Origin of the sequence: Bradyrhizobium nanningense, assembly GCF_004114535.1 — a bacterium.
GTDB classification, from domain to species: domain Bacteria; phylum Pseudomonadota; class Alphaproteobacteria; order Rhizobiales; family Xanthobacteraceae; genus Bradyrhizobium; species Bradyrhizobium nanningense.
This window is the reverse complement of the sequence record NZ_LBJC01000076.1, coordinates 1-57671: the sequence shown is the minus strand read 5'-3', so window position 1 is coordinate 57671 and position 57671 is coordinate 1. Positions and strand designations below refer to the sequence as shown.

General features: G+C 58.6%; 44 protein-coding genes and 1 pseudogene (1 of these 45 running past the window's edge). 23 read left to right on the top strand and 22 right to left on the bottom strand.

The genetic code is table 11. The features are described 5' to 3' along the window. Nucleotides 1-1271 carry the 3' portion of an MFS transporter gene (locus tag XH84_RS34280; RefSeq protein WP_128948681.1) on the top strand. It extends 55 nt beyond the left edge of the window, so only the last 1271 of its 1326 coding nucleotides appear in the window; its start codon lies beyond the left edge, outside the window; its stop codon occupies nucleotides 1269-1271. Between the two features lie 410 nt (nucleotides 1272-1681). On the opposite strand, the gene XH84_RS34275 is transcribed toward XH84_RS34280, so the two are convergent. Beyond that, nucleotides 1682-1888 carry a hypothetical protein gene (locus XH84_RS34275; protein WP_128948662.1) on the bottom strand — a complete coding sequence of 69 codons (207 nt, stop codon included), beginning with the start codon at nucleotides 1886-1888 and terminating at the stop codon, nucleotides 1682-1684. A gap of 951 nt (nucleotides 1889-2839) precedes the next feature. Here XH84_RS34275 and XH84_RS34270 point away from each other — a divergent pair. Together XH84_RS34270 and XH84_RS34265 are read left to right on the top strand one after the other, a co-directional pair. Next, on the top strand, nucleotides 2840-3451 hold the full coding sequence (locus XH84_RS34270) for a hypothetical protein (protein WP_128948661.1): 612 nt from the start codon (nucleotides 2840-2842) through the stop codon (nucleotides 3449-3451). 265 nt (nucleotides 3452-3716) lie between these two features. Next, nucleotides 3717-4457 (top strand): NEL-type E3 ubiquitin ligase domain-containing protein, encoded by a 741-nt coding sequence (locus XH84_RS34265; protein WP_245471961.1) that lies wholly within the window; start codon nucleotides 3717-3719, stop codon nucleotides 4455-4457. 765 nt (nucleotides 4458-5222) lie between these two features. Here the strand turns inward: XH84_RS34265 and XH84_RS34260 are convergent. The 5 genes from XH84_RS34260 to XH84_RS34230 all read right to left on the bottom strand — a co-directional run bounded on the left by XH84_RS34260 (nucleotide 5223) and on the right by XH84_RS34230 (nucleotide 15308). Then, a complete protein-coding gene (locus tag XH84_RS34260; protein ID WP_128948660.1) occupies nucleotides 5223-7448 on the bottom strand; it encodes a hypothetical protein in 2226 nt (741 codons plus the stop codon). 611 nt (nucleotides 7449-8059) lie between these two features. Further along, nucleotides 8060-9301 carry a cytochrome P450 gene (locus XH84_RS34255; RefSeq protein ID WP_128948659.1) on the bottom strand — a complete coding sequence of 414 codons (1242 nt, stop codon included), beginning with the start codon at nucleotides 9299-9301 and terminating at the stop codon, nucleotides 8060-8062. Nucleotides 9302-9557: 256 nt separating this feature from the next. Beyond that, nucleotides 9558-10439 carry a pantoate--beta-alanine ligase gene (locus tag XH84_RS34250; protein WP_128948658.1) on the bottom strand — a complete coding sequence of 294 codons (882 nt, stop codon included), beginning with the start codon at nucleotides 10437-10439 and terminating at the stop codon, nucleotides 9558-9560. Between the two features lie 189 nt (nucleotides 10440-10628). Next, nucleotides 10629-12110, bottom strand: a complete 1482-nt coding sequence (locus XH84_RS34245) for a pentapeptide repeat-containing protein (RefSeq protein ID WP_128948657.1) — start codon at nucleotides 12108-12110, stop codon at nucleotides 10629-10631. 2757 nt (nucleotides 12111-14867) lie between these two features. After that, on the bottom strand, nucleotides 14868-15308 hold the full coding sequence (locus XH84_RS34230) for a VirK family protein (protein ID WP_128948656.1): 441 nt from the start codon (nucleotides 15306-15308) through the stop codon (nucleotides 14868-14870). A gap of 698 nt (nucleotides 15309-16006) precedes the next feature. Here XH84_RS34230 and XH84_RS41195 point away from each other — a divergent pair. From XH84_RS41195 to XH84_RS34185, 7 genes are all read left to right on the top strand, one after another. Next, nucleotides 16007-16624 (top strand): hypothetical protein, encoded by a 618-nt coding sequence (locus XH84_RS41195; protein ID WP_245471960.1) that lies wholly within the window; start codon nucleotides 16007-16009, stop codon nucleotides 16622-16624. 196 nt (nucleotides 16625-16820) lie between these two features. Continuing rightward, entirely contained in the window at nucleotides 16821-16985 is a 165-nt protein-coding gene (locus XH84_RS41190) for a hypothetical protein (protein WP_245471959.1), read from the top strand. Nucleotides 16986-18983: 1998 nt separating this feature from the next. After that, nucleotides 18984-19673 (top strand): winged helix-turn-helix domain-containing protein, encoded by a 690-nt coding sequence (locus XH84_RS34210; RefSeq protein WP_128948653.1) that lies wholly within the window; start codon nucleotides 18984-18986, stop codon nucleotides 19671-19673. A 27-nt stretch (nucleotides 19674-19700) separates the two neighbouring features. Further along, on the top strand, nucleotides 19701-21152 hold the full coding sequence (locus XH84_RS34205) for a type II and III secretion system protein family protein (protein WP_164937419.1): 1452 nt from the start codon (nucleotides 19701-19703) through the stop codon (nucleotides 21150-21152). A 10-nt stretch (nucleotides 21153-21162) separates the two neighbouring features. After that, nucleotides 21163-21825, top strand: coding sequence for a CpaD family pilus assembly lipoprotein (locus tag XH84_RS34200; protein WP_128948652.1), 663 nt, complete (start codon nucleotides 21163-21165; stop codon nucleotides 21823-21825). An 811-nt stretch (nucleotides 21826-22636) separates the two neighbouring features. Continuing rightward, a complete protein-coding gene (locus XH84_RS34195) occupies nucleotides 22637-24820 on the top strand; it encodes a hypothetical protein (protein ID WP_128948651.1) in 2184 nt (727 codons plus the stop codon). Nucleotides 24821-25961: 1141 nt separating this feature from the next. Further along, entirely contained in the window at nucleotides 25962-26831 is an 870-nt protein-coding gene (locus XH84_RS34185; RefSeq protein ID WP_128948650.1) for an outer membrane protein, read from the top strand. A 355-nt stretch (nucleotides 26832-27186) separates the two neighbouring features. On the opposite strand, the pseudogene tnpC reads toward XH84_RS34185, so the two are convergent. The 14 genes and pseudogenes from tnpC to XH84_RS34105 form a co-directional block, all read right to left on the bottom strand. Further along, nucleotides 27187-28186, bottom strand: a pseudogene (gene tnpC, locus XH84_RS34180) (IS66 family transposase); the annotation flags it as partial. Nucleotides 28187-28875: 689 nt separating this feature from the next. After that, complete coding sequence (locus XH84_RS34175; RefSeq protein WP_128948649.1) at nucleotides 28876-29616, bottom strand: glycoside hydrolase family 12 protein; 741 nt, start codon at nucleotides 29614-29616, stop codon at nucleotides 28876-28878. A gap of 1482 nt (nucleotides 29617-31098) precedes the next feature. Beyond that, entirely contained in the window at nucleotides 31099-31500 is a 402-nt protein-coding gene (locus tag XH84_RS34165) for a hypothetical protein (protein WP_128948648.1), read from the bottom strand. A gap of 855 nt (nucleotides 31501-32355) precedes the next feature. Next, on the bottom strand, nucleotides 32356-33393 hold the full coding sequence (locus tag XH84_RS34155; RefSeq protein ID WP_128948646.1) for an EscU/YscU/HrcU family type III secretion system export apparatus switch protein: 1038 nt from the start codon (nucleotides 33391-33393) through the stop codon (nucleotides 32356-32358). Continuing rightward, nucleotides 33390-34211, bottom strand: a complete 822-nt coding sequence (gene sctT / locus XH84_RS34150) for a type III secretion system export apparatus subunit SctT (protein WP_128948645.1) — start codon at nucleotides 34209-34211, stop codon at nucleotides 33390-33392. The genes XH84_RS34155 and sctT overlap by 4 nt, the downstream gene beginning before the upstream one ends. Nucleotides 34212-34221: 10 nt before the next feature. Beyond that, complete coding sequence (locus XH84_RS34145) at nucleotides 34222-34497, bottom strand: EscS/YscS/HrcS family type III secretion system export apparatus protein (RefSeq protein WP_128948644.1); 276 nt, start codon at nucleotides 34495-34497, stop codon at nucleotides 34222-34224. A gap of 2 nt (nucleotides 34498-34499) precedes the next feature. Continuing rightward, entirely contained in the window at nucleotides 34500-35165 is a 666-nt protein-coding gene (sctR, locus tag XH84_RS34140) for a type III secretion system export apparatus subunit SctR (protein ID WP_128948643.1), read from the bottom strand. Then, the gene (gene sctQ, locus XH84_RS34135; RefSeq protein WP_128948642.1) at nucleotides 35158-36279 is read right to left on the bottom strand and encodes a type III secretion system cytoplasmic ring protein SctQ; all 1122 of its coding nucleotides are present in this window, start codon (nucleotides 36277-36279) and stop codon (nucleotides 35158-35160) included. The genes sctR and sctQ overlap by 8 nt, the downstream gene beginning before the upstream one ends. Next, complete coding sequence (locus tag XH84_RS34130) at nucleotides 36276-36812, bottom strand: hypothetical protein (protein WP_128948641.1); 537 nt, start codon at nucleotides 36810-36812, stop codon at nucleotides 36276-36278. The genes sctQ and XH84_RS34130 overlap by 4 nt, the downstream gene beginning before the upstream one ends. Next, the gene (gene sctN / locus XH84_RS34125; RefSeq protein WP_128948640.1) at nucleotides 36788-38143 is read right to left on the bottom strand and encodes a type III secretion system ATPase SctN; all 1356 of its coding nucleotides are present in this window, start codon (nucleotides 38141-38143) and stop codon (nucleotides 36788-36790) included. Before sctN ends, XH84_RS34130 begins: the two co-directional genes overlap by 25 nt. Continuing rightward, the gene (sctL, locus tag XH84_RS34120) at nucleotides 38140-38760 is read right to left on the bottom strand and encodes a type III secretion system stator protein SctL (protein WP_128948639.1); all 621 of its coding nucleotides are present in this window, start codon (nucleotides 38758-38760) and stop codon (nucleotides 38140-38142) included. The genes sctN and sctL overlap by 4 nt, the downstream gene beginning before the upstream one ends. Continuing rightward, on the bottom strand, nucleotides 38757-39395 hold the full coding sequence (locus XH84_RS34115; protein ID WP_128948638.1) for a nodulation protein NolU: 639 nt from the start codon (nucleotides 39393-39395) through the stop codon (nucleotides 38757-38759). The genes sctL and XH84_RS34115 overlap by 4 nt, the downstream gene beginning before the upstream one ends. A gap of 11 nt (nucleotides 39396-39406) precedes the next feature. Then, on the bottom strand, nucleotides 39407-40273 hold the full coding sequence (gene sctJ / locus XH84_RS34110) for a type III secretion system inner membrane ring lipoprotein SctJ (RefSeq protein WP_128948637.1): 867 nt from the start codon (nucleotides 40271-40273) through the stop codon (nucleotides 39407-39409). Nucleotides 40274-40281: 8 nt separating this feature from the next. Next, nucleotides 40282-40782 (bottom strand): nodulation protein NolB, encoded by a 501-nt coding sequence (locus XH84_RS34105; protein ID WP_164937418.1) that lies wholly within the window; start codon nucleotides 40780-40782, stop codon nucleotides 40282-40284. Between the two features lie 184 nt (nucleotides 40783-40966). Here XH84_RS34105 and XH84_RS34100 point away from each other — a divergent pair, with 184 nt between their 5' ends. The 3 genes from XH84_RS34100 (at nucleotide 40967) to XH84_RS34090 (ending at nucleotide 43570) form a co-directional block, all read left to right on the top strand. Then, complete coding sequence (locus XH84_RS34100; protein ID WP_245471957.1) at nucleotides 40967-41662, top strand: secretin N-terminal domain-containing protein; 696 nt, start codon at nucleotides 40967-40969, stop codon at nucleotides 41660-41662. A 297-nt stretch (nucleotides 41663-41959) separates the two neighbouring features. After that, the gene (locus XH84_RS41180; protein ID WP_245471956.1) at nucleotides 41960-42826 is read left to right on the top strand and encodes a hypothetical protein; all 867 of its coding nucleotides are present in this window, start codon (nucleotides 41960-41962) and stop codon (nucleotides 42824-42826) included. 540 nt (nucleotides 42827-43366) lie between these two features. Continuing rightward, on the top strand, nucleotides 43367-43570 hold the full coding sequence (locus XH84_RS34090) for a hypothetical protein (RefSeq protein WP_128948635.1): 204 nt from the start codon (nucleotides 43367-43369) through the stop codon (nucleotides 43568-43570). A gap of 680 nt (nucleotides 43571-44250) precedes the next feature. Here the strand turns inward: XH84_RS34090 and XH84_RS34085 are convergent. Beyond that, a complete protein-coding gene (locus XH84_RS34085; protein ID WP_128948634.1) occupies nucleotides 44251-45705 on the bottom strand; it encodes a DUF1521 domain-containing protein in 1455 nt (484 codons plus the stop codon). A 918-nt stretch (nucleotides 45706-46623) separates the two neighbouring features. Here XH84_RS34085 and XH84_RS34075 point away from each other — a divergent pair. From XH84_RS34075 to XH84_RS40225, 10 genes are all read left to right on the top strand, one after another. Beyond that, nucleotides 46624-46932 carry a hypothetical protein gene (locus XH84_RS34075; protein WP_128948633.1) on the top strand — a complete coding sequence of 103 codons (309 nt, stop codon included), beginning with the start codon at nucleotides 46624-46626 and terminating at the stop codon, nucleotides 46930-46932. Nucleotides 46933-46974: 42 nt separating this feature from the next. Further along, nucleotides 46975-47166 (top strand): hypothetical protein, encoded by a 192-nt coding sequence (locus tag XH84_RS34070; RefSeq protein ID WP_014497948.1) that lies wholly within the window; start codon nucleotides 46975-46977, stop codon nucleotides 47164-47166. Between the two features lie 116 nt (nucleotides 47167-47282). Beyond that, nucleotides 47283-48176, top strand: coding sequence for a SctD/MshK family protein (locus XH84_RS34065; protein ID WP_128948632.1), 894 nt, complete (start codon nucleotides 47283-47285; stop codon nucleotides 48174-48176). 33 nt (nucleotides 48177-48209) lie between these two features. Next, nucleotides 48210-48746 carry a hypothetical protein gene (locus tag XH84_RS34060; RefSeq protein ID WP_128948631.1) on the top strand — a complete coding sequence of 179 codons (537 nt, stop codon included), beginning with the start codon at nucleotides 48210-48212 and terminating at the stop codon, nucleotides 48744-48746. Between the two features lie 2 nt (nucleotides 48747-48748). Beyond that, nucleotides 48749-49177, top strand: a complete 429-nt coding sequence (locus XH84_RS34055; protein ID WP_128948630.1) for a tetratricopeptide repeat protein — start codon at nucleotides 48749-48751, stop codon at nucleotides 49175-49177. 9 nt (nucleotides 49178-49186) lie between these two features. Next, nucleotides 49187-51286: a type III secretion system export apparatus subunit SctV gene (gene sctV / locus XH84_RS34050; RefSeq protein ID WP_128948629.1), complete on the top strand. Its 2100-nt coding sequence runs from the start codon at nucleotides 49187-49189 to the stop codon at nucleotides 51284-51286. 30 nt (nucleotides 51287-51316) lie between these two features. After that, nucleotides 51317-51907: a tetratricopeptide repeat protein gene (locus tag XH84_RS34045; protein WP_128948628.1), complete on the top strand. Its 591-nt coding sequence runs from the start codon at nucleotides 51317-51319 to the stop codon at nucleotides 51905-51907. Nucleotides 51908-52032: 125 nt separating this feature from the next. Next, the gene (locus XH84_RS41175) at nucleotides 52033-52899 is read left to right on the top strand and encodes an Effector protein NopP (RefSeq protein WP_245471955.1); all 867 of its coding nucleotides are present in this window, start codon (nucleotides 52033-52035) and stop codon (nucleotides 52897-52899) included. 1325 nt (nucleotides 52900-54224) lie between these two features. Continuing rightward, nucleotides 54225-55607: a M16 family metallopeptidase gene (locus XH84_RS34020; protein ID WP_430642007.1), complete on the top strand. Its 1383-nt coding sequence runs from the start codon at nucleotides 54225-54227 to the stop codon at nucleotides 55605-55607. Nucleotides 55608-55678: 71 nt separating this feature from the next. Next, complete coding sequence (locus tag XH84_RS40225; protein ID WP_164937423.1) at nucleotides 55679-57061, top strand: M16 family metallopeptidase; 1383 nt, start codon at nucleotides 55679-55681, stop codon at nucleotides 57059-57061. A gap of 375 nt (nucleotides 57062-57436) precedes the next feature. On the opposite strand, the gene XH84_RS34010 is transcribed toward XH84_RS40225, so the two are convergent. After that, on the bottom strand, nucleotides 57437-57671 hold a 235-nt coding region (locus XH84_RS34010; protein WP_164937405.1), incomplete at its 5' end, for an ATP-binding protein.

Here is a 57671-nt window from a genome sequence, read left to right as displayed (position 1 = left end):
AACGCTTGACGGGCCGCGCGGTGTTGGGCGCAACCATGGGCAATATTCTCGAATTCTACGACTTCGGCACCTATAGCTTCTTTGCAATACAGATCGGTCAGGCGTTTTTCCCGGCAACCGACCAATTCGCCAGCCTCATGCTGTCACTCGGAACCTTCGGCGTGGGCTTTGTGACCAGGCCGATCGGGGCCATCGTGCTCGGCTCGTATTCGGATCGGGCTGGCCGCCGGCCCGCGATGACCGCCAGCTTTGCCATGATGAGCGCCGCGGTCCTGTTATTGGCCATCACGCCATCGTACGAGACAATAGGACTTGCCGCTCCGTTGCTAGCCATCTTCGCACGCTTGCTGCAGGGCTTTGCTCTCGGAGGTGAAGTCGGTCCAACGACAGCCTACTTGATGGAAGCGGCCCCTGTGGGAGCCCGCGGTCTGGCGGTCTCGTTTCAGCCCGCGAGCCAACAGGTTGCTGCGACGGCTGGAGCGTTGGTTGGAGAAATTCTGTCGCTCGCCATGACAAGTGAGGCGCTCAATGCATACGGATGGCGGATCGCGCTATTGCTCGGCGCCGCTACGTTGCCGTTCGGACTATGGTTGCGGAGCGTCCTACCCGAGACGTTGCACCGCCCTGAGGCTCCGGTTCTGGTCACCCAGCCCGTAAGGCGACCGCCTGCCGCACGCCGCATCATGAGCTTGGGATTTGTCATCTTGGCCAGTTGCACGATCACTACTTATGTTACCGGATATATGACCACCTACGCGTTGACCACCCTCCACGTTTCGGCACCTCTCGCCTTCGGCGCCACGCTCATCAGCAACATGGCGGGCATTGCCGCAGCGCTGCTGGGCGGCCTGCTCGCAGACCGCGCAGGCCGTCGGCGCATCATGATATGGCCGCAGGCCGCTGCATTGCTGATGACCTATCCAGTATTCCTGTGGATTGCGGAGAGCCGCAGTGCCCTCGCACTTCTAGGAGGTCTCGGCGCGCTCACCCTGATCGGGACGATTCCGTATAGCGCCTTCTACGTGAGCATGGTCGAAAGTTTGCCGAGGAACATTCGTGGTGGCGCCTTCGCGACGATCTACGCTTTTGCGATTGCGATTTTCGGAGGCACAGCTCAACTGGTCGTCACTTGGCTGATCTATCTTACCGGGAGCGCACTCGCGCCCGCTTGGTACATGCTTTCCGCTAGCGCGGCCGGGCTCTTTGCGATGCTGATGATGCCTGAGACGGCGCCACTCAATTTTGTGCCCAGCCATAGACGAACGTCCTAACGCCACGACCGCTGCCCTAAGCGTAGCCGAACAGGGTAGGATGACATCTATGACGTCCGAAATGCGAAACATCGAGCAGGAAGACGCTAAGGGGCGTAGCACGAAAGGCAATCTATCCTGAAAATTGGACCAGTTTGACATCGAGCAGGAGCTCCTGCCGGAACGGCAGCGTCGCGCTCTGAAACCACTTTTTCCCCCTTACCGAACGTTGGCCGATGCGGCAGTTGCGCGATTTGGCGGTCGTCGCCAGCCGGCTGTAAGTGAGCAATGACCCTGATTATCCTTAGAGAACAAGAAGACGCGGCTTGCACCGTCCGCCAGCATAGCCGCACGGCATAAGGATGCGGCCGCTGAAGGAGCAGCGGCCGCGACGAGGCTCGATCCTCATTTTCTGCTTGATTGTTTTCCCGTCAGTGCAGGACGCACGAGGGATCGGTCAAACAAAAAAACAGATCGCAGATACCATTCAACGGGTCATCCGCGCACTCAGGATATGATGTATCGGCTACCTGCACGCTGGCGGTGAGCGGTTGCGCGACAACTTCCGCAGCAAAAGGAGGTACCACCGCGGTTGCAAGCGCGAGGGCGCTCGCCGTCACCAAAACAGACTTTTTCATTTGAACCTTCCTAAGTTGGCCCAGCCCTCGTGACGGTCTATAGACGAGGCTGCAAGCGGTAAAATTGATTTTCTTGATCAGATCTATCGACCGAATGGATAAGTTCGGGCATCACAGTATCGCTCTGTCTACCCGCAACCTGAGAATCTATTTTATGGTCGAACGCTCGACGGCCTCGGTCGCTGCATTTCTCGGAGCACCCGACAAGGGCTGTTGTTGAATCTGACTCGTATCGTCCGGAGCCAGCCACAGTCGGTTACATCGTGTCGACACATGCGCCCGAACGCACTTGCGTCACAATTGGTCGCGCGATTTTCATCACCGAAAGAGAGGACCGCGACAACCGCTTACTCATTCGTTTGTTCGGCTGCGCTGCAGGCCACAGGCAAGGCTACGATGCAGCCGGTCACGGCGGCATGCTTACAGTCTAACGCGACTACATTCCACCAACTTGCCAGCGCCGCGATATGGTTTTCTGGCGCAGCCCTTTCCCGATCCTGTAAGACTAGTCAGCCGAGGAGCGAAGACGCGAGAGTGACGATGACGGCATCTCGGCTGAACTCTTCTCAGGCATTGACAATAGGCGTTTAGCACAGCTGCAACGGCCCGGACTTTCTGTCGCGATGAGACTAGTCAGCTTCTCGACAGCTCAGCGTCCTAGGTTGAGAACACCTCGAACCAGACAAGAGGCTCGACCCTGATCAGCTCAACCTGGAAAGGGAGAAGCAGCCGATCCCCCTCAAGATGGCGAGCCTTTCGAGAATTAGATTCGTGCGGGCATCTCGCCGTCTTTGGTGCGCCGGTCGGCCAGCATATTCGGCCCTCCAAGGGTTGGGCCGCGCTCCATGATTGCCCGCTTCTTCTTGATGGATATCGTCACAATGAAAGACCGGCTTTGTGAAAGCGGCGCTCCAGCGCATTTGCTTCATTTTGCCATGGCAGGCGTGAACAATGAATACAGATCGGACGCAGCTTGACGGCGACGGCTTTTTCTCAGTTTCCGGCTCCGAAGCGTCCCAATCCGAGGCCTCAGAACCCGGCACTCCCGTTGCGGCGCATTGGGACGAGGCTTTGACGGACGCGCGGCCGTCCGCTTCCAATGCGGCAGGGCCGCAGGACCACATTGTGGATGCGCGGACGGCTGATGAGGGGCAGGACGAAGACGAGAACCGCCAAACCGCCATTACTCAAACGAGCGCTTTGCCGGAGAATGGTAGTGCGGCGCTAAATCTCTCCTCATTGCCCGCCGCCCTCCCGCCCGAGCTTCAGGTCTTTGACGCGAGAGACAATCAATTGGCGAGCTTGCCCGTACTTCCTGACGGGCTCCGCGTGCTCAATGCAGCGCGCAATCTGCTGACCAGCCTGCCGGCCGACCTGCCATCCCGGCTCCGGTCCCTGATCATCGGCGAAAATTCACTGACAAGTCTGCCCGCCCTTCCGGCAACCCTTCGGGAACTCAGCGCTTACAGCAACCACCTGACCAGCTTGCCTGCGCTTCCAGCCGGGCTGCGGAGCCTGGTTGTCGAGAATAATCAGAGCTCTACGCTGGAAGCAACCACCTGACCAGCTTGCCTGACCTTCCAACCGGGCTGCGGAGCCTAGTGGTCGAGAATAATCAATTGACCAGTCTGCCCGCTCTTCCAGCAACGGTTGAGGAGCTCCATGCTGAAAGCAACCAGCTGACCAGCCTGACCTTCCAGCCGGGCTTCAGGACCTGGACGCCGGTGACAATCAACTGGCCAGTCTGCCCGCGCTTCCGTCAACGCTCCGGGATCTTGTCGCGCCAAGCAACCAGCTTACCAGCCTGCCCGATCTTCCAGCCAGCACCGTGAACTACGGCAATAGCGAATTCCGGCAGGCCGTGGTCGAGGATCTGCGGCAGGCATCGGCGAGGCCTCGACTGCGCGAGTTGTTTTTCCAGTTGGCCTCCGATGCATGCGCGAGCTGTCAGGATCGGATCACTTTGGCCTGGAACGGGATGCAGACCGCACGTCTGAACGCCGACATCGAGGACGGCCTGTACGACGATCGGCTCGCCGAGTTGCTCCAGCATGCCCGCGTCATGTTCCGCTTGGAGGCGCTGGACGGAATAGCGCGCCAGACGGTCAATGTCCTTCGTCATCACTCCAGACCGGTCGACGAGACCGAAGTCCATCTCGCCTACCAGACCCAATTGCGCGATCCACTGGAGCTGCGACACGTCGCCCCCGACATGCGCTTTTTGACCGTCTCTGGCGTCACCCGCGGCGACGTTGAGAGGGCGATGGCAACGGTGCGGCAGCAGGAAACGGTAGGTTTTGCAGACTATCTAGCGACGCGCTGGCAACCTTGGGAAACGGTGCTGAGGCGCATTGCCCCCGAAGAGCACGCAGCAATGGACGATCGGCTCATCGATGCGATGGGCGAGGAGTTTCAAATTCGGCTGAACCAACGGCTCGCCGAAGCTGGACTTGCGGGCGATGCCGACGCCGAGCGGATGCTCGGACCTCAAATCGTCAACGAGATCGCCCGCGAGATCAAGAGCGAGGTGATGCACCGGGTGCTTAGGGCGCACGGCATCGAGCTGTAAGAGATCGGTCAGATCCGTCATACGGATTGCGGTCGTGAGCTCGTGCCATCACTCAAGTCCCCAAAGCTGATCGGGCGACGGAGCCTGCTCTTCCGCCGATGCCAACGTTGCTAAGCTCGTAGGCCACTGAAAAAGAAGGGAAATGACTGACCATAGTCCGTGTACTGAAATTATCCCGGCGGCGCTCGGCGCCATTGTCAGTTGAAGTGAAGCAGCTTTGAGCTCACTCGGCTTGAGACGCTCAACCAAGAAAGACAAGCCCCAGCATCGTTCGGGGGCCATGGAGGCGCGATGCTGGGGCTGTCGTAGCCCTATGCAAGAGTAGCAAACAGGCAGTGTTGTTGTGCACCGCCCGATTCGATTCGTCAAAGCGGTGAGGATGCTCAGCTCCCGAGCATCCCGACCCTCCGCGGTCCATTGAAGCTCCGGAGAGGCTTGCGCGCCAGTTCGCCGCGGGCAGACAGGCGAAAGCACTGGCGTCCGGCCGGATCGCCGCCCGCATCAGGTACATGTTTTGCGCCTGTAACACTCGGGGGCCTCCTCCGGCCTAGCGCCGATATTCACCAGACCCCGGAACGGCTACTTGCCTGGCGACGACCGACAATCCTTGGAATCGCCGGCTGATAACGCTCCCGGGTATTCTCTTCCTCCATCCTTTTGTAAGATGGCGCCCGAAGGGGCTAGGCGCTGATCAAGCAGTCCGCCGAGCCGATCTGGATGCATCAACGCTTTCACCGAACGGCTCACCGCCGCAAGACGAGCAGCTCACTGGATTCCCAGGCGAGCCATCTGCGCCGACACATGCTCCGGATCCGAGACGAGTTGCCAGGGCTGGCCAGCGGTGGTGCTCAACAAGGACTTACAGAACGCAGGAGTGAGCTTGCCCCGGTGGATCACGACGTTGTCGTGCCCCTCGGCGGCTCGAGCGCTCTGCCAGTGTTGATTGTAGCCGCGCTGTTCGTCGGACTTCACATGGCAAGCTGCGAATTCGCGATTGCCGAGCGTTGCCAGTTGCCAGGCATGTACCGGGTGCTTGGTATGGATGTGCACCCACATCGCCCTTGGCATCGCACCATTGCGCAGCGCCTTGGGCTGCAGCTTGATTTCGAACAGCGTCCCTGGCTCTCCCTTCAAGGCGCGCGGTGGATCCACTGACGCCAGTTCCCCCGCGTCCCGCAACTGTTCTAGGTATTTTTGCGATGGAAACGCATAGGTCTTCATGCAATCGCTCGCGATTGCTGCCGTTCGCGCGTTCAATGAGTTTGCCTGTCCCTGAACCTCGGACAACATCCTTTTGAGCCGGACTATTTTTTCGTGCACTTCGGGCAATTGCGCAGCCGTGAGCAGGCCGCGTCGGCGAGGCTCCTCCAGCGCGGCAATACAGGCCTCAATCTCGGAGGACTGCGTCTGCAAGTGGTTGATGACGACATCCAAGACGTGTTCGGCGTCCTCGGGCTTCATGTGCCGGGCTTGCGAGGCGGCGCTTTGCTGAGCAGGCAGATCGAACTGCAGCAGCTCGTCCAATCGTTCAAGTAAGCCCGGCAGTGCTTTCCTGGAGGGCGGAGCCCGCCACATCTGGAGGTGATCGAACGCAGAGGATGACGCGCGTGCCTCCTCCGCCGTGGCGAGTCTCTTTGTGCCGAGATCCGAGAGCACAATGACCTTGCCCCTTGGGGCCCCGGCTGCATCGGGCCTAGCGAGTTGCGGCGCGGGTGGGCTGGCCGTCGAACTCCCCTCCCCTGCGGCTGCTGCGTGCTTTGCTTTGCCCTTTCTGCGCGCCGGAGTGCCTTCGCCGACCGGGATAGTATTCTCTGGCATCGCAGCCCAGGCCGGCGGTTCAATCGTGGCTTCCGTCTTTGGCTGCAATGCCAGCAGCCGCATGACTTCGTTCGCGGTCACCCAGGCAGCTTCCACGATCTCGTCCAGCAACTGCAACGGAAGGTCAGCTTCCGCACCGGCCTCCCTCAGGTTTCCAAGCATGGCGCCCAGTTGGGATGCAAATTCCGAAAGCCGTTCCATGACGCCTTCCAGGACGGCGCGGTGCTCCGCGTCGAGCGCCGCTCCATTGCCGTTCAGAACGGCTCCGGACGTCGAATTGAATGCAGGGAAAACATCTTTGACGAAGGTCCGAAGCAGTCGCACCCCCCCGCTCTCATCGATGAGGGCGTCGCGCACGTCTGGTTCCAACGTGCTCGCTTGCGATTTGACCAAGAGCTCCGCGAGCGCGATCCGCGATTGCAGATGCATGCACTTCATATTAAGCGCCCAGCCGGTATGATGCCTCAGTGCGGCATCTTCGGCGTTGCGCATGTCGGGCGTGCTGCTTGGCAAGTGGGCGGTAGCGGCACAGACAGACTGCGTCCGCTCGAAGCGCAACGCCTTCTTTCCCCACCACTCCATGCAGGCTACATAGCGGTTCGCAACACTTGCAAACAAGCGTCTCAGCTGGGCGGGCGAAGCGACGCCTTTGAGCCCGTCGAGCACGTCTTGTGCTTTCTTTCTGCTCTCCTCCAGCTCGTAGATAATCCAGGTCGCCACTTTATTACATTCGTCAGCCTCCCTCAGAGTGTCATCGCGGAGCCGGCGAGCCTGATCGTCTGGCAGAATGCCGCGCGCCAGATCGGGAGGCAGATTCGCGTAGTATTCCAGAACTGTTGAGCCTGCTTTGATGACCTGATCCATCAGATCTTGCCTCTCAGGCAAGTTTCGGGCGTGCGTGGCCGCTCGACGGCAAGCTTCAAGCTCCCCAACCAGGCTGCTCAATTTTCGCTCTGCTGCCTCGAAGTCGTGCCGCGTTGGCGCCGCTACATCCGAAGTGGGTGGCGGGCTCGCAAGCGCCGCAGAGCGCATCCGCTCCAGGATAGCATCGAAGGATTGACCACGTTCCCGAGGGAAGAGACCAGGTTCCGGGCTCGAACGGCCCAATTCCCCAGTCCTGTCGACCTCGGCGGGCTCAACCTGTGATCGATCAGCTCGGCCAACGCCTGCCATACATCATCTCCGAATAATCGAAAGTGCAGCCCGTCTGGATAGACCGCCTCGCTGACGACTAGCTGACCAAGAGCATTCATCCGCATGCGCAAGAAAGAAGATGTGGCCTTGTGTTCCAGCTCCATCGCAGCTCCCGTGTTGCTGACCGCATCACTGCCCCGGTGTGATCCGCTAAGACGAGACCGGGGCCCGACGTGCCTGCCCGCGAGATAGTCCGGCCCAATGCCGTGGCTCTGTGCACGCGAACTGGGCCAAGTCATCCCAAACGCTAGAGAGCAGCCAGGCGAGCGCCCGCCTCCTTAACGGCGATTTTTTTGGCCAAGCAGAAATGGCCAGCATATGTTGATCGGCAGAGAGCGCTCGCAACACGCGTCCCACCATGCGGTGATGCGGCATCGGAGCCCTTTTCGGCATCTCAGGCGTTTGCAGGTCGAGACGCTCGCCTGACGTATCGCTTGTCACAGGCACTTCAAACGTCTGCCCGGTTGATGAGTAGCCGCCGACGTGCAGCATTTGTTTGGCGTCGATCGAGCCATCTGCGCAGCTTGCAGAAGCCGAGATAGTTCAATCCACCCGCCGCGCGCCAGCGCCGAGACTGGCACGATCAGGGTTTAGGCTTCAATCCGCACGGGCAGAGCGGAATAGCCGTGCACGAAGTTAGATGCAATTCGCTCTGGTTCGCCGACAACCTGGATCTCCAATCCCGCCTGCAAAATCTCTTCCCAGAGGACTCTCAACTGCAGTTCCGCAAGGTGTCGACCAAGACAGCGATGGATTCCGAATCCGAACGAGAGGTGCTGCCGCACATTCTTGCGGTCGATCACGAAACTGTTGGCGTTCTCAATGATCTCTTCGTCTCTATTGCCGGAGATGTACCACATGACGACCTTGTCGCCTTTCCTGATCTGCTTCCCCCCTACGACACTGTCGACCGCGGCAGTGCGGCGCATATGTGCGATCGGCGTCTGGTATCGAATGATCTCGGACACAGCGCTCGAGACCAGCTTGGGATTGTCAGTCAGCTTTCGCAGTTCGGAGGGGTACTGGTTTATGAACAGGAGGCCGCCGGTAATCGAGTTGCGCGTGGTATCGTTGCCTCCAACGATTAGCAAAATTAGGTTGCCGAGAAACTCACTTGGCTCCATATGACGTGTGGCGGGCGAATGCGCCATCAAGGAGATCAGGTCGAGGCGCGGCTCGGCATTGATGCGCTCGTTCCAAAGCCCCGTGAAATAGTCCAGGCACTCGGACAAGATGGTGGTTCGCTTGTCCCAGCTGTCGATCGCATGGCCTGCTTTAGGAGCGGTAACAGCTACGTCTGACCAATAGGTCAGGAGTCGCCGATCCTCGAATGGGAAGTCGAACAGGGTGGCGAGCGTTTGCGTCGTCAACTCTATGGAGACCTTGTTCACCCAATTAAAGTCTTCATTACGAGGCAGGCCATCGAGAATTGACCTAACACGAGAGCGGATCAGGGTTTCGAGTTTCGTCAGGCTTTCCGGTCCGACGATCGGGCTCACGGTATTGCGCTGCTCGGCGTGCTTGGGAGGCCCCATCTTGATGAAACTCTGGGTCCAGTGCTCACCAGGCACGTCGACAATAGTGACACCTTGCTCTGACGAGAACGCGTGGTGGTTTGTGTCTACCGCTACTATATCCCGGTATTTCGTTACGGACCAATATGGACCATGAGTGCTGTTTTGACAGTAGTGAACGGGATCTTCCCTTCGCAACCGCTCGAAGCAAGCCCATATGCTGTCGTCCTGAAAGCGCTTGCTCTCACTTACATCCAGATTGCTGAGCGGGATAACACACGTATCGTCGGCCCTATAATCTTCCAATCGCCTGGTCATGATCATCTCTGCAGATTCCGCTCTCGAGAGCGTACGGCCTAGGGGCGCCTCATCGCTTCGAGCTGCCGCGGCGCTTGGCTGCGACGGGCTTCTCGACCAGACTACCTCACAGTCAGCTGGCCTGGCCCTACCATGTCGGGCAGTAAAAATCGTATTGACTATCGGACTCACTACTCAATGGAACATTGAGAGCTGCCAGCACTGGTTGGATAGCGCACTCCTTTTTATGAAGATCATGCTATCAATAGCGGTCTGGCTAGCGCCGCTCAGGCAGATCGATCCAAAGATCCGGAGCACCGTTTTGGAGTGTATCCTGATCTGGAACGTAGATATTATCGAAAATCCTGAGGCCATGAGCCATTACCCCTCCGAAAATTATGAAAGGGAGCTTGATCTGCTCTAAATCTTCGAAGTTATCAGCGCCGACAATTCGAATAAAATCGAGTTTAAACCGTCGGAACTTGACCCGAGATGTAGCCGACGCTACCAGATCCTTCACGCTAGTCGCTCCTCGGGCGATCTCTTCTCTTGAATAGTTGAGTGACGTGGAGAGACACGACAGCTCATCAAGCTCCGAGCGGCTAAATCGCCTCAAGCGCGACGAAACGGGAACTCCGTTCTTGTATCTAACGGTCGGCACAAACCTTATCTCGCAATCGAGAAGGAGGTCTGCCGCAGCGCGCTTGACCAGGATCGCCTGACCGATATCTTTCAGGCCGAAGTAGCTGCGAGTTGGCCGCGCATAGCAGATCCAGCGGATTGCCCCAGTAACGGCTTCCTTCAAATACGCCTCGGGCCCCCCTAGACGCAAATGACAGTCACCTTGCGATACAAACGTTCGATAGCCAGTCGGGAACATTTCGTTGTCGTTCGAGGAAATCACGGCAGTTGCTCCTGAACGTAGAGCAAGTCCAATATCATCGTCCAAATTGAAATCGTATCTCCCACCTGGTCTAAGCTGGATCTTGTTCGGGTAGACTGTGACAATCGCGACATCATTCTCTAATGCCGCTCTTCTGATCAGTTCTGCATGCCCAAGATGCAGGGCGCCGAGCGTGTGCACCGTCCCAATAGTCTGACCTGTTCTTGCGACCTCCCGGATGAACGCCTTGCCTGCGGAAAGACCAGCCAGATGCATTTTCTTACTCCAGTTTTTTTGAACGCCAACAAGAGTTGAGCGCTCGGATCGCCGAAGGTGCGCCGCCGGGCGTGTCGCGGGGCCGCGCGTGCCAACGAGCTCGAAAGAGCTTTAACGTCGACCACGGCACGAACCTGTTCTAAGCTCACAGGCACTGTAGTCACCTCTATTTTGCGGCTTTCGGAGCAGTCAGGTTGACCCTTCTCGCCCACGTTTGATCAACGATGAGAATTCAGCCAGATAGGTTGATGGCTCGCGCGGCTGATCCCCCTCTAGAGCTGCGGGCAGTCCCCGACAACGGTCGACAAAAAAAGGTGGCTCGAAAGTGGTTATCTTAGCGCCCGAAAAGTCGACCTTTACGAAGCTGGCCTGGAACGGCGATATCCCACTCAGGTTCGCATCGCGCAGGGACGATTGGTTCATGCGAACGTATGCGGCCCGCGTTGCCTCCAGGTTGCTGTCGGTCATATCCGCGGCGAGATATGCCTGAACGAGATTTGATCCCTCAAGATTTGCGCGACTTAATGCCATTGATTGCGGCGGATCACCGGTGATCATCGACCTGTAGAGGTATGCCTGGGATAAGTCCGCATATTCGAGATCGCAGTCGCGCACAAAGGCGCAGCGGCCACGAAAACCGGTGAATTTGGCGGCTCGCATTGTGCTCTCTGTTATCGAAATGCTTTCGCCTGATGCCTGAGATAGGTCCGCTCCGTCCAGCTGGCAGGAACGAATAGATGCACCGTTCAACACAGCACCGGCGAGGTTCGCGTCGGAAAGGCCTACGGACAGAAGCCGCGCCTCGGTCAAGTCCGCCTGCTCCAGCTCAGCCCTGGCAAGATTTGACAGGTGAAGATCAGCGAATGGGGCGCTCAGCGCTCTCGCCCGAATCCGCCCGCTCACCTTTGAGAGTCTCAGATAAGGAAGATGAGCGCCTTCCAAGATAAGACCATCGACGGAGGTGGAACGCACGATCGATAAACAGTCCCCCTTTGACTGGAAAAACGAGCAATTCGCCAGATGCGCCTTCGTGATGGTGACTTGGTTTAGCTTGGCAAGGCGGAAGGAAGCGGAAGGAAGGAAGCATTCATTGATGGTTGACCCCTGCAATTCCGCGCCATCAAAGACAGCATCACTCGCGTCGCACTGGTAAAGGAGGAGCCCGCTGAGCATCGCGCTGTCAAAGCGTGTTCTTTTCATGCTGCAACCGTGAAACAGGCTGCCGGTTGCATCAATTACATTGCGCAGACTGGCGTCATCGAAGTTGCAGACTTGCGCTGCTATCGCATGCATATAGGCAAAATCGAGCTTGGCCCCGAGGAAACTTGCGCGCTCGAGCCCGGGACAGATAAGGTTCGCCCCAGAAAGATCTGCTCGATCCAACTTTGTTCCGTAGAGCTGCGCACGATTGAGGGTACAGCGTCGCAACGGGAAATCTGACAGGTCGTGACCGCTAAAGTTCTCGGAGGATAGCTGCAAACCAATTCCGGTCCTTCTGATCGCCTCCTCGGTTCGCCTCCCAACAGCAGCAACGGCCAGCAGCCGGTCGGCAGCTCGGCTCCAGTACCGAACGAACTCGCCATCTGAAGAAAGCTTGTTTGTCGGATCTGAGCAGTGCTCTGCACCTACGTTCACGGTGCACCCGCTATCAGCGCCGATCCTTTGCGACATGTCGAGAGTTCCGTACTGCCAGGATTACGAGGGGCCTGCTATTGACCTTCTTTGTGCTTGGCCTGGACGCAGCCTGTGCGCTTTGTGGCGAACTCGCCTGCCAATTGGTGACAGGACGCGTCGACGAGACTCCTATATGTCGGTGTCTCTCGCGGCCGATGCTTGACCATTTCAGCCGAATTCTTGTCATGCGTCCCCACGGCCACTCGATGCAATTGTCCACCAAACCCGCCAACCCTGATCACGCACGGTCGTTTGACAGCGCCGAGTGCCCGGAAGTGCGATTTAATTCGTCAGCTCTTGGGAACTCCACATCAGTCTCCATCCACCCGAATGTGCGAAATTCTAGGTCTTTTCGGAATGGAGCCGCGGCTTGCGGGCGGAAAGGTGCTCCTGCATCTAGGGCTGCACTCGACCTAGCCTTACCTCATCGGCAGCAACAACCGTGCCAGCCGCATCAGTCGGAATTGTCGAGCCAAATAGGCAGCATAATATCGAAGTTGACGCAGAATGTTCTGAATCTGACAAACACGGTCTCGCCGTCAGGACTCGCATTATGATCGCTAGGGCATCGCGAAAGCAAACACTCCAAGTTCGTTTGCAGGAGGGCAAAAGCCGCAGTCTTCACCTGCACGCAATCGATGACGTGCAATTCGACACGTGCGGATCGCCGGCCTCATGGTTAGCCAAAGCTCGCGCTCGGCGAGGCCTCCTCCGCACGCCGGCTGGTCCATCTATGGGAGCCCGTGCTGCCTCGATCGAAGTCGCACGCCCCGGGCTTGTTTTCCGACTAACACCCGGCGCGCCGACGGGAACCCTACAATGAGCTTCACGCCACCCCGGCCCGGTTAGAGCGCGATGGCCGCCGCCTGACCCGGCTGTGAGGATCACAGCAGCATCTTGAATAGCCTTTCAAAGACATTCATTGCGAACCGATGAAAGCCGGCCCTGGCAGGCTTCTCCCATGCAGCTCAAGCTCACCGGTACCTAAGCTTCCGCCGGGCTGCTCCTCCAGGACCTTTCATACGGTGCTGCCGTGAAACGGACAGCGAGGTGGTCCATCCCGCCAAACTCCGCTCTGCAATGAACAACAGGCTCGCCGGCACAGTCGCAATGGCCACGAGTTTTCTTCAAGCAATGAGTCTGGTCAGCTGTTTGACAGCTAAGCCTCCTAGCATAGCAACATCTCTATCCGGACAGGAGGCCGCCGCGATGGCTCAAAATCTGGAAGAGAAGAATGACCGGGATTGCCGGTAAGTCCCACCCGTACGCCTCAACACACGACCGATTCGAGAACCAGACCGACCTGGTACGTTTTATAGACACTGCGCGCGTCTTGGTTCCTGATCCTGATCTGATCAACTTTGTACGATGATATTGAAGGCCAAAAACGGGAGAACGGAGTGGACCCATTTGACAACGTTAACCCATCCGGGGCTGGGATGCATTACCTCGAGCCGCAACAGGAGGAGGCAGCGCAAGCAGACTTTGAGCATCAGCTTAGAGCGTCTCAGCCAATCCTCGCAGCATCAGCTTCACCAGGGCCCGGATCGAGCCGGACGGTAACGGATGGCAATAAGAGAGCGCAAGCTATCCCGGAGAATGAACGGTGCGCGGCTGCACCCTTTGTGAGAGCGCGCGCTCAGCTTGCCGCAACGCTGACTTGCGCGAACATTGCGGAACTAAGAAGAGAAATCGAACTCGCTGCGCAAAGATCAGCACAATGGTCAAGAGCGATTGGATCGTCAGGCTATCGCGTCGATAGTAGCCGCGTTTACGACGACGTAGTGGCATCGTCATACCTGGAGCTCGAGCGCTTTCAAAACCACGCCAGCCACTGCAAGCCACATGCGTTGGACCGTCAAAGCGCGATGGCCCATTTGCGTTCCATGGCGGCTTTGCGTTATGACGAGGCCCCTTGGAATATCTGGGGAGGCCAACGGCTTGATCTGGGGCGCGCAGCGGCAGAGCACATGAGGGGTGATACCAGTTCTTCGCCCTTTGTGCACTGTCCGAGGAGGCCTCACAACTTCTCCTTTCGCCGGACGATGACAACCAGTTTGGCGCCAAAGTCATCGCGGAAACCGCGAATGAGTTGCACACCTACACTGTGCCGAGGGTCGCAACTTGGACGGCCGAAGAGATTGTCAGTATTCTCGAGGACGGGACTGAGAATGATGAACCCGATCTCGCATGGGTGAGTGATACCCCCACTGAGGAACGTGAGGTACTGTTTCTGGGCGGGAATCTGGATGACTATCGGGTGGCTAGCGCACCGAATCCATACAGAAAGTCGGGAGGAAGAGTCTAATGGCACAGGCTCGGAAAGAGTGATTTGCTTTTTCCGATGCTCGGGGCGGTCGAAAGCAGCCTTCGCGCTATAACACTCCGATCCGGCGGCAGCGTGGGGAACTGAGCGTCATCAACGCGGGCCCGCGGCCGGATCAGATGATGTTCTCACAAGGACCGCGGACAGCGTGCGGACGTAGCGAGATCATCTGGAGCGTTCAACCGAGAGGCCTGGCTCCAACCCATACGACGATTGCCTGAGCCGTCGATCTTCCAACGCCTGAGATCGAATGGAAATCGGCGGCCCTCATGAGCTACCTGAGCAGCAAGTTCAGGCAACTTGATCCTTCCCCGACGAAAGCACGGCCAGAAACACTCTGACCGTACTGACGATCGATGCCCTGCGCAGGTGTCGATATCATTAAAGGATCAAGTCTTCGAAGCGCCGCCCACGCCCTGCGTTCTTTGTTACCAGACGAACTTTGCGCCATCCGGTATTTCGCAGATGAATTCCCCTTGGTTCACGAGTTCGGTGGTCCCGACGACAAGTTTCGAGGCTCGCACCGTCAGCTTGCCTTCGCGGCTAAGGCTATGGCGGATGTACTCGGTCACGGCATGTCCGGAGCTGTCGACCGTTTGATGAGCATTGGCAAAGCTGATGCCGTTCTGGCCGGTCACCCGGAAGGCATTGATGACCAGACCGGCCTGCGTCGCCGACGCTGGCTTGCCGCCCTCCGCGGAGGTACAGCGGCTCATGTCCAGTATGAGCTTCACGTTCTTCCCCGCCTGGAGGGCACTGAGCACCTCGGTATATTTCGGCGAAGGCTCGTCGGCTCTCGCCGGCACGCTCACGCTCGCGGCCGAAAGCAAGGACAACAGGATCGTTAGTCCTCGGCCAGTAACCTTCATATGCTCTTCTCCCTCGATGAGTGCCGCCGATCGCGGCTTCCAAGACGTCATGCTCCAGAGGCGTTTGGCTGATTCCAGACAACAAGCGCGCTCGCGCTCGTACAAAAGCAGCCTATCGCAACGCGGCGCAAGTCGTTGTGATGGCTAATCCGACATCACAACCTCGTAGGTCAGGTTTGCGGAAGTCGCTTAACTTCCCACGCGTCGACGAGAACGACTTGATGCAGTCGTTCGCTTGGAAACAGCAAACGGAACCGGGTTGCGCTGGTCCATCCCAGGCTTCTAGAGCGACAGAATGCAATTCTCACTTCTGCATAAGCAGACGATCTACGAAAGAACCCTTCCCTCGCCTCAAGCACCAGCTTGTCCATCTTGCTGTGCAAGCGCTGTCTTCCTCGGACGCGTCCGCGATGAAGTGATAGAACGAGTCTGACGCGCCGGTCCGAACAAACTCAGTCAGGGCACCCGATCTCGGCCTAATCGAGCACCAATGTCGGAAGGCACAAGGCAGCACCGATTTGATTCGATGCTTTGCGCGGCTTCCGTCCAGCTGATTATTCGCCTCGCTGACTGACTCCATTCGACTCCCTCAAAAAAGCAGAAGCTAAATGGGCCCTTCCTGGTCTGTCAGCTTCTCGAAAGCTGCACACGCAACACTCTACACCGGCATCCGGCACAAGGGAGAGAGAGGGAGAGAGATGAATGTTGATTCAAACGCAGCAGACACTCCCTTCGAGGCTCACAACGTGTTAGAGCCGCCGGGCCGCTTCGGGCGGCAACAGGATGAGCTTGGCGGTCAGACCAGCGCACCAGCACACACTTCAGAGGATCAAGCAAGCTTCGAGCAGCAGCTGAATGACTTGCATCTAGACGACTTAGATTCGGTCTATACAACGTCGACTTCGGTCCGCTCAGCGACAAATTCTGTCGCTGCCACTTCTTCGTCCGCGCCAAGCGAGGCGGCCTCGGAAACCAGTAGCTATCCAGCGCCATCTTTTGTCAGTGCCCGCGCTCAGCTTGCCGCAACACTGACTGGGGCCAATCTTGAAGCGCTCAGGAACAAGATCGACCTTGCCGGGCAGCAAGCGGCGCGCTGGTCACCGGCGAGCGCACCTGCCGTTGACCAAGACCACGTATTCGACGACGTGGTGAGGTCGTCTTATGTCACACTGCGGCGTTTTCAGAATCAGGATAGTGATTGCAAGCCGCATACGGAAGACAACACGAGCGCCATATTGCATGTTCGCAACACGGCTCGGGATCATTCTTCCGTTGGAGATCATCCGGAGCGGTATCCTATTGACCGGGCGCGCTAAGCTGGCTGGCATATGCGGGGCAAGACAACAACATCACCCTTCGTGTCATTGGTCGAAGATCCGGCGAAACTCGCCGCTTCTCGCGATCATTGGGCGAGAGCGATCGCCAACAATGCGAACGCGATCCATACCTACACCGTACCCAAAGCTCACTGTCTGGACGCCCGACGACGTGCTGAGTAGCATTGCGCTTAGAATGAATGCCGAAGATTACGACAACATCGATGCCGACGTCGATCTGATGTGCTCACTCGGCAGAACGCCAACTCGAGAAACCGAGCGCCTCTTTCTGGGCGGAAACTTGGAAAGCTACCAAACCGGTAGCGAAGCAAATCCCTTCAAGCGGGAGGGCAATGAGTAGATGGTCTCGGCCGCACCATTTCGCGGGTTCGTCGGCGTTCAAGCACCATAATACCCGCAAGGAAGAACCGGAAGCGGCCCACCAACTCCGAGTCACGCACCACACTCAAGGCATAGTGGGGCGGCCGACCGCCCGATCAACTCGCCATCAAGCGTAACAGCGGCTGAGGGCTCCGGCGCAAGACGCACCTCCGACGGTCGGGAGAACGCCGGACCACCCTCTCTCCCGTGCCCGGTCGTTCTATTATCTTGATACATTGTGCGCTCCAAAGACATGAATTTGTCGGCCGAGCTCACGGCTGGCTGATGGCTTTGGTGAAGGTAAGCCGCCGAACGCGCAGCATCCTCCTCTAGTTAACTCGACCTGAAATTGACCGCGCGGTCCACCACTTGGTGTTTCGGCCGCGATCGCATCGGGTATTCACTGGTCCGCAGCAATCCGCGCTGCCACAGGACAGCCGATCCGCCACCTGGATGCGTTCCATCAAAACAATCGATTTTGCAGAGGACGCCTGAAAGCCTCATAGTCGATCGCAAGATGAGGAGGCCGCATTCAAGATGACGTCTGGCAATCGATTCTCTTCTCAATCCCTTGCCGAACAATGGCTCGAGCGATCGGCAGTCTGCATCTTGAACGTTACTTCCTCTGCATCAAGTGGACGTCCGACCCTCGCCACGGTCTTTCCGCTAAATTGACACGTACGAGGCGGATCGGATCGCCGCAATCCTGGCGTCATGGCTTACGCAAGGCTTGCTGAGAACGCCTGCCTCTTCGTGCATTTCAAATCGGTTCCGCTCTACGCTTAGTTGGACGGACAAATGCTCACGACCTTGCACAGAGCGAGACGGACGTCGCGCGCAGCTCGACGACATGACCGAACTGTGTCGCCGTTACCTCACAACGATTCACAATTGAGGGCACCGCTACAAAGAGCATTCAAATGCACTTGAATCTCACCTCGCGTCAGATTGTAGGATTTCCGACAGTCTTGCGACACACAATCCGCTCGCGTGAACTCTTCCTGACAGGTAGCAAAATTGCGAAGGTCTCAAAACTTCAATGCTCAGCCGATCCGGTTGGTCACACCACTCGACTGCTGCTCGTCAGAGCTTGCATCGTGTATCTGTTCTGCGAGCGCAAGACGAAGCACTCTCTTCGCTGCCAGACCGAGATCCAGCGCGCCAGAACAACGCGGGCAATCGTTACTTCGTCTATGCCGACGAAAGGCCCAGTTCTTGCGCCGTTCACCAGGTCTGACGAAATGGAGCCGGCGTCACCGCCTCAGACAATGCGCGACAGCAACGCCCTGCCTAACTTGTCCTCATTGGCAGCATCCGCTCGGCTGGGGGCAGAGAGCATCTCGGAAGCGACCGAGCCTCGGGAAAGTTGACATCTTGCTTGGCTAACACCGGCAAGCGAGAGAACGTCTGTCGGCCTTTCACGGCCCATTGGCCGACACATAGCGCGTGAAGTGTCTTTAACGCGGAAAACTTGCAATGTCATGGCTTGACGGCACTCCGGGCTCAACAGCCAAGCACGACTGACCGCGGATCAAGACGAATTGGGGAGTTTCAAATGTCGGTTTCGCAAGCCTGTCCGGCGGCAAATACAGCTACTCTCGCACCGGCCTTCCTTTCGCTCGGGCGGCTTGGTGCGATTGCTACTACAGGCGTTAGCGTAGCGCATGCAGGCACGGCTATGCTCGGCTCACAGAGTGCATCAGCACGCCGCCAGGACTTTCAGCCCGTAAGGCATCGCAAAGCTCTTGCTAGCGTAACGGATATGTTGAGTCGCGCCGCCCGCCCAGGCCACCCGCCGCAAGCCGCCATCTATCCGGTGACGATGGACGCGCATGCATCGATCGCCTGCCACCAAGCTCTTGCATATCGTTTACGGATCTTCGAATTCACGCCAAACCGTCAGGATCTGGGTTCCGCCGATTCTCATGCTCAAACCTAACACGCTCAAGTCCTGCCGAGGACGGACGAGAGGCGATGAATGCGAATTCTCCTGGTTGATCATCATGCGGACTTTGGCCGCGCTGTGAAGGCAACGCTCGTGAATTGCGGGTTCGCGGTCGACGTGACGCCCACGCTGGATGAGGCGTCAGCCGCGCTGGATTGCGCGAACTACCACATCTTACTGCTCGAATCCGTCTTGCCGGACGGAGATAGTTTGGACTGGTTGAAGCAGTTGCGGCGCGAAGGACGATCAATGCCGGCAATGATGATGAGCAGTCTCAATGATCTCAACCGGAGAATTGCGACCTTCAATGCCGGAGCGGATGATTTCCTGCCCAAGCCTGTGTCGATCGACGAACTCATCGCTCGCATGCGGGCCATTTTGCGACGGTCAACGCAAATGACGGCGCCGGTCGTGACATTCGGGAATCTGCATTTCGATCCGATCGCCAGACAAGTCTCGGTCGGTGGTCGGATTCTGAGGATTGCCCGGCGTGAGGTGTGCATTCTCGAACATCTGCTCAATCGCGCCGGCCGCACTGTGCCGCGCACATCGTTGGAGGATAGCTTGTACGCGTTTGACGATGAGGTCTCGACCAATGCGCTGGAAGTCGGGATTTATCGCTTACGCGCGCATTTGAACCAGGCCGGTGCGACGCTCAGGATCAAGACCGCGCGCGGCGTCGGTTACACTCTAGAACTCGTTGGCACAGCATCGGCTGCCTAGCAGTCTCACTTGAAGGCAACAAATCGCTTGAAGGTCCTTAACCATGCCGCCGGCGCTCTTCAGCCGCCTGCGATCACCAACCCGCATCGCTCTGCCACTCTGCCGCGTCTCTGCTACCTCCTATGCGGGCTTGCTTTGCTGTTTCCGCTTGCCGCCTCAGCCGAGACAAAGCGGGACGGCAAAAGAGAGATGCCACGTGCGGCACCTGGCAGCACCACGGGCACGCTCAACCTTACCTCGTCGCAGGGAAAGACAGTTCATCTGAGCGCGCCGGCGGCGACCATCTTTGTTGCTGACCCGGCGATTGCCGATTACCAGGCTCCCTCGAGCAGTACAATTTTCGTGTTTGGCAAAAAGTCCGGGCGGACGAGCCTGTTTGCCCTCAACGAAAACGGAGAGGCTCTTGCCGAGCTGCGTGTTGTCGTCACCCAACCGATCGAGGATCTGCGGGCCGCGCTCAAGGCCGAGGTCGGCGACTATCCGATTCAGGTCAGCTATACCCCGCGGGGCGCGATCCTTAGCGGTACGGCACCCAATGCCGATGTCGTTGAGACGGCGAGGAAGGTCACCGAGCAATTTGTTGGCGCGGGCGCACCGGTTGTCAACAAGATCCAGGTCGCCGGCTCACTGCAGGTGAATCTCAGCGTGCGGGTGGCAGAAGTCTCCCGCAGCGCCGTCAAGGATCTTAATATCAACTTCACCGCCTCCGGTCCAAATGGCGCTTCCCTTGTCACCGGCAAACCGGGCGGGTCCGGCGCGGCCGGCGGCGGCACGATCGGGGTCGGGTTTAGCGCCGGCAATATCAACCTGAGCGCTGTTCTCGACGCTCTCGCGAGTGAGCACCTCGCCTCAATCCTGGCTGAGCCGAATCTGACGGCGATGTCCGGGGAAGCCGCAAGCTTCCTAGCCGGCGGCGAATTTCCGATCCCGGTCATGCAGGATAACCGGCAGGTTTCGGTCCAATTTCGGCAGTTCGGTGTGAGCTTGGAATTTGTCCCGACGGTGCTCAGCAACAACCAGATCAATGTCCGTGTGAAGCCTGAAGTCAGCGAACTGTCGAGCGAAGGCGAGGTCAAGATCAACGGTACGGCGGTCCCTGCCCTTTCGACTCGACGAGCGAGCACCGTGGTCGAGCTCGCCAGCGGCCAGAGCTTTGCAATCGGCGGCCTCATCAGGCGCAACTTCAACACTGATATCAGCGAGTTTCCCTGGCTCGGCGATGTACCGATCCTGGGCGCGCTTTTTCGCTCTTCATCGTTTCAAAAACGCGAAACCGAGCTGGTTATCGTTGTCACACCTTACATCGTGCGGCCGGGATCAAATCCAGGTCGGATAAGCGCGCCCACCGACCGGATCGCACCGCCATCGGATCCAGGCCGCATTTTGACGAACACGCTGGCACGGCCGCCTCAAGGCCGCGATGCGCCGCGCGCGAGCGCACCAGGATTGACGGGCAACGCCGGCTTTATCATCGAATGAGGATCGACAAATGACCCTGCGATATTTGTCAAATTTGATTGTCATTGCCGCAACATTGGCGGGCTGCGCAAATAGTACCTCGATCCATCCCAAGCCTGCTGAACAAGGAGTCCAGGTCGAACAGAGACAACGTGTCTTGTTCCTGCAGAGCCTCCGTGCGCCCGAGAGGCTTCAGCTGCGTAGTTTTATCGCCAATGTAAGTGGCGGCCGGCGGGATGCGCTCCATGTGGATGTGAGCGGCTCCCCTAAGCTCATTGCGCAGGTGGCGCACGAGGCCCGGGCCATGGGCGTGGCTCCCTATAACATCCGCCTCTCCGCTTCTCCCCAAAATTTAGCCGGCCGTTCCGGCGTCAGGATCGAGGCGATCACGTTCGAAGCGCATCTTCCGAACTGTCCGTCGCTTCTGATCGTCGGACCAGCAGTGAACGACAATTCGTTCGAACCGACGCTTGGTTGCTCGACCAAAAACAATCTGGCAGTTATGGTCAACGATCCGCTCGACTTGGTGGATAATCGGTCTGTCGTCACGGTTAATGGCGATCGCGCCGCCGCTCCTCTTGCCAGCCACCCTACTGTCGCCCAGCGCAACAAGAGCAACGGAGAAGATGGAGCAGGCACGGCAGAGTCGGACGCGGCGGGAACGACAACACAGAATGTGCAGCCGCTCCGATAGGCGGTTTTAGGCGCATATCCGAACTCACTGTGCAATACCTTGCGCTCAAGCGCCGTCACACCACGCCCCTAACGCGGCGCGGCGCTGTGTGTCAGGATCATACTGGGGATGCCGGGCGCCTCAGCGCTAAGCCGTCCAGTTTCATTCAAATCAGAAATGGAAATTCACGCCAAGCCTGATTGTTTGAAAACTGCTGTTTGAAGGTGGTGAGCGATGCGACTTCAACGTCCAAGACACCTGTCGGGCCGTCGCCAGCAGTCTGCACTTGCCCCGTTTACCGACACACGAAGAGTAACGTCTTGCCTAGTGAAATCGAAGTAGTCGTATTCAAGCTTGGCTGGCCAGCCGGGTAGGAAAGGATATTGGACGCCCTGCACGTAATGTGCCGCCGAAGACCTTTTTGTCGTTCTGCCATTCATGCACCATTCGCAGCAGGCCTGCCTTCAAAGCCGATGCAATATTGATCGATACCGATGCTGGAATGAGCCCACGCTGCGCCGACCTTGCTATAGCGTAAAACACGATCGCCCAGAGCGACGCCGAGCCGCCCGATAATGTCAGCGATCCACTTGGTTTCGTACCTGCTCAGCTAGTCGGCTGCGATGTGGATGTAATGTGCCGCCACTCAGTTGAAGACCCTCATTTTCATGGGGCGCCTTCTTTGGGCGGGCGAGCGATGCTGCAGCGCGCAGAGAAGGCAATTGGCGGCCGTCATTCCCGTTTCATTCTAGCTTTCCGCCTGGCCACGTCAGGTTTTGGAAAGCTAACGTGAGTAGCGAACTAACGAGAGAAGGATGCCAGCGGACTGACCATGGACCGATTGAACACAAGCAAGGAGTTCAGTGCATCAGATGCGACCGTGGAACAGCCGGAGCAGCCGAATGCGGCGTTTGAGCAGCACTTGGCAGGCGTGCGAGAAGCGGGCCCCGTATACAAACACGCGGAGCTATATGATGTCACTGAGGAAGACGATCGCCTCATCCAGGCGGCGTCCCGCGCTGCTCTCGATCGCGGGCAACCGCAGAGTGAGAAAACCGTCGAAATTTACGATCGTCGGCTTCGCAAACTAGCCGGGGAGCTGAAGCAGTACGGCCAATCAATTGCTGGGCTCGATGAGGATACGTTACTCGCTTACGGCAAGAAGCTGCTGCCAAACGACAAGGTCATCGCCCCAGCATTGTCAATGGTCAGTCGGTATCGCGAGCCCGACGCCAACGCTCGCCCCGTTTCAACACATTATCGCCCTACCAGGGAAGATGAGAGTCTCATCAGGGAGGCCGCTGAGGCAGGTTTTAGTCGTCAGATACGCAAGGGAACGGCCGAGGGCTATGCGAGCGCTCTGCGGAAGTTGGCGGTAGCGCTTCGACCCTTGTCAATTGCCAAGCTTAGTGATGATGCATTGCTTGGCCACGCAGACAGATTGTTTCCGAAGGACAACGTGCTCATCGTCGCCTTGAACGGCCTCCGCGATTATCGCGCGATTACCCTGCAGAACAATTTAGGCGGAGAAGGAGGCAGTTCGAGCCACGCCATTCAGCCGTCCACCCCCTTGCCCATGCCGGCCGATGAGCAGCCGATGGGGAAAGTTGCGGATGGGCGCGGCTCATTGCCCCCGGGGTTCAATACTCCGCAGCTCTGGCATGCAGTGGGGTTAGCCGCCCATTCTCCTATAGAAAGTGTCGCCCAGGACGTGCTTTTCGATGCCGCTGATGGCGAGAACCTCTTGCCCGCAACAATGCTTGGGCCAACGGTTAGTTCAATGCCCCACTCGCCGGTGCAAAGTGTCGCTCAGGAAGGGCTTTTCGATGCCGCGGACCACGAGAACTTCTTGTCGGGGGCGACCTCCGATGCACCGGTGTCTTGGCCAACGATGAGTTCAACCATTCACTCGCCGGTGCAAAGTGTCCCTCAGCACGCGCTTTTCGATGCCGCGGATCGCGAGAACCTCATGCCGGCGCCGACCTTCGATGCACTGCTGCCTCGGCCAATGATGAGTTCAAACATCCCCTCGCCGGTGCAAAGTGTTGCTCAGGAAGAGCTTTTCGATGCCGCGACTTGGCAGCCGAGCTCGCGGGAGCCGAATTACACCTCTGAAGACCACTCTGGGCGGATGATGAACGAAGGCGCTGGGGCTCAGACCGTGCTTGAGCAGACGTTCGTGACGGCCGGCGACGCCTTTGATGCGTCTTTGAGCGTCCCCGAAGATTTCTCCCACGGGACCCAGGCCGCGCCGAATATGATGCACAGGCTTCGCCGCTGGGGCCTCTTGCCGGATGCAGCACAGCGGGTAAAGGCCTACGATATTCGAGGTGAACGCTACATGGCCGTCTTGGGACCAGGAGGGCTCAATGATGTTCAGCTCGTCCATCTGCGGTCGCCCGCTATCGGCGATACGTTCGATGTTTCGTTCGCCGTTCCCAAGAATTTTTCCCATCGCACCCAGCTGGCCCCAGACATGATGCTGACCACCTTGGGCCACTGGGACTTCTTGCCTGTTGCGGAACATCCAATCATGAACTTTGAGATCGGTGGCGAACGGTACACGGCGATATTGGGACCGGCAGGGCCCAAGGACGTTCAGCTCATTCATCACCCTCGGCCCGCTTTGCCGGGCGAAGCTACGCCTGCGGCACTGAGGACTTCCTCAGATATCTACGGCGGTCTTGCACCTAACCTTGATTCGGCGGCACCGTTCGAATGGAGTGGGAGCGCTCCCTCGGCGCTAGCGCCGAACCTTCCTCTGCCGTCTGGCGCACCTGCATCAAGCCATCAGCAAGTCCCGCACGTGCCTGAACTGGGAGAGTTCTTGGGCGACGGCTGGACGCACGCCTCCCAAGAGGCTTCGCCTGCCGTGATCGACATATTGCAGAGCCTAGGCCTTCTGCCGCGCCGGGACGTCCCAATGACCGCTTTTTTTATCCACGGTCAGTTCTACACGGCAGAAAGCCTACCGGGAGGCCGCGTTCTTCTCTTCCATCAGCCACAATTTGGCTGAATGAGGGCTCGTCGGCACCTCGGACAGCTGCTCAGGCGGACCTGAATCCACGTCTGATCCTCCTTCCGGAGATCTTAGAAGTACGCTTCAACGATCTATCGCGCCACAGCTCACGAACTTCCTCCGAGGCTCTTCCCTCTTGCGCACACTCGGTCACGCCTAATCCTGCCCCACGCGCGTGTTGATGTTCATTACGCTGTCACATAGGTAAGCGCGAGCACCCCGAGCGAATTGAGCGACGTTGCGGCTTCACTTACGCGGCAGCCCCGCTGTGGCATCGAGTGAGGACGAACGCAAACCGGCGGTTGAGCCTACGAATAGCAATCAACGTCTGTATCGCAGCTTCGATGTCGGCCCGACTCGGCCGCAACAAGATCAGGCAGCGCCCCTGGCGATGGCGCGCATGGCCAGCGCTTTGCTCGTCGGGGTATCGATAACCGTAGGCCAGATTTCTCGGCTTCAAGGGGGACGCGCGCTCCTTCCATTCGGCCAAATCGGCGAAGCGAATGAACCGCACGGCCGCGCCGCTCTTTCCATTTTGAAACCGCGGCTCGTGGATCAGCCTCGACAATTGCGACGCTGCCCGCTCCCCCCAATGCCGCGACCGAAATTCGGACCGCCAGCGTGCGCTTGCAGCTTGTGCCTTTTTGGGTGAGCCAGAGCGAGGACATCTCCTACTCGCCCGACGACAACGAGATGCAGCGCACGAGTCGTCCAAAATATCGAGCCTCCCACTCCCCATCGTGAGTCCCATCAAGAGCGGGCGTGGACTCACAACCAGACCAACGCACAGCCACTAACGATATACCGCGCTATACGTCGGCCAACCAGCCGGTCCAGTTGGGAGCCGCGAGAATCACCACCGCGTCCGCTTTGTAAAACGGCCATTGCTCTCCGAAATACTCGGCGGTGTCAGGGATCTTCGCGAAAGGATTGCTGAGCACCGACGTACAGGCTCGAATGCAGAGCCTGCTCGCCTTTCTGGAACGGACACGGCTAGAAGCGGCTGTCGCGGTCGCAGCAAGAAGCTGCCGCCTACCAGATTGCAGAGGTGATCTGGCTGCCAGCACCAACTATCGAGCTAACCACAACTTGGCACCAAGCCAGCAATATTTTCCGTGCCCAGCAGGAGGACTCTAGGATGAAGTGCAACAAGCAATTGGCGCTCGCGGGCATCATTGCGTTCGGGACGATCGCTTTTGTGAGCGGAAGTTTAGCTGCCGATTTGCCTGCGGCACCTATCGTCAAAGCGCCGGCTCCCGTTTATCCTCTCTTCAGCTGGACTGGAGGTTACATCGGCGGCAGTGTGGGCTCGGGTTGGGGTACCAGCCAGACCGCCCTCGCTGTGGGCAACACATTCATTGGCGCCCCAGTCAACCAGACGGTAAACCAGCTCATCGGCGGCACTGCCGATTTTACTGTGCCATTGCCGCAGGTGCAGATGAACGGCTTCCTCGGTGGCGTACAAGCCGGTTACAATTTCCAGTCCGGTGTGATGGTCTACGGCGTGGAAGGCGATTTTTTGTGGAGTGGTGTCAAGGGGCGCAATGGCTGCTTTGTGGTCTTGAATTGCACGAACGACACCAAATGGATTGCCGATATCACCGGACGGGTCGGCTTCACGGTGGGCGACCGCGGCCTAGTCTACATCAAGGGCGGCGCAGCTTGGGCCGATTCAAGCATCGGCATCAACCAGTCCTTTGCCGTTACGTCGAACTTGGGGACTGGCTTTGCTGCTAACGGTGCTACCGATGGCCGAGCGACCAAGAAGATATTTGGCGGCACACTGGGGGCCGGCGTGGAGTATGCCTTCCTGCCCGGCTGGTCAGCCAAAGTTGAGTATGACTACTTCGATTTCGGCAGGCAAGACGTAACGCTGCCGATTTCCGTCGCGAGCCGTGTGCAGACGGGCGACGTTGCGCCTGCTGCCATCGCTATTGGAGTCACGACGCCCGTCTCCTTCAAGCAACAGCTTCATACGATGCGGGTTGGCGTGAACTACCACTTCTGATTGGCAGGAGCTTTGATCTTACGTTCTGTCTGTTCCTACGGCAACTCACGCAGGACTGTAGCAGAAATTGAGCAACGAAAAGCTGCTGAAACAACTCGCCCACAAGACGAGGTGAGACGCTCAAAAGGAGCTCGAACTCACAAAAGGCAGGCGGCCTAAAAGCTTGCAGAAGAATAGGCGGAAGAGGCATCGAGCGTTTGGCCGAATGTGGAGGCCCTTATCGATCGCATTTGCAAGACACTGATGACCCATGAAAGGCGGACGGAAGCTCTATGCCGGAACCGAAGAGGCGAAGTTCGGCTATGTAGCCACGCATTGTTTCTATAAAACAGCCAACACATCGTAAGCGTCGTTCTCAGGCCACGGCTTTGAGGGCTTGAGCGCGGTAGGCCCAGGGCAATAGGTGGTCGATGTCGCGGTTTGGATGCCCGTTGACGATTCTGGTCAGGACGTCGGTGAGATAGGCGAGCGGATCAACGTCGTTGAGCTTGCAGGTCTCGACCAGGGTTGCGACGACGGCCCAATGTTCGGCGCCCCCGTCGGATCCGGCAAACAGCGCGTTCTTGCGACTGAGCTTGATGCCACGGATTGATCGTTCGACCGTATTGTTGTGCGGCCGTCATCGATGAAGCGCGTTAAGCCTTGCCAGCGCGAGAGGGCATAGCGGATGGCCTCCGCGAGCTTGATCTTCTGGCTGATGAGAGCCAGCTTAGCGCACAGCCATACCTCAAAGGCATCGGCCAGTGGTCGGCTCTTTTGCTGCCGCACGAGGCGACGCTCCTCCGCGCTGCGGCCGCGGATCTCCTTCTCGATCGCATAGAACGCGGCGATGTGCTTCAGCGCCTCGCTCGCGATTGGAGCGGGGCCGGCTGTCGCGAGTTCGTAGAAGTTGCGCCGCATGTGCACCCAGCAGAAGGCGAGCTCGACCTGGCCACGCTGGGCAAGCTTTGGATAGGCGTTGTAGCCATCGACCTGCAGAACGCCCTTGAAGCCGGCAAGATGGCTGAACAGCCGCTCGGCTTTGCGGTCGGGTGCATAAACATAGGCGATGCCGGGCGGATCGAGGCCGCCCCAAGGCCTGTCGTCGGCGGCATAGGCCCAGAGCTGACCGGTCTTGGTGCGCCCTCGACCGGGATCGAGCACCGGCACCGTCGTCTCGTCGGCGAACAGCTTGGACCTCTCGCGAAGCACCAGAGAAGGCGCTCATGCAGCGGGCGCAGATGGAAGGCAGCATGCCCAACCCAGTCCGCCAACGTCGATCGATCGAGAGCGATGCAGACCGGCCATAGCAAAAAGCTGATCGGCAGGTGATCCATGGTGAACGCCATGATGTCTTTCTGACACAGAGTTCGCTCGATCATTACGTGCCACGGCTCGACGATGAAGGGGCAGCCGGTTACCGAAACGGCGCTGCACTTTGGCGTCGCTTGCAGGCGCGCGGCTTCGGGCCTCTGTTCGTGTCGTCGGAGAATGGGTAACGCATAGACTGCGGGCCGAGAGGCTGACGTCCCTTCGCCGGGATGAATTGTCATCCTGGATCGAGCGTGCTCGTGCCAGTCTTGTTGCCGGCGGTTCGGGCGGCGATCACCTTGCCTTGGCCCAATGAACAGACCGTGGGGGCAGATGACGCGCCTCAAGTCATCAGGCGCCAAAGTACGGCGGCGGCAAAATCGATTTTCGTCCACCGCGAGCAATCGGCGCGGAGCAATCGGAGCTGCACCAAAAATTGCGTCAGGGCCAATATTGCAGTCAGAATGACAATCGCGAAGATCGCCTAGTGGAGTTGAGCAGAAACAGAATCTCAAGATCGTGAATACAGATGGCCTGATTCGGCGGAGATTGCGGCTCTTCCGATTAATGAATGCGAGAACCTGCGAATTCAGTTCGGCACGAGGCGTGCGGCGCCAGGGCCGCCCCCATCATGAACCCCGGCCGATCTTCGTCGGCCCCACAACGAGTGCCTGGCGCGGTCCGGTACGAAGTGCATCGTACAGCGTGCGCCATACCGTGGGCGGACGATCACCTCATCGTGGTCCCAAGGTAGTCACTTCGAGATTACAGCCCAATGATTGACGTCGAAGTTTTGCCCGCCTGGGGACGAGGTTATCTCAGCGCCGTATTGGACGCTGCCGACGATTATGTCGCCGAAGTATCCTTTCGACTTTATCCATTGCAGGATACTCTTGATATCCACAGTCTCGCTGTTGGTTTTGGAGCTGCGCAGAAGCGAAATAACCTCGTGTTTGTTCCAGCCTTCAAACACGTTCCAAGTGGCTCCCCCCACATTCACGCCTGTGTAGACTGGAATCGCGGCGGTCCCTGAAGAGTTATATTTGTAAGAAATGGGCTTAACATCACCGCTTCCATCGGGATTTCCGGTGTAGTTGGTCCAAAGCATTATCTCATAGGCATTTGAGCTGTCCCAGATATCGTAGGCGAAGTTCCAACGGCCGCCAGTCGGGACGCTCTGATTAAAGCTTGACCTGAGGTCGTTGATCGCGCTCAGCTTTTTCCCGATATTGAAAGCTCCGTGGGGATAGCTCTTGATGCCACCAGTATCAGGTTGGTTCGACCACACGCTCCATTGATTGATCGAATACATCGAGATCGTCTGAGGCCCAGCACCTTGACCATATACGTCGTTGTTCCAAGAATAGCCCTCAAGGGAGAAGGTACCGTACTGATCGTTCGAACTCCAGATCGGCGCTTTTGCGGATGCTGGGAATAGCGCAATCATTGTCGCAAAAGGTAGCGCAAGTACGTTCAGCGTCGACAACGCAGACATTCTAATCTCCACCTCAGATCTGCCCTCCAGCGAACGAGCAGCAAGCAAAAGTGAGGCCAGTCAGAGAACGACGAATCTTCTTTCTTGTCTTTATGTCGTACGGAGCGCCGCGCACGTGCTGCATGCCCTTCTGGTCGAGTCACTCGGCCAGATCGTCCGGCACGTAACTCGAACCATTGTCACTGAGCAGCCTTGGCCCGGTGCGATGCTCACGCGCTGGCCCGCCGAGCGACCACGGCGCGTTCTGCAGACCCTCGGCCAGGGCGACGAAGCTCTCGCCCAGGACTGGTAGTCGCCTCTCGTGGCTCGGCGATCAGCTTCGGATCGCAGGCAGCGCGGGCGCGACTCGCCGCCTTGGCTGACTTCAATCGGAAGCCAGTTCAGTTTCTGCGGAGAAAAATCTCGTGTTCCGAGCCTGGCGGCCCAATACTGGCTGTGTAGTTCACGTCCCCGAGAGTGAGACTTTTCTTTGGCTCAGACACGGATGGCAGAAGCTTGTGCAAATCCATTCGCAACTTGAGTTCTTCCGGCGCCCACTGATCTCCGTGCTGCCAGCCCGGGGGCACACAAAGAGACAAACTTGGCAACGGCTGGTTGCGCCGCACTTGCGGCGCATAAGGCGAAGATGTTGAGTTGAAGCCGTCCATGTCCACCCCCTGAACGCTTAAAACCACTAAAGCTGACCACAGAAGGTCAGCGACAGGTAGCAGCGCGGGCGCGGCCTGGCGCCTACCGACCTGGGGGGCTGGAAAAAGGCACGATCCCTGCCGCCCCGCGCTGCCGTTGAGTTTAGCGGAAAGCGTGACTCGGCGCTGACCGTTCTGGATAGATAGCGCTGTCCCTGCCACGTCCCGTTAACCACAACGGCTCTGTATCCGGGCTGGCTTACTGAAAGCTGACGAGACCCGGCAATTCCCAAAACGAAAGCGGCCCGTGTGGGGCCAGTTGCGGTCGAGAGTGAGAACGACATTCCGGCGACAGGCTCTGGCACCACGTCAGCCGGAGCATCTCGCCAGCCAGCAGCTCCGGTGTCCGGCACCCGGCCTGTCGGAGGACTGCAGGCCGCGGCCACCAGAAGGGCCTCTTCCTTGTCGTTAGCTCGCGAGCTCGCGCTCTTCCGGTAGGCGGCTCTTCGCTTTGGTTCTCCGCCAGGTTGCCTTCGACAAAAACGTCGAAGGGTGGCAGACCGCCAAGTGGCCGACGCCCCGGCTTGTGGCGATCATGTCATCACTCGTCCCGGCATCCGCCGCCCAACCCGATCTGCGCCCCCTTGAGCGCGCAGCGGCTGCCTGCCTCCGCCCAACAAAAGCTCTAGCCGACAAAAAGAGAGGTATCTACGGCAATACGAATCGTAGATACCTCGCGGCATCTTGAGTTCAGAGCAATCGTAGGAGTACTTGGCGGGTCAGCTGAACCCACCCGTGGGCGACATATGCTCTCGGCTCTGGAGGAAGTAGCTGCGATCGGGCTCTTATTGCAAGCTCAGTGAATCGCCTGCCTTCCCGCAGGTGGTGGCTGTGGCTTGAGATGATCCAATATTTTCGAGCCGGCGCTGAACGACCTCGACCAGAATTTCTCCAGGAAATCCAGGTGACACCTCAACAGCTCCGAGGAAGTTTTGGAGTCCGCAATATTCTTCAGAAAGGTGGCCTGGTCATGCACAATGGAAGCAGTCAAACCTAGTCCGTCCTTCAGGGCCGTAGCGAACAGGTTGCTTGTCGCTTCGATCGAGCTCTGCCATTCCCGAAACGTAAATGGAATCGGCGATGCAGCTGTCGTAGATTTTCCAGCGCCATCGGCGGAAGCGCCAGATACCAAAGCCGGGTCGTGCCCGACATGTGGCCGCCGCTCGCGTTTCTCGTCTTCGCTTGCATTCGGTGCCATTTGAGATCTCCTGGCTTGAAGGGCTTATAACGTACTAAGTTGTTCGCGGCTCATTTCGATCATCCCCTACAAGGTACCACAATTGCCAACACGCGATACCTACCTCATTTGGTAACGTGCCAGCAAAGGAGGGAGTGAACGCGATACGGCGAGAGCCCAGGCTGTAAAGCTCGCGTCCGTGTGCTGTCGCTATGCTCATCGGCACCCGCCCAGAGGCTGAGAGCTGGGGCGATCGGATGGAGGATGGTGGCGGCTGCGCGTAGATGGATGGCGGAGACAAAGTCCGTGAGCGCACGTACATGGAGCAGCAATCAACATTCAATAATTGTCTACGAGGTCTCCAAGCCGCTGGAACGGGCCATCGCTTCCACCCTGCTTCGAAGGCTTCACTGGCAGCCTGCTCGGCCTGTTGACGGCCCTGCCCTGTGAGCCAACGAGCGCTCCTGGACGGGCCACCTGAAAGCGACTTTGAATCGCAGTGGATGCCCTCGACGGCCGGAAGCAGATACGCCGGCTGCGTACATGATCCATTAGAACCATCTCGGCGGCTCGCAACCAGGCGACCGCCAGGCACTTAACCGCCGCGGCACCGCTATAGGGATCATCCAGAGGTTCTTGCCGACCGAATGCGAAATCCATGCCTCGATAGGACGAGCTAACTGCCGGCGGGGTGTAGGCGTTGAAGTTCTCGAAATGGGCGAACAAGTTGTTGCGCTTGTCGCCACCGCTGATCCGGTAATCCGGTCAGCGAGGCCGCGGCCCAGAGGCTTTCGGGCTAGCGCATCGTCGCCTCGCGGAACATCCGCGCGTCCATCGAGCGCCAGGCTGCAGATCGCAGCGTCAGGACAGAATGACCTAGACTAGCCCCGCAGCATAGAGTGCTTTTGCGACCGACTCGAAATATTGCGAGGGAACCGGGTTGCCGAGCCTTGCTTTGCCGAGCAGCTGACGCGCGAGGACATCGTCATCCACAATGTTGAGGCGCAGCGCGCGCGCCTCAACAAGCAGCTGCGAAGCAGCTTCGCCTTCGCCACGGCATACCAAGACCGGCACGCCGGTCTCGCCGCGGACATAGCGCAGCCCAATCAACGTTGTCGATCCCCGCAATATCAACGTGGCCCGACTGATGCCGATCGGAGCCTCGTTGGCCGACTCTTGCCGCAGACGCCGGTGCTCACGCTTCACCTGCGGGTTGCCTTGCTGTTCCTTGTTCTCCCGCTTGGCCTCCGTTTCCGTCATGCGCATGTCCTGCATGAACAACCAGCGCTGGATTAGAAGGTCAGCCAATCCGCCGACCAGAAAAGCTCCAGCGGCAATCCCTATCAGTAGCTTAACCTCGGTGAAGACGAAGCCAAAACAGCCCATGCCGCAGACTGGCAGGTACACCAGCGCTTTCCAGCTCGCGATCACGGTGAGAAAGAAGGTCGCACCAAGCACCACCACCTTAGCCACGGTCTTGCCGAGCTCGATGGCCGAACGTTTCGAGGCGATGCGTTTCAAGCCTTTGATTGGATCCAGTTTCTCGAGCTTCGGCTTGAGCGGCTCCGAAGCGAACATAAAGCCGCCATTAGCCAGGACATTGGCCAGAAGAGCTGCTGTCACGGCTGCGGCGAGCAACGGAGCGACAGTGGCAATCGAAAGTTCTAGCAAGCCGCTGAGCGCTTGTGGCACCGCGCTTGTGAACGGCTGCTCCTGCAGTTTATCGACGAGCCGGACCGTCTCCTGCCACTTGTCCTCGATCGCACCCGCTCGCCACCACAGGCAGCCGAAACCGGCACTAGCGCTGACGCCGCTCACCAGATCCGAGCTGCGCGCGCTCTGCCCCTTCTTGCGTGCATCGCGCAGCTTCTTGGGCGTCGGAGGAAGTTTTTTCTCCTCACTCGTAGAGCTCATCTCAACAGCTTCTTCAGATACTCTAGCATGTTGTTCGAGGTCAGGATTTCGGCTCCGGTGTATTCAAGCAGATAGACGGTGTAGCTGACCATGATGACCCCGAACGCAACATTCTTGATCATCGGGGAGAGATCGTTCATCTTGAGCTGAGATGCAAAACGGCCGAGCATCATGACCGCGATATCAACCAGCAGCAGCAGGCCCAGCACCGGCCCGGCGACTAATAAAGTTGTCATCATGGTACGATCGAGAAGGCCCAGACATTCCATTGCCCCTTGCGCTGTCACGGTAGGCAGAAACTGATAGACAGGCCACACCAGGTAGCTGCCATAAAGGCCGCTCACCATGGTCTGCAGCCCGCCGACCAGAACGAAGATCGTAACGGCCGTAACACCGAGAAAAAGCCCGGTTCCGGACGCTTGGCTGTGCGTCGCGGGATCCTCCCCCGCAACTTGGCTTGAAATTCCTCGTTGAGTATCGATGATGTCGCCGACTGCCTGTATACTCCACATTGGGATACTGAGCAGGATGCCGAGCATAAGACCGACGAACACCTCCTTCAGGCCAAGCATGGTAACGCTGACCAGGCGCGTGTTCGGGTCCAGAGCCTGCAGACCGAGCTTGATCTGAGCGAGGCACGGCAGTCCGATCGCAATCGTCAGGCTTCCCCGAACGAGGCCGCTGATACGCGGCCGGGTGAAGACGGGAAGCACCAGCATGATGCCTAGGGCGCGGGCCGCACTCAGCCCAGTTGCGGCGACGAATTCGATCGTGCCCTGAACGAGGGCTTGCGCCTCTGCGGGTGACAGGCCAGCCATTCAAGCTCTGCTAGTATCTTGCGGTGAGTGCTGGAAACTCGCTGAAGATGTGCTCGGCCTGGTCGATTAGTGGAGCGCTGAGTACGGGAGAGAACCCGGCGAGCACGGCGACGACGACCAGAAGCTTGACTGTCAGCGGCAGGGTTTGATCCTGGAGCTGAGTTGCCGCCTGGATGAGGCCAATGATCAGTCCGGAGATGAGAGCTGCAAGCAGCGGCGGCAGAACCCAGATCATGAAGAGCACGAGCGATTGACCCAGGTGCGTAAGAATGCTGGCTTCGTTCATGGTCAACCTCCTGGCGTCGTGTAGCTTAGTACCAGCCCGTGCATGAGACGTGACCAGCCGTCGATAGTGACGAACAAAAAGAGCTTGAAGGGGACAGATATCACCGTGGGGGATACCATCGACATACCCATGGCCATCAAAATCGTCGTGACAATCAGATCGATCGTGATGAAGGGAAGATAGAGAAGAAAGCCGATTTCGAACCCACGCTTGAGTTCGGAAATTAGAAACGACGGCACGAGAATTGAGAAATCATCTGCCGTTACGCTGCCGCGCATCTCCTCCGACCAGACATGTTCGGTGGACGACAGGAAGAAGCGGCGCTGCTCTTCATTGGTGAATTTCTTCAGATGAGCGCGCAGCGGCTCCTGTCCCTCCTTGGCGGCCGTCACCCAGTCATCGAAACTCTGGTAGCGAAGTTGCGGATCGGTAAGGCGGCTATAGGTCTGCTCGAAGACCGGAGCGCTAATGAACACGGTCAGGATCAGAGCCGCTCCGTAAAGGACGATGTTCGGCGGGATCGATTGGGTCCCCAGCGCATTGCGCACGAGGAAGAGAACAACCGAGACCTTGATAAAGGCGGTAGTTGTGACGACAGCGAAGGCCAGGAGGCCAAGGCCGACGGTTATTGCAAGAAGCGCAAGTATGCTGGGTTGAATCTCAGTCATTAAGCGCCAACCTGCCGCGCAACCTGACGGCCAGCTCGTCGCCGATCCGCACGATGTCACCCCGGCCGATACGTTGGCCGTTGGCAACGATATCGACCGGCCCGTCAAGAGGCCGGCCAAGTTCGAACACGTGGCCCTCGTTGATGGTTCGCAAGGTTCCCAACGGCATCGGCCAGCGGCCACATTCGAATACGAGTGTGATCTCGATGCTGTCGATATCCGCCTCTGACGGGGGCTGCTGTTGCAACTGGCTTTGGGGCATCACATCTTCACTTTTTAGGGGGTGGGATCGCAAGCGGAATGGGCCTCGCAGCACCAGCCTGGCGCCGCCGATCTCTGCAGGGGCCCACAATCGGTCTGCAGCGAGAATGATCTGGCCTCGCGCGAGTGGAATTGCGTCCGGGAGCAGCGCGTCGCCTTGCTCTGCTTGGCGAAGAACGCCGATCGCGACGCGGAGCGAACCGATATGGCCTGCAACGATGACCGGGAACTCGGGAAGCAGCCTAGCCGTCTGTTGCGGTAATCGGCCGAGCAGCCCGCCGAGGACGGTGAAAGCCGGCGGAACGGGACCGTCGAGTGGCGAGAATAGAAGCAGCCGAGCCTTGCTGGCGAGCTCACCATAGGCGATGTCAAGTTCAAGATAGGGCCTCGTACTCCGCGCTTCCTCGGTGCGGACAAGCTGCAGATTCCGCTGCGTCATTCTTTCCAGCGGGGCAAGCAAGGGTTCAAGCGCAAGTTCCAGGACCAGCGAACGCGTCGGCTCAGAAGGCAAGGTAAGCCCATCCTGCACGGTCCCAACCAGCGCTTCCGCAAGCTTACCTGGCAAGGACAGGATCAAGGTTTCACCATCTACTTCGAAGACGCAGTCAAGCATCGACGCCGCAGCCGGCTCCGCCTGCCAGACGGTTCGGCTCACGCGCACAGAGAGTGGCTTCTTGCCGAGGAGGCCTTGCACAGGCGCACGCAACGCTGCGATCTCGTTAAGCCACGAGGCTACGGCGTGCGAGAGGATCAGCGCCGGCATGAAGGCTGCGGGCTCAGCCGGCCGATATGATGCCGGTGTGGCTTCCGCGCCGCAGGCCCCTAGCTCGCGCGGGAGAGGATCTGCAATCATGCTGGCTCACCTCCCGTCTGCCCTGATGGGCCTCGCCGGTAGCGGAGCAAGACTTCATCATCGGCTTCGATTTCGGTGGCGGCTTCGAAATGAGTATTCGTGATGCGCCGAACGTCCTGATCGATCTCACGCCATTTCTGGCTCGCCGCTGAACGCTTGGTCCAAACGGCCCTCGCCTCGAGAACCGCAGCCTCAGCTTGCTCTTGAGCAGCACGGGCCTCGTCAAGAACGCGCTGCGCCGCTGTGATCTCGTCTGTGAGTCGCCCGATGATGAGATGATAGCGCCGCTGCAGTTCGCACACAGGTATCGCATCGGCTGCGAGCATCTCCCGATAGAGCTCCGCCTCGACCCTTGCGCGGCGCTCTTCGGCAAGTGCAAGGTGCTCGCAAGCTTGTTGAACAGCTTGAGTCGCGAGGTGGCGCTTGGCTTCCATGTCAGACAATTCACGAACGGCGCTACGCTCCCGCATGTCCTTTACGAGCCGCAGCTTTGAGGCGTGAGCGGGACTTAGGCGGTCAAACGCGATATCCATGCGATCGTCTCCTCAAAGCTGCACGCCTCACCCTGCCCCTGGCGCAGAAAGGCCCGCAGCTGCTCGATCGAGGCGATCGCCCGATCGGTCAGCGGATCAGAGCCTTGCTTGTATTCACCAACCTTGATCAAGAACTCGGCCTCAGCGTAGCGTGAGAGCAGATCACGGAAGAAGGATGCCGCCTTGCGATGCGGCATTGACACGATCGCATCCATGACGCGGCTGCGGCTCGACAGCACATCAATAGCCGGAAAATGCTCCCGAGAGGCCAGCGCGCGGGAGAGAATGATGTGGCCATCAAGGATGCCGCGTGATTCTTCCGCTATTGGATCACCCGTGCCGTCACCTTCGACAAGCACGGTATAGAAGGCCGTAATGGAGCCTTGCTCGCCCATGCCGGCGCGCTCCAACAAGCCCGGCAACAGCGCAAAAACGGATGGCGGAAATCCGCGCCGCGTCGGCGGCTCTCCTGCGGCAAGGCCGATTTCACGCATAGCGCGGCTAAAGCGGGTCAGAGAATCCATCATCAGAACGACGCGAAGGCCCTGATCACGAAAATATTCGGCCAGTGCTGTCGCCATGTGGGCGCATTGGGCCCGCTCCATCGCCGAACGGTCGGAGGTCTCCACCACAACGACGGAACGGTGAAGGGCTTCGGCAAGATGACGTTCAATGAATTCTCGCACCTCTCGACCGCGCTCGCCGATCAGCGCAACGATAGTGACGTCGGCCGCCGCGCCTCTTACGATTTGCGACATCAGCGTCGACTTGCCGCAACCGGCATCACCATAGATTCCGATCCGCTGACCTTCGCCGCATGTCAAAAGACCATCCAGGACACGGACGCCGAGCGGGAACGGCTGTTCAATCCCGCGCCGCTTCATCGGATTGGGCGCCCTGCCGCGCAGCGGTCTGGCTTCGGCGACTTTTATCGGACCCTTGCCATCGAGCGGTCGGCCAAAACTGTCGATGACGCGGCCGAGCAAATCGGGGCCCACAGCCACTTCCTGCATTCGCCCAGTCGTCACCACCTCCGCGCGATTGGACAGCCCCACCATGTCCCCGATGGGCGTGAGTAACACCCCATCCGGCAACAGTCCGATCACCTCGGCCTCGAGCGACCATCCGCTGCGAGGATCCTGCAACAAGCATAGTTCCCCGACCCGGGCCTCCGGCAAGACGGCGTGCAGCAGCGTGCCCACGGCCCGCGTAATCCGGCCGCGGACAGCGCGTGTATCGATGTTCTTGGCGGAAGATCTCAAGGACGAGAGTGCGGCCTTTACAGTTCCTTCTGCGGCCGCGCCATGATGGGTCGATCGTTGCACGGTCACGATTCAGCTTCCTCTGACAAGCCAAAGCCGAGGCGCAGCGCGCGTAGCTGCGCGGCAAGTCCAAGATCGACATTGCCAAACTCGCTCCACAAGACACATTGATCCGTGCTTAGCGCCGGATCCGCCTCAATCCTGACCGTCGGACGGCCCTCAGTTCCGTCATAGTCCTTGAACTCACTGGCTAGCAGGTCGGCTTTCAGTGGGGATACGTGGAGGCAAACCTCCGTGTTCTTATATCTTTGCTCGATGGCGTGACGAACGCATTGGACCAGCATGTCGCCCGGATCAAACGCGCCAAGCAGATCGCGAACGATCTCAAAGACCACTTGCGGCAATTCCCGCTCCAGAACCGCCTTGCGCTGCGCCAGTTCACAAGTCGTCTGCGCAATAAGCCTAGCCATTTCCTCTGCGCCAGCCTTTGCACCCTCGGCGCGGCCCCGCGCCCGTTCCCGCTCATAAGCCTGGCGTGCCCACCCGCGCACCCGCTGCAGATGCCGCTCGGCAGCGGCCCGCGCCCATACGGCCTCGTGCCAGATCTCAAGCTGCGCAGCTTTTATCAGGGGTCCAAGAGGCCGAATCTGCGGGGACGCGGGTGATCCTAGGGCATCGGCCGTCATGCTCCGGCATCCTCTGTACGCAAATGAGCCAAGACGAGGGAAAGCAGAGGGCCTGCTGCGCTACGGTGCTCAGCAGTTGGACTCTCGGCGGCCGTCCCCACGGGCAAGCGTAGAAGCACGCGGATACGAGCAAGGGGCGAAGTCTGTTCGAGCCAAGCGCCGAGACAAGCATGCCCGTCATGTTCGATCTGTCGCGACAATTGCTCTGGATCGAGGATCGGGATCGTTGCGACGGCACTTGATAAATGCCGGACAGCGAAAACGTGCGCTTCGGCACCGATCAACTCTACCAATATGGGCAGATCGTGCCTGGAAACCAGCTTGAGGATGGAGCGTGCATGCCAGATGCTGCCCGCGACCAGCGCAGCCCGCCGCGGATCATGCCCGAACAGAGCATCTTCGTCCCAGTCGGCGCAGCTAGCTCCCACCTTGCTGCCCAGCAGCAGTTCGGCGAGCCTTGGCTGCAGCCTGGCACTCTGCTGTAGCCGAGCCAACGTGGAGGGCGAAAGCAGCGGGTCAAGAAGCGCAGCAAAACGACCGGGATCGACCGAGGCAGCAAGCTCGCGTAGCCGATCGGCTGCAACCGTGAACGAAGGATTGGGTCTTGTGGTTGTGGTTGACATTAATGCCGACATGAGCGTCCAGACTATGACGCATCAGCAATCATCTTTTTGCCCGCCGCTTGGTCAGCAGGCACACGCGAGCGCCGACCGAATATGCTCAACTTATGTGATGATTGTCCAAACTGACGCATGCGCGGGCCCAGCAATACGCAAGATACGATGCCCAATACCGCTCCGGCGCCTCCAACAGCTAGCGCAAGTAACGGCGCTGAGCCGGCTCTTGCTGATTGAGCCGTAGGGACTACCGGCGCGGCAGGCTGCTCGATTGGAGCGCGCTCGACCGGCACGAAGACGACCGCGACCTTGTCGTAGGACAGCCCTTCAATGCTGTTTGCGACGAGCATCTTGATCTGCGGCAACAGTGCCGAGAGCTTCGCGCTGGAGCCGTGGCGAATGAAGACCGAGGCTGAAGACGGGGTCGCATCTTGCCGCAACAAGTCGTTCTTCGGCAGAACCACGTGGACGCGTGCTGAAAGGACGCCATCTATATCGCTAATCGTGCGCGACAATTCTTCGCTTAGAGCATAAACGTAACGTGCCCGCTCCTCGATCGGCGAGGCAACGAGGCCCGATCCCTTGAAAACCTCGCCAAGGTTTTTGAAGGATTGGCGCGGCAGCCCCTCAACATTGAGCAGGTCAATCGAATAAGCGAGCTGCTTTTCCTCCACCTGGATTGTACTGGTTCCGTCCTTGGCGACAACACGGACAGCATCAACGCCCTTGCCAAGGAGAAGTGCAAGCATCTCATTAGCCTCGCGCTCCTGAATTTTGGTGTAGAGATCAGCCTTACAACCGATCAGCGAGAGGAGAAGGGGCATCGCAAAACACACGCGAAGCCGCCGCCACGATTGATGGCCGCCGCAACTACCCCTTTTCATATCGCCAGTCATCAGCTTACTCAGCCGGCCGATAGCAGCTTGTTTAGCGACGAGCTGACGGCGCTGGTGCCCTTGGAGACAAGGGAAACCTGAATAACATCCCTGTATACGTCTCGCAGATTCGTCATCATCGATTCAAAATCGGCCCCAACCGGTTTAACAGTCGCATGTGCACCAACGTTATCCACCTGCAAAAGCGGCTGCGCAGCCGGTCCAGGCTGCACGACAGTCACGGCAGCCGGCGCAATCGGCGGAGGGACGGCGCGGCCCTGGTAGATACTGGAAAGGGTTTGGAGGATTCGGTCACCGGGCGGACTCGCCAGCACATTCGTGCGCTGGACCTCCAATATCGGCGGAGCTGCTGCGGGCTGGTCCCCGGGCGGGAAAGCAGATCCCTGATTGGAAGCTACTTGCGCCAGGGACTGCTCAAAGCGCGCCTGCTCGCCAGCAGCTGCCGGCGAGCAGGCACTGGAAAGGCAGTCGGCTGAATTGGGTGGGATCGGCGTTGCGCCTAACAACATGGAGTGAGTCATTGTGCCCGTTTGTTGAGACCTAGGCTTTAGCCGATGAACCGATCAAGTTCATAGGCGGGCGAGCTGACGAAAACCTGACGGAGATCGGGCTGCCTGCGTCATCTAAAGATCACGTTTGGCTCCCAAGCTTGGACGAAACTCCAACCTCATGATGAGCGGAAGGCGTCCAGGAATGCTCGCGCGATCCACGGTGGTACATATTTTGAATAGAGCTCTTTGTGCCGGCGTTTTCATCTGTATCGGAATAATGCGCTCGTCTGCTGCATCCCTTTCGCTGCCGTCCGCCCCTTATAGCTATACCGTTCTCGATCAGGATCTTTCTGCGGCGCTGCAGGAGTTCGGAAACAATCTCAATATCAGGGTAAATGTAAGCGCCGACGTCAGGGGCCGGATTCGCGGACGAATGCCGGACCTGCCGCCACGAGAATTCCTTGACCGTTTGACGGCCCTGTACAATCTTCAGTGGTATTACGACGGGCTCGTGCTTTACATCTCCGCCGCCCACGAGGCGCAAAGCCGGCTCATTGTATTGAACCCAATCAGCTTCGATGTGCTCAAGTCCGCGCTCGACGCGCTCAACATCTCGGATGAGCGCTATATCGTGAAACCGGCTCCGGGAGAGGGCCTCATCCTTGCTTCTGGCCCACCCCGATTTGTTGCGCTGGTGGACCAGACCCTTAAAGGCCTTGTGGCGGAAGCGCAGGCCCGGCGCGGTCCCGTCGCCGCCGAGAGGCCACAACACGAGTCGGTTTTGATGTTGTTTCGCGGCTCCTCGAGCACGGTCTTCCGGGACGGACGGCTGGTAGCTTCTCCCGAAACGCCGCACCATGAGGGCACTTTGCGCGAAGCCGGTCCAGGCCACAAGTGATGGTGAAAGCTGCAAGACCGCTCGGAGCGAAGTCGGTCCATCCGGCGCCCGCCTATATCATCCGGTCGTCAGCTTTTCGAAAGCTAAAGTCCCCAGCATGAGCCTGCGAGGTCTGGACGGCTGCCTTCTTGTGACAGCTCCGATAGATGGATCAGAGACCGGACGCTCGAAGGAAATGGATAGCGCTGTCTTTGCACGCAGCGCGAGGCATCAAGGATCAACGTGGCCTCCGAGCGCGTGCTTTCGAGCAAGCTGAGGCTTCGCGTAGGCTCGATGCGCGCGAGAAGGAGAAACAGGGTGGATTTCAATGCAGTCGCCCCGGCCAATACGAGCCCGGAGTCCGACACAGCACGAGCGGCTACAGATGCAACTGAGTTCGAGCGGCAGCTCAGCGGCACAGAGGCCCCCGCTTTGGCGCAGGGCCTTGCCCATCCCGTGCTGCAGGGCGAGGCTTATTCACCCTATCTGGACGCGGGCCATCCCAACTCTCCATACTGCGAAACCGGACACCTCTGTCCGCCTTACCCAGATTTAGCCCACCCCCATTCGGCAGGCTCGGGTTGGCAGGATAGTCTGTATGCCGCGCCTGCGGCCGTCGCCGCGCCAGAGCAAGAAAACGGCGCGCGGCATCTCTCGCCGGAGACCATCGCTCAGGCGATCGAGGAACATCCCGGCTTCGATCAAGATCTGATATGGCAGGCTCTGGATGCCGGCCCATCGGATGCTGAGCCACGTCACGGAGAGCCACAAGCGGGGACCTCGCATGCAGGTCCATCGCGCACCGCCCCTTCTCAGGGTGAGCCGGCGCACGCCGGCCTCTCCCATGCCCAGCCATTGCAGGCGGCGCCGTCCCGGGCTGGGTCTTCCGCAGCTCCGCCCGAACTTTCCGCGTTCCGTATGTGGGACGGACATCTCGCCAAGGACTACTGGGTGTTTACGCCTCAAACAGCCACAGGCGCTCAGATCGACATGCTTGAGCGAAGCGGAGTGAAGCCAAGCCAGGACCACCCGACAACAATCTTTACCATTCTCGGCGTGCCTCATACGGCAGAATGGAGAGAGGAGGACTTCATTCGTCTCACACCCTCGCTAGATCCGACCCTTTGGCCTGAAGAGCGAGAGCAAGAGCAACCCGAAGAGGCGGAAGATCCGCCCATCGGCTAACGGCTGCAGCCGAGCAACGGCAGGGCGATCCCCGCGGGGCCGACAGCGGCCTTTTCAATGGCAGGACACCTGGTAAGAGGCGACCTTGCCGGCGGCTATTCCGCGGCCACGCCTCTCTTTTCAGGCCATTTCATAAGTGCCAGATCAGCTCGCGCGAGGGCAGCGGTCAAGTCAAAGATCGCGCGGGCCAAAAGGTGCACTTCCATGGCGCGCTTTTTTTGGCTCGTATCGTGAGACAAAGGCCACCTCTCTATCCCAAAGTAGCGGAACGCAGATGTCCATCCGATCCACTGGCTCTCAAACGTCGGGAGCCGGACCTATGTGCGCCGATGCTCGGCAGACACGCAGTGGCCGGATGATTCCAACCAGCAAGTCCTTTGCGCATCAAAACTCCACGACACGGGACCACCTGAGAACACTGAGCGCAGGAATCACGGCATTAATCCAGCCTCACTCTTCGTCAGCTTCTTGCAAGCTGTCCCTGCTAGCACGACAAGAATAGGTCATCTCGCGGCACCACCGCCATCTGGGTTTTACGACATGGACACAGGCGCAGCCGATATCCCAGCCACGGCGCCAGAAGCTGGCGCAAACAACGATAACACCGCGAACGGCGGCGACAATTCGCCCGCAGCATTGTTGCAGCGAGCCTTCGAAAAGGCTTTGGTTGCGGTCGCTACCCAGGTCATAAGCGATTCCCAGTCAGATATGGATGACGCTATGAGCGAGCTAGATGATGGGTGAAGGGCCGGATAACCAGACGCGCACAGGGAAGGATCTGCCGGAAGGCAAGCCGAACCGAGAACGATCGGGCGAAGCAGGCGGACTTGGCAATAGCAGCCGCTAGACGCGTCTTAGGTGGTCCTCCAGGCCAGCGGTGCGGCCGGTCCGCAAATCCGATCGCAATTACACTGGGAACTTTGGGAAGGCGCCGCAGCGACTTGCTCACCCGGGCATACCCCTTATTTTCGATGAGCGTTCATCAGGAGCGCTCTTTAGCCAGGCCAATAGAGATTCAAGCGAAACCGAGCGCTTCCCGCTTGATGATCAATTGCGTCAGCCGGCTATCCTCGATTGGTTCTGCAGCCGCCCGCGAGATCGTGCGCCAAAGAGGTCCTCTAAGATTTTCCGTAACATCAGGATCGCTGCGCCGATATCTTCACAACTCCTGGACCGCTGACCCCAGCATCGAGACATGTTGGGGGTTCCCGATCCTGAGGTCATAGCGTGTTTGTCGATACGATTGGCGCCCGAGCTCAGAAGGCCCGATCGCGCGATGAGAGCGGCGATCCTGATCGATACGCCGCCGCACTTAATATCTTCGTCTCCCTCGCGAACACGAAAAGCGGGCGCTAGCGCCCACTTCAGTGACTTACCCCATAAGCTGGAACCGCTTCGCAGTACCAGCCGGACCTCAGGCCAACTCAAGCATCGGACGGTGTGCCTGGATTCTCATTGCTGTCGATGATTTCCTGGTTGACCTGGCGTCCGGACCGGTCAACCCAGCCCGAGCCTGGTTGTTCATAAATCGTCTGGGCTCCGTCCGAAGTCAATTGATCAAGCGTACGGCCCGCATTCGACTGCGTCACCTTGAGATTGTTCTTACCGTCAAAGCGGTCTCCAAGCCCTTCGACGACCATGGCATTGTCGCCGTTAGTAATGGTCAGCTTCGAGGCCATCGTTTTGCCCTTGCCGATATCAACGGTGTCGACAGTAATCTTCGTGCCGTCGTCGAGCTGGAAAGTCATGTTCTTCTTGAAGTCAAAGTCGACCTTGCCGTCACCGTCGGCATCGACGTGGGGATCGCCTTTAATCGAGGTGATCTTGCCTGTTTGACTGTTACGAATGAGCACTGTTCCGTCATTTTCGTCGACCAAGATCGAATACTTATCACCAAGCTTGATCTCAGCCTTGCCGTCCCTGACCTCATGTGACCACACTGGCGCCGGCTGAGAAGACTGCGTGGGCACCTGGGCAGTCGCAACAGGCACCAGCGCAAGAGGCGGCGGCGGAGGAGGAACGAAGAAGACGGGGGCCGTAGAGGCAGGCGCTCCGCCTGCATACTGGTAGTTGCCCGGCCCGCGCCCTTGCTCGCCGTCGTCGATACTCGCCTGATTCACGGCGCGTCCGGCGCCATCGACCCATCCCTGTCCACTCTCATGGATCGTTTGGGCACCATCAGACGTCAACTGGTCAAGGGTCATCCCAGCGTTGGACTGCCTCACCCTCAGATTGTTTTCGCCATCCTTATCGTCGCCGAGCCCCTCGACAACGATCGCGTTGTGGCCGTTCGTGATGGTAAGCTTTGAAGAGATGGCCTGGCCATTGCCGTAGTCGACATTATTGACAGTAATCTTCGTGCCGTCGTCGAGCTGAAACGTCATATCCTTCTTGAAATCGAAGTCATCCTTGCCGTCTCCGTCGGCATCAACGTGCGGGTCGCCATGAATGACCGTGACATGGCCGGTCTGCTTGTTGCGGACTGTCCACGTGCCATCCTTCTCATTGGCCGTAATCGTATACTTGTCCCCAAGGTTGATCGTGGCCTTGCCATCCTTAACCTCATGCGTCCACACCGGATCCACAGCAGGCTCGGCATTCTGATTCAGCTGGCTCATCAGCATGGTGGGAGGAGGAGGCGCCATCATGTACGCCTGCGTCGTAACGACGGCTGGCGTCACGACGACCGGCACGACACTCCCAACGACCGAACCGACGAGGGCTGGTGAGGCTACCGGCAGGTACTGGTAGCTCGCCGGAGCATATTGCCCCAACATGGCGTTGAAGGCGGGAGTGACAACAGCGCCCTCTGGCGCCACTCCGTTCATCGAGTCGGGCGCGCCCACCACTGGCAGACCGGCCACGGGAAGATACTGCATTTAGTTCACTCCTGTTGCATAGACGACATCTGTAAAACTGTGAGCGTTACGCGCATAGTCACCTAAGATCCGCCGCTTCAGATCTACATGAGAGCGCCTGATTAGCTCATCCGAACGAACGACTAATTCCCTTGCCAGAACCGGCAGCCCTATTGAGATCCTCTCTCGCCCCATCACCGTAACCGCACGAGCACATCACGCGCATTCAACTCACAGATACGGTAGCCCGAATACCTGTCGAAAAGCTGACGATGATCAGCGAGCCAAGCCGCACGCACTTTGGCATCGATCGGATGTCCGAAACGCATCCTTCGCTGAACGTATCGCAAGGTTTAATATTCCTCCTGGCAAGACTCGTCTGGTACCAGCGGTGCTCCCATGTCTTCACGGCAAATGACGCGACGCTTGCCGGTTATCAGCCAATCATCTCATCCTCACCGCAATCAGCGCACCCGCCGGAACTGCACATCATCTGCGAGGAGCGATCAATAGCTCGAACTCGCGCTGCAACCGTTTTCCCAGGCATCAAGACTTGGCGAAAGGTGAGCTTTCGCAAGCCGCCATCTTAGCCAAACGGGACAAGCGAGGGCTGAGATCCACACGGCTCGATGACCTTATCCCGCTTCCGCGCTCCACCCTGCAAGCCACGCGCCTGCGAAGGTTCCGGCAGGTCAAATCATTCCTGAACGCGCAGCTAAGCACTGCTCAACTCGCCTTCATCCAAGCCGGCAATAGGCGCCGCTGGGAGCGACAGGGCGATCCGATGATTGCGAGCAGATGCAAGCCTGCCGCAAAATATCAGCCTACTCGCCTCAACGTGAGGCTCGTCAGCTTTTCGAAAGCTAGCGCCCGTAGCATGAGGCCGCTGAAGCTAGGCGAACAGTCGTCTGCGCAACAAGACGGACATAGGAGAACGCAATGATCGGAGAAATGATTGGAAGCGCCGCCGGCGGTTACCTTGGCGGCCCGGCCGGAGCGGCAATTGGTTCGGCACTGGGCGGGACCGTGGACAAGGTCTTTGACAAGGTGGTCCACACCTTGGTGCCCGACGAGGGTCACCATGATAAGGCCGAAGACCACAAACACGCCGGCGAAAAGACCGAGGTGCAACCCAAGCACGAGACTGCCTGCAAGAGCCCGGAGCTGAACCTCGGGCTCAGCACGCTCGGCGGTACGCCCATGTTCCTTTCCATTCCTGCGATCGTCTCGCCGGCCTGCACCTCGTAACAAATCAGAACCAGCGTTATCCCAAAAGAAAGGCAAATAGACATGGCGGTTGACAATGTTGGCGGAAATGGCGGCGCTGCGGGTGCCCAGCAGACCGGCGATAGCGGCTTCCAGAACCAGATGGCTGAATTCGAGCGTGTGAGCCAGAAGGTTCAGGCCCAGGCCGTGGCAATGCGCAGAATTACGACCGAACTCTCGTCCGAGAAGAAGGTCGCCGACGAGCGCGTCCAGTAATTCTGCAAGACGGGTGGCTCACCGCAGTTGCTACCGTCGCCGCGCTGTGAATGACGAAGTCTGGATGAGCCGTACGGCACCGCCGTACGGCTTCTCTCGTTATTCAGGAGATTATCGTGAACGACTCTGTTTCGCTTGAGTTCGAGGTGCTTTCGGGGCTCTACACCGGGCTCAAAGGAAAGACGGCGGGCGGCGTGAGCATTGTGGGCAGCGGCCTCGATGCGGACATGATCTTCGTTGAACAAGGGCTCGAACCGCATCATCTTCGCGTCATCCCGCAACGCGATTCGATCGAGCTCGAAGCGCTCGCTGCCAGAATCAGCATTGACGGTCACGCTAGCATTGCTACAGGTGAGCGCGTCAGAGTGCCGCTTCCCGCGATCATTCATGCCGGCGCGATGTCCATCCGCTGGTCGGCAGAGGATTTCCAGCGAATTGCTTCGAGCAAGCGATCTCGCCGCTCGATCGTGGCACTCAGCCTGATCTTGCTCAGCTCTGTCGCGATCGGCACCGTCTCAATCATCTTTGCCCCCGGCGATAGGGCGGTGGCGCCAAGCACCGGATCATCGCGCGCGGTCGAAATTGCCGCTAAACCAACCGTCGATCATTTTAACGCGAGAGCTGCTGATGAAATGGCCGCATCACTGCGCCAACAGATCGAACGAGAGGGCCTTCTTGACGTCAAGATCGGGCACGGGCCCGGCGTCGTGACCGCGGAAGGGACGATTGCGCCGGACCTCGTCGCAAAATGGAAAGAAATCCAGCAATGGTTCGATCGTCAAAGCAATGGTACCCCGACCCTTGTGAACGCTGTCGCGGTGAAAGAGGAAAAGATGCCGTCTTCGATTGCTGTCCAAGCCGTCTGGCGCGGAAGCGAACCTTATCTGCTTATTGCCGGGCAGAAGTATTTCGTCGGCGCGCTCTTAAGTAATGGATGGACCGTTGATCGAATCGAGGATGGACGAGTTCTGCTCAGCCGCAACGGCCGATCTGCCGCTTTGCCATATTAAGGTCTCTACCCCGCAAAAAAGAAGGAGAAGGCCATGGCTAGGCTGCCCCAGCACTCCGTAGGGCCCGGCAACTCATCGCAGGGGTTAGATGCGGGCCAGCACGCACCAGTCATCGGCTCACCTCCCTCGCGAGGTGATAAGCTCGAAGTCGGAGGCGCCCATGCGGATAGCGGCACGAAGCGAGCGTCGTGGCAGGATGCGGCTTCGCATGATCTGCCAATTGATGGTGCGAGCGAAGCGACGCTCGGGGTCGATTCCGTCGGCGCCATCTCGCGCGTCACTTTATTCGAAAGCGAAGCAGGAGCGAATGAGGTAGATGCACGCCCGATATTGGCTTCGCTTTATGGTCCCAATCTGTCCCGCGGACTACTCTCCTTCGTTGTTCCGCGCCTTCGTCATCCCGACGTACTGCGCGCTGACAAGCATGGTGTTCTTCTGGAACGCTTGACGCGAACATTGGAGGCCACGCCGGAAGACAAGACGGCGCGAGAGTGCTTGGCAATCCTGCAGCAGGAGCTGCAGCGGTTACTAATGCTCCGACAAAACCAAAACAGCTTAATCGAGGGTTAGCCATGGCCGATCCTGATGGATTGCATCATGTCGCCGTTCCCCTGGCTCCAGGAGTCTCCAAATCCGGCGATATTCTGTCGATCTCCGGGCCGGAGCGCGACCTGCTTTGCGCACTCTCATATGTCCATCTCGCGTGTGGGCAAAGCGCACACAGCCTGGCTCTGTTGCGAATTGCAGCTCGCGAGCATTCCAACGACGTCGGTCTACTCCGCATTCTAGCCTACACGCTCATCGCCGAGGGCCTCGGCGAGGAAGCACTCCATGTGCTGGACCGGCTGGACGCACTTGATACGCAACCCTCTTCCCGCATACCGATGACGCTGTTGCGCAGTCACGCACTGCGGCACGCTGGCCGCATGGCCGAGGCTCGCGAGGTCTTCCAGACCTATGTGTCATTGCGCGCGAGTACAGCCCTCATCCGAAAGCAATAGGGACCTATCATGGCCAACACCTTGCGTGGCTTCGTCGTGCGCGCTCCGGCCCACCCGGATTTCATGGTTGCCTTGATGCTGCTTCTGGCGATCGGCATGATGATCATGCCAATCCCAATCATCGTGATCGACATGCTGATCGGCTTCAATCTTGGCTTTGCCATATTGCTGCTGATGGTTGCCCTCTATCTCAGCACACCGCTTGATTTCTCGTCCTTGCCGGGCGTCATCCTGATCTCCACCGTATTTCGGCTGGCGCTGACGATTGCAACAACACGGCTGATCCTCGCCGAAGGCGACGCGGGCAGCATCATTCACACCTTCGGCGACTTCGTCATTTCAGGGAATATTGCGGTCGGAATTGTCATATTCTTGATCGTGACCATGGTCCAATTCATGGTTCTTGCCAAGGGTGCCGAGCGCGTCGCAGAGGTGTCTGCGCGCTTCACGCTTGACGCGCTACCAGGCAAGCAGATGGCGATCGATGCGGAGCTACGCAACAGCCACATCGATCAACACGAAGCACGTCGCCGACGTGCCGCCTTGGAACAAGAGAGTCAACTTCATGGCGCTATGGATGGTGCCATGAAGTTCGTTAAGGGAGACGCGATCGCCGGGCTGATCGTGATCTGCATCAATATGCTGGGCGGAATAAGCATCGGCCTGCTCTCCAAGGGCATGTCGCTCGATGAAGCGCTGCATCAATATACTCTTTTGACGATTGGTGATGCGCTCATTTCGCAGATTCCGGCGCTGCTGCTGTCAATTACCGCCGCGACCATTGTCACGCGCGTCAACGGACCCTCCAAACTCAAACTCGGCGCCGATATCGTTCACCAACTTACCGCAAGTACGCAGGCACTTAGGCTAGCCGCCTGCGTCTTGGTATTCATGGGGCTCGTTCCTGGCTTTCCTTTGCCCCCGTTTGCCGTGCTGGCCGTCCTGTTCGCTGCCGCAAGCTACGTCAAGGTCGGCCCCAAAGACGACAAGCCTGCCGCCAAAATAGGAGCTAGCGCCGCGGCATCGGCGCCGGCTCCTGCAGCGGTCCAAAAGCAGACCGCACATGCGGAAGCGCTTCCGATCGCGTTGTTCCTTGCACCAAACCTGACGGATTCGATCGACAAAGACGAGCTGGAAGAGAGCATTTCGCGTGTTTCAAGGCTCGTGTCGGCGGACCTTGGCATCACCATTCCGCGGATCCCTGCCCAGATCGGCGAGAGCTTGTCCTCGTCGCAGTTCAGGGTCGATGTCGATAGTGTGCCAGTTGAGCGCGATGTGATCAATCCCGGGCACTTGGCACTCAACGACGATGTGGCGAACATCGAATTGAGCGGCATCCCCTTTCAACAAGACCCTGAAACGAATCGGGTCTGGATCGAAGAACGGCATGCAGCGGCTCTCAGGGCCGCCGGAATCGGATATCATCGGCCAAGCGAAGTTCTTGCCTTACGTCTCCATTCCACATTGACACGCTATGCACAGCGCCTGGTCGGTATTCAGGAAACCCGCCAATTGCTCGCCCGGATGGAGCAGGAATACCCCGATCTGGTGAAGGAGGTGCTGCGTACGGCCACCGTCCCTCGGATCGCCGAGGTCCTGCGCCGCTTGCTCGATGAAGGCATTCCAATCCGCAATACCCGCTTGCTTCTGGAGGCATTGGCAGAATGGAGCGAGCGCGAGCAAAACGCCGTCCTGCTCACCGAATATGTTCGTGCTACCTTAAAACGCCAAATCTGCTTCCGGTATGCTAATGCCCATCGCGTCGTGGTCGCCTTTATCATCGAGCGTGAGAGCGAGGAAATCATCCGCGGCGCAGTACGGGAAACGGCCGTAGGCCCATATCTCGTCTTGGATGAATGGCAGAGCGAAAAGCTGCTTGCACAATTTCGTCAGATCCATGCGACCATCGCGCAAAGTAAGAGCCAGCCTGTCGTCCTCGGTTCGATGGATATCCGGCGTTTCGTGCGCGGTTTTCTCACGCGCAACGGAATCGACTTGCCTGTTCTGTCCTATCAAGATCTCGCCGCGGACTTCACGGTCCAGCCGATCGGATCCGTCAAGCTTCCAAAGGCGCCTTCCTCAGGAGGGCTCCTAACAGCAGCAAGCTAAGAGTGCGCAGCACTACCTTGTGAGTAGCCGATGAAATCTAATGACACCAGCTTCCGCCGGTATCTGTGCTCCGCCAGTCCAAGGCTGCGGCCGGCTCTGCTTGCGATGCTGACTGTTGTGCTGCTCGCTGGTTGCGCTACCGCAGACAAACATGGCCTTTCACCGCAGCAGAGGTCCGCATCAGACCTCCCAGACAGCGAAGAGATCGACCCCGCCGCGCGCGAGCGCATTTCGCACGCGCTCGGCCGAGATCCTGACGAAGCGGCTCTGCGCGATGCATTAAAGCAACAGCCTAATAACATCGATGCGGCTATCCCTCTTGCGCGAGCGCTGCTGGCACGCAACTGTCCGAATGATGCGCTCGAGGTGCTCGACGGCGTGTTATTGGCAGCCCCTGGCGACCTGCGCGCATTGAATGCCAAAGCAGTTGTTCTCGATCACGAGGGCCGGCACCAGGAAGCCCAAGAGCTATACCGCCAAGCTCTCGCGGCGGAACCTGCAAACCCGATGCTGCGCAACAATTTCGGACTGTCCCTCGCCCTTCAAGGCAAGATGGACGCCGGCGATGCCAGCGCAGCACCGCAGGGGGGCAGCCGGAAAGCATTGGCTCGTTCAAGATAAGGCAATCAAGAGCGGGCAGGAATAGCGAAGCGTGATGCTTAGCTGTCAGCTTGCCGACAGCTCGGCTTGCTATGAGCCCGGAACCCCAATCGGCGCGGCCTTCGCCGACATAAACAGGACATGTTATGTTTCAAAACACTAAAACTCTATCTAACAGCGAACGTGCGTCCGAGCTCGATGAAATGGGAACGAGCTCGGACGAAGACTCCTACCCCGATAGCCAAAGATTCTCGGATGTATTCTCTGCTCTGAATTTGGCGCCATCGAGCTCCTCCTTTGATGCATCTTTGGCAGCAGTCCCGCCATACGCGCTGGTTGACGAGCGGCCGGTGGTTGAGATCTCAAAATCTTCGTTTGAGAATAAGCTGGCAGATTTTTATGGAGGAGACATAGAGGATATTGCTGCCAATCCGCAGCGATACTCGCGCTGGGTGTCCGAAAAGGCTCAACGCACAGCGGACACTGCATTTCGTTTCGGCATGAAGTCTATTTCGGAGAAAGCGCGTTTTTTCAGCTATCAGCTTGGGAACAAAAGCGTCGGGCTTCTGAGAACGGAACCCGGAGGCCACATGAGTGAGCTGTTCAAGGGCAACAATGATTGGCGCAATCAATTTCCTGGGCGAGATGAAATCACCTCAACAATAGCTTTCCGGGTTACTCATCCGCTCGTCGAGAACGCGGGCGACATCTTGCTTGAACATCAGCTCCAGATCGACGGAAACAAACCGCTCGTTCTCTCCCACTCTTCTAATCCGGAAGCGAAAGCCCGCGCAGCAGCGTTGGGTTTTGTTGAGGTTAGTGACTCGATGATGGTGCTAGACCCCACCAAGCACGATGACAAATGGAAGAACGAAGGCGGCAATTGGCAGCGGGCGGGTAAACCGCCTTTGTATCTTGCCGCGACTGAAGACAGCAGCGGCAATGCCACGTATACCGAGAGTGTAGCGAAGCCCGCGAACGATCCGTATGATGATGAATATGACTTTATGTAGAGCCTACAGGCATCACACGAAGAGCAATTGGCCGGTTCGGCGGGGCAAGATCAGGCCTCCATCTCATTTCCTGCTGCATGTACTCTTGAGCACCGACATCTTTTCCGTATCCGCAGGCGGAGTTGAACTGCGCTGTGGGTCCTTTCGTCTGGCGAAATCAAGCCGGACGAGCAGCAGATCGATTATCTCTCGAACTCCGCAGCCTCGTGTTCCTCCTGATCTGCAGCTTGCGCCAGCAAAGAGCCTCCTTGTATCAGCCGAAATGACGCGGTCTATCGGCACCGCGAAGCTATAGCGCGCGATGGCGACGCACGATCTCCATGACAGCCAGTTCGGCCATGTGAGGATCTCCTCCTCTGCCTTCCCGGGTAACAACTTGCTCGCAAACCGTTTTCAGCCCTTTAGCCGCCGGCAGCGGACGGCATGATTGGTTGGCAGAATCTTGCCGGCATGAACGTCCTCCGGGAGGAACACATCCTCATCAAACCCGCTCGGCACTGCTACATCCACGCCCTTCTGGCATCTTGTCGTTCAGATAAGAGAGAGGAGAAATAGCGAAGTAGTTAACAAGCGCCAACCAGGCTCCGGCTTGCAACCGCAAATCACATGACCGCGATCTGCGGTGCCCTTGATATCCTTAATCTGAGTGACTTGTTGGCAGGTGATTTAAGGACGGTGAGTCCCTTTGCCTTCGTAAACCGCGACGGCACGCAAGTGACTTCCTCTGTCTCATCGAAGCTATCGCTGAGCATTTGTTTACCTCGCGCGTCAACAACCGATGGGCTTTTGCGGCAAATCTTCTCAATCGCGCTCCCCCGCGCCCCCTGATCCGCGCGGCCGATAATCTACGCTGTTGTCGCACGTTCATCCTGGACTACTTCGGCGCAGTGTACTCAGAGCAGCTGCTCGCTGGCTCCCGCTTCGCGGCCACGAGAAATATCGTCAAGCCACTCATCGTGTAGAGCGAGATGTGTGACGGCAAGCTGCCGGGTGTTGTGCCAGCAATCATATATCGCGCTTGATTGACCCCCAAGTCTCCACGAGCCGCCAAGTTCTCCTGACACGTTGTGCGAAAGGTAGTGTTCACGACATGTCGACGTTTACATTCGGCCACAATACTACGCGCCGGTTCTGTGTTGTACCCGTTGGGTACGCAAGCGCCATCCGGCGATTGGTCTGGTTCTTGCTGGGCTGTTTGCCAAGACGAGGCGCCGCTGCACGCCTGTCGGATTTCCCACCATAACGACCAGTATGGAACGAAAGGCGATGCCATGAAGAGCCGGATTCCGGTCACCGCCAAGGCGGCAGGCACCGCCGCTGAAGCCTTGGACTCGACGACGCGCACCAGTCCGGCGGTTGAGCACAGAACGGATGATAGCACCGGCTTGCACCGTCCTGACGAAGCTAGCGTCTATGCCGGCACGGTCAGATCAGATCGACCAGCGTGCTTCACGCTTCAGAACGGCCTGCAGGTGGTTGTGATCCAGGATCATCGCACACCTGTCGTGACTCAGATGATCTGGTATAAGGTCGGTTCCGCGGATGAACCGCCCGGCAAATCGGGGCTTGCGCATTTCCTCGAACACCTGATGTTCAAGGGTACCTCCAAACATCCGGCGGATGAATTCTCCAAGGCCGTACTGCGCGCCGGCGGCTATCAAAATGCCTTTACCGGATTCGACTTCACCAGCTACTTCCAGCACGTACCTCGCGAGCACCTTGGCACGATGATGGAATTTGAAGCCGACCGCATGACCGGTCTCATTCTCAAGGACGAGAACGTACTTTCCGAGCGCGACGTCGTGCTTGAGGAATTCAATATGAGTGTCGCCAACCATCCCGGCAACCGGCTTGCTGAGCAGATGATGGCTGTGCTTTACCTCAACCACCCTTACGGTCACCCTATTATCGGGTGGCGCCAGGAAATCGAAAAGCTTACGCGAGAGGACGCCCTCACGTTCTACAAGCGCTTCTATGCACCGAACAACGCGATCCTGATCGTCGCTGGCGACGTAGCCACCAAGGAAGTGCGCTCGATGGTGAAGGAGACGTTTGGCGCCATCTCCGCTCAACCATCGATTGCTCCGGAACGCCTGCGGCCGCAGGAGCCGACGCCGGCCGCTCAGCGCAGAGTGACGTTGGCCGATTCCCGCGTCGAGCAGCCAGCCCTGCACCGCTATTATCTCGTACCGTCGGCTCGCACCGCGGTCGCGGGGGAGAGTCCAGCGCTCGAGGTGCTCGAACAGTTGATGGGCGGCGGCGTCAACTCATATCTCTATCGCTCGCTAGTGGTCGAAAAACAGCTCGCGGTCACTGTCAGAGCGAGCTACCACTCTGCCGCGCTCGATCCCTCGCTATTCGAGATTTCCGCCATACCAAAACCTAGCGTCAACCTCGGCCTGATCGAGCGCGCCATCGACGAGGTAATCGCCGACGTTGCCCGCACTCCCGCGAGCATTGCAGATCTCCAGTGGGCGAAGGCGCGGCTGATTGCGCAGGTCACATACGCTCAGGATAGTCAGGAAATGTTCGCGCACCGGTATGGCCGCGGCCTGACGACGGGACTATGCATCGATGATATTCAACGCTGGCCGGACCACATCCGCGCGGTCAGTGCACAGCAGGTGCACGACGTCGTGCAGAAATGGCTAGACAAGAAACGAGCGGTGACCGGCTATCTCATCAAAGAGTCCACTCCACAACACTAGGAGAAGCTCTAGTGAACCATCCTTGCACACGACGTGGGATCCTCCTCGGGGGAGCCTCGCTCTCCATCACGATGCTCGCTTCGCAAAATTCGGTTGCCGCCCCGAGGTCACTTGATCGGGCCAGGATCAAGCGCCTGATTTCGCCTTCCGGTATTGAAGCCTGGTTCGTGCAGGATTCCACTGTCCCAGTGATCTCGATGGAATATGCCTTCACCGGCGGCGCGACTCAGGACCCCGCTCAAAGGCCTGGCGTAGGCCACATGGTTTCTGGCCTGCTCAAGGAAGGTTCCGGCGAATTTGACTTCAAGACCTTTCATCAGCGGCTGGACCGTCGTGCTATTGAGATGCATTTTCACGTGACCCATGATCACTTCCGCGGTGCCTTGCGCACGATGAAGGACAACGCGGACGAGGCCTTCGAGCTTTTACGGATGGCGCTAACCTTGCCACGTTTCGACGCATCCGACGTCGAACGGATCCGTGCTATTGTGCTCGCGCGCCTTCGGCACGAGTCGACCGATCCTTCGTCTCTGGGTCATCGCAAGTTCCTCGAAGTCGCGTTTGGGGATCATCCTTATGCTCGCCTAGCCGAAGGCTCGCTGGAAAGCGTGCCGAAGATCGAGGTCGCGGATCTCAAGGGTTATGTCCGACGCGTGATCGCAAAAGACACGCTCAAAATCGCAGTGGCCGGCGACGTCGATGCAGGGGTCGTCTGCAAGTTGCTCGACAACACCTTTGGCAGCCTGCCGAGCAACGCGGAAGCGATGCCGGTTGCCGAAGTCATCGCAGCAAAGCCGCCGCAGCGGGTCTTCGTTCGGCTCGATGTGCCGCAGACAATTGTGACTTTTGGCGGTCCAGCCGTCCGTCGCAGCGAGCCGGATTTCATGCCCGCCTATATCGTTAACCATATCCTCGGCGGCGGCGGGCTGACGTCCCGCCTTTTCCGCGAAGTTCGCGAGAAGCGCGGCCTGGCCTATTCCGTCGGTGAGCGCCTTGTCTGGTTGGATCATTCAGCCATGTTTCTCGGCAACAGCGGCACCAGCACCGATCGCGCTGGCGAAACGGTCGAAGAAATCGAGAAGCAGGTCCGTCACATCGCCGAGGAAGGACCGACTCAGCAGGAACTCGATGACGCAAAGTCCTATGTGAAGGGCTCGCAACTGGTGGCTCTCAACACATCATCAAAGCTTGCGCGAACGCTACTGCAGCATCAGCTTGACAAGCTGCCCATCGACTATTTCGAAAAGCAGAATGCCGTGATCGATGGAGTGACGCTGGAGGACGCCAAGAGAGCGGCGCAGCGGCTGTGGGGCCAGGGTCTGCTCACAGTTATCGTCGGCCGCTCCCCAAAGGACGCAGCGCAGCCGATTACCGTGCCATTGGGGCCCACACCCCCGCCAGGCCTCGATCAGCTGGACGCCGCCCCGACGACGCCGCCCAATTTAGCTTTCTAGCAGCCCAGACGCCTAGCAAGCGTCTCGCTCATGCGCAGAGTGCGTCTAGCCACTCGCCTTTGGTCGTGGAGATATTCGCTGGTTACGCAGTTTCCCTGCTCTCGCTCGAGGCCGCTTTTGCGTGCGGATTCCGACGAAGTCGCCCAGGCGTACCGATGTGAAGTCGCCCGTGGATTCCGAGGCGATGTCGCCCACCTTTCCGATTTGATCTCGCCCAGCGGCGAGGCGTTCTGGCCGGCTGGTTCTCTGGCATCGGTCAAGCCGCGTGGTCAATCTGGAATCGCGACTTCAACCCGTTTTTCTTCTTCTGCGGTTGCTGTGGGCATGTGGGCAACGCGATTGCGTTGTCCAAGCGCAGCGGCATGTCCACAGCGCTCAGGTCTTTCGGGCGGATTGCCGAGTTCGGCGCAGGCTCTCACCGGTGAGGTCGAGCCGATGGGCATTGTGGACGAGGCGATCGAGCACGGCGTCGGCATAGGTGGGATCTCCAATGAGCAGATGCCACTGGTCCACGGGGAGCTGGCTGGTGACGATGGTGGAGCGATGACCGTAGCGATCTTCGAGGATTTCCAGGAGGTCGTGACGGGCGCCGGCATCGAGCGGCTCGAGC

Coding starts and splice junctions, on each gene's coding strand:
- XH84_RS34175 (WP_128948649.1), bottom strand. CDS start 29,616: ATGTCTGCGTTGTCGACGCTGAACGTACTTGCGCTACCTTTTGCGACA.
- XH84_RS34245 (WP_128948657.1), bottom strand. CDS start 12,110: ATGTCGCAAAGGATCGGCGCTGATAGCGGGTGCACCGTGAACGTAGGT.
- XH84_RS34045 (WP_128948628.1), top strand. CDS start 51,317: ATGAAATCTAATGACACCAGCTTCCGCCGGTATCTGTGCTCCGCCAGT.
- XH84_RS34210 (WP_128948653.1), top strand. CDS start 18,984: ATGCGAATTCTCCTGGTTGATCATCATGCGGACTTTGGCCGCGCTGTG.
- XH84_RS34155 (WP_128948646.1), bottom strand. CDS start 33,393: ATGAGCTCTACGAGTGAGGAGAAAAAACTTCCTCCGACGCCCAAGAAG.
- XH84_RS34085 (WP_128948634.1), bottom strand. CDS start 45,705: ATGCAGTATCTTCCCGTGGCCGGTCTGCCAGTGGTGGGCGCGCCCGAC.
- XH84_RS34200 (WP_128948652.1), top strand. CDS start 21,163: ATGACCCTGCGATATTTGTCAAATTTGATTGTCATTGCCGCAACATTG.
- XH84_RS34055 (WP_128948630.1), top strand. CDS start 48,749: ATGGCCGATCCTGATGGATTGCATCATGTCGCCGTTCCCCTGGCTCCA.
- XH84_RS34165 (WP_128948648.1), bottom strand. CDS start 31,500: ATGGCACCGAATGCAAGCGAAGACGAGAAACGCGAGCGGCGGCCACAT.
- XH84_RS34260 (WP_128948660.1), bottom strand. CDS start 7,448: ATGGCAGGCGTTGGCCGAGCTGATCGATCACAGGTTGAGCCCGCCGAG.
- XH84_RS34250 (WP_128948658.1), bottom strand. CDS start 10,439: ATGCATCTGGCTGGTCTTTCCGCAGGCAAGGCGTTCATCCGGGAGGTC.
- XH84_RS34275 (WP_128948662.1), bottom strand. CDS start 1,888: ATGAAAAAGTCTGTTTTGGTGACGGCGAGCGCCCTCGCGCTTGCAACC.
- sctT (WP_128948645.1), bottom strand. CDS start 34,211: ATGGCTGGCCTGTCACCCGCAGAGGCGCAAGCCCTCGTTCAGGGCACG.
- XH84_RS34105 (WP_164937418.1), bottom strand. CDS start 40,782: ATGTTGTTAGGCGCAACGCCGATCCCACCCAATTCAGCCGACTGCCTT.
- XH84_RS41175 (WP_245471955.1), top strand. CDS start 52,033: ATGTTTCAAAACACTAAAACTCTATCTAACAGCGAACGTGCGTCCGAG.
- XH84_RS34100 (WP_245471957.1), top strand. CDS start 40,967: ATGCTCGCGCGATCCACGGTGGTACATATTTTGAATAGAGCTCTTTGT.
- XH84_RS34185 (WP_128948650.1), top strand. CDS start 25,962: ATGAAGTGCAACAAGCAATTGGCGCTCGCGGGCATCATTGCGTTCGGG.
- XH84_RS34115 (WP_128948638.1), bottom strand. CDS start 39,395: ATGTCGGCATTAATGTCAACCACAACCACAAGACCCAATCCTTCGTTC.
- XH84_RS34070 (WP_014497948.1), top strand. CDS start 46,975: ATGGCGGTTGACAATGTTGGCGGAAATGGCGGCGCTGCGGGTGCCCAG.
- XH84_RS34195 (WP_128948651.1), top strand. CDS start 22,637: ATGGACCGATTGAACACAAGCAAGGAGTTCAGTGCATCAGATGCGACC.
- XH84_RS34145 (WP_128948644.1), bottom strand. CDS start 34,497: ATGAACGAAGCCAGCATTCTTACGCACCTGGGTCAATCGCTCGTGCTC.
- XH84_RS40225 (WP_164937423.1), top strand. CDS start 55,679: ATGCTCGCTTCGCAAAATTCGGTTGCCGCCCCGAGGTCACTTGATCGG.
- XH84_RS34230 (WP_128948656.1), bottom strand. CDS start 15,308: ATGAAGGTTACTGGCCGAGGACTAACGATCCTGTTGTCCTTGCTTTCG.
- XH84_RS34075 (WP_128948633.1), top strand. CDS start 46,624: ATGATCGGAGAAATGATTGGAAGCGCCGCCGGCGGTTACCTTGGCGGC.
- XH84_RS34130 (WP_128948641.1), bottom strand. CDS start 36,812: ATGGATATCGCGTTTGACCGCCTAAGTCCCGCTCACGCCTCAAAGCTG.
- sctR (WP_128948643.1), bottom strand. CDS start 35,165: ATGACTGAGATTCAACCCAGCATACTTGCGCTTCTTGCAATAACCGTC.
- XH84_RS34090 (WP_128948635.1), top strand. CDS start 43,367: ATGGACACAGGCGCAGCCGATATCCCAGCCACGGCGCCAGAAGCTGGC.
- sctV (WP_128948629.1), top strand. CDS start 49,187: ATGGCCAACACCTTGCGTGGCTTCGTCGTGCGCGCTCCGGCCCACCCG.
- XH84_RS34270 (WP_128948661.1), top strand. CDS start 2,840: ATGAATACAGATCGGACGCAGCTTGACGGCGACGGCTTTTTCTCAGTT.
- sctQ (WP_128948642.1), bottom strand. CDS start 36,279: ATGATTGCAGATCCTCTCCCGCGCGAGCTAGGGGCCTGCGGCGCGGAA.
- XH84_RS41190 (WP_245471959.1), top strand. CDS start 16,821: ATGAATGCCGAAGATTACGACAACATCGATGCCGACGTCGATCTGATG.
- sctJ (WP_128948637.1), bottom strand. CDS start 40,273: ATGACTGGCGATATGAAAAGGGGTAGTTGCGGCGGCCATCAATCGTGG.
- XH84_RS34060 (WP_128948631.1), top strand. CDS start 48,210: ATGGCTAGGCTGCCCCAGCACTCCGTAGGGCCCGGCAACTCATCGCAG.
- XH84_RS34255 (WP_128948659.1), bottom strand. CDS start 9,301: ATGACCAGGCGATTGGAAGATTATAGGGCCGACGATACGTGTGTTATC.
- XH84_RS41195 (WP_245471960.1), top strand. CDS start 16,007: ATGAATGTTGATTCAAACGCAGCAGACACTCCCTTCGAGGCTCACAAC.
- sctL (WP_128948639.1), bottom strand. CDS start 38,760: ATGACGGCCGATGCCCTAGGATCACCCGCGTCCCCGCAGATTCGGCCT.